The organism is Arsukibacterium tuosuense, from assembly GCF_900215315.1.
Classification (GTDB): domain Bacteria; phylum Pseudomonadota; class Gammaproteobacteria; order Enterobacterales; family Alteromonadaceae; genus Alishewanella; species Alishewanella tuosuense.
In genome coordinates this window covers 1-57671 of record NZ_OBEB01000001.1, presented here as the reverse complement: position 1 = coordinate 57671, position 57671 = coordinate 1, and the positions used below count along the sequence as shown (strand labels likewise).

49 protein-coding genes, 1 tRNA gene and 2 rRNA genes (1 of these 52 running past the window's edge) are annotated in these 57671 nt (G+C 49.0%); 17 read left to right on the top strand and 35 right to left on the bottom strand.

Annotation, left to right across the window (positions count from 1 at the left end; all coding sequences use genetic code 11):
- Both CRO03_RS00260 and CRO03_RS00255 read right to left on the bottom strand, forming a co-directional pair.
- Positions 1-1139: the 5' portion of a hypothetical protein gene (locus CRO03_RS00260; protein ID WP_097109588.1), read on the bottom strand. 349 nt of this gene lie to the left of the window's left edge; the window shows 1139 of its 1488 coding nt (coding positions 1-1139); the start codon lies at positions 1137-1139; its stop codon lies off the left edge, out of view.
- A 22-nt stretch (positions 1140-1161) separates the two neighbouring features.
- A complete protein-coding gene (locus tag CRO03_RS00255; RefSeq protein WP_097109587.1) occupies positions 1162-1566 on the bottom strand; it encodes a curlin subunit CsgB in 405 nt (134 codons plus the stop codon).
- A 285-nt stretch (positions 1567-1851) separates the two neighbouring features.
- Here CRO03_RS00255 and CRO03_RS00250 point away from each other — a divergent pair, with 285 nt between their 5' ends.
- The 4 genes from CRO03_RS00250 (at position 1852) to CRO03_RS00235 (ending at position 8315) form a co-directional block, all read left to right on the top strand.
- On the top strand, positions 1852-4353 hold the full coding sequence (locus CRO03_RS00250) for a S8 family serine peptidase (protein WP_097109586.1): 2502 nt from the start codon (positions 1852-1854) through the stop codon (positions 4351-4353).
- 178 nt (positions 4354-4531) lie between these two features.
- Entirely contained in the window at positions 4532-5440 is a 909-nt protein-coding gene (locus tag CRO03_RS00245; protein WP_097109585.1) for an AAA family ATPase, read from the top strand.
- Positions 5437-6366: a DUF58 domain-containing protein gene (locus tag CRO03_RS00240; protein WP_097109584.1), complete on the top strand. Its 930-nt coding sequence runs from the start codon at positions 5437-5439 to the stop codon at positions 6364-6366. The genes CRO03_RS00245 and CRO03_RS00240 overlap by 4 nt, the downstream gene beginning before the upstream one ends.
- Positions 6360-8315 carry a transglutaminase TgpA family protein gene (locus CRO03_RS00235; protein ID WP_097109583.1) on the top strand — a complete coding sequence of 652 codons (1956 nt, stop codon included), beginning with the start codon at positions 6360-6362 and terminating at the stop codon, positions 8313-8315. The genes CRO03_RS00240 and CRO03_RS00235 overlap by 7 nt, the downstream gene beginning before the upstream one ends.
- 20 nt (positions 8316-8335) lie before the next feature.
- Here the strand turns inward: CRO03_RS00235 and CRO03_RS00230 are convergent, their stop codons facing one another.
- Positions 8336-8572 carry a TIGR02647 family protein gene (locus CRO03_RS00230; RefSeq protein WP_097109582.1) on the bottom strand — a complete coding sequence of 79 codons (237 nt, stop codon included), beginning with the start codon at positions 8570-8572 and terminating at the stop codon, positions 8336-8338.
- Positions 8573-8672: 100 nt separating this feature from the next.
- Positions 8673-9809, bottom strand: coding sequence for a pyridoxal-phosphate-dependent aminotransferase family protein (locus CRO03_RS00225; protein ID WP_097109581.1), 1137 nt, complete (start codon positions 9807-9809; stop codon positions 8673-8675).
- Between the two features lie 221 nt (positions 9810-10030).
- On the opposite strand from CRO03_RS00225, the gene CRO03_RS00220 reads away from it, so the two are divergent.
- Positions 10031-10381, top strand: a complete 351-nt coding sequence (locus CRO03_RS00220; RefSeq protein ID WP_097109580.1) for a zinc ribbon domain-containing protein YjdM — start codon at positions 10031-10033, stop codon at positions 10379-10381.
- Between the two features lie 35 nt (positions 10382-10416).
- Here the strand turns inward: CRO03_RS00220 and htpX are convergent, their stop codons facing one another.
- Positions 10417-11277 carry a protease HtpX gene (gene htpX, locus CRO03_RS00215; protein ID WP_097109579.1) on the bottom strand — a complete coding sequence of 287 codons (861 nt, stop codon included), beginning with the start codon at positions 11275-11277 and terminating at the stop codon, positions 10417-10419.
- 167 nt (positions 11278-11444) lie between these two features.
- On the opposite strand from htpX, the gene pepE reads away from it, so the two are divergent.
- Positions 11445-12155 carry a dipeptidase PepE gene (pepE, locus tag CRO03_RS00210; RefSeq protein WP_097109578.1) on the top strand — a complete coding sequence of 237 codons (711 nt, stop codon included), beginning with the start codon at positions 11445-11447 and terminating at the stop codon, positions 12153-12155.
- Positions 12156-12328: 173 nt separating this feature from the next.
- On the opposite strand, the gene bioD is transcribed toward pepE, so the two are convergent.
- Genes bioD through bioB form a run of 4 tightly spaced genes read right to left on the bottom strand, consistent with a single transcriptional unit; the run spans position 12329 to position 16083 of the window.
- Positions 12329-13021 carry a dethiobiotin synthase gene (bioD, locus tag CRO03_RS00205; RefSeq protein ID WP_097109577.1) on the bottom strand — a complete coding sequence of 231 codons (693 nt, stop codon included), beginning with the start codon at positions 13019-13021 and terminating at the stop codon, positions 12329-12331.
- Positions 13011-13838: a malonyl-ACP O-methyltransferase BioC gene (gene bioC / locus CRO03_RS00200; protein ID WP_245861351.1), complete on the bottom strand. Its 828-nt coding sequence runs from the start codon at positions 13836-13838 to the stop codon at positions 13011-13013. The genes bioD and bioC overlap by 11 nt, the downstream gene beginning before the upstream one ends.
- Positions 13835-14998 carry an 8-amino-7-oxononanoate synthase gene (gene bioF, locus CRO03_RS00195; protein ID WP_097109576.1) on the bottom strand — a complete coding sequence of 388 codons (1164 nt, stop codon included), beginning with the start codon at positions 14996-14998 and terminating at the stop codon, positions 13835-13837. The genes bioC and bioF overlap by 4 nt, the downstream gene beginning before the upstream one ends.
- 32 nt (positions 14999-15030) lie before the next feature.
- Entirely contained in the window at positions 15031-16083 is a 1053-nt protein-coding gene (gene bioB, locus CRO03_RS00190) for a biotin synthase BioB (protein ID WP_097109575.1), read from the bottom strand.
- 114 nt (positions 16084-16197) lie between these two features.
- Here bioB and bioA point away from each other — a divergent pair, with 114 nt between their 5' ends.
- Entirely contained in the window at positions 16198-17481 is a 1284-nt protein-coding gene (bioA, locus tag CRO03_RS00185; protein ID WP_097109574.1) for an adenosylmethionine--8-amino-7-oxononanoate transaminase, read from the top strand.
- Positions 17482-17516: 35 nt separating this feature from the next.
- Here bioA and CRO03_RS00180 read toward each other — a convergent pair whose 3' ends face one another.
- On the bottom strand, positions 17517-17900 hold the full coding sequence (locus CRO03_RS00180; RefSeq protein WP_097109573.1) for a hypothetical protein: 384 nt from the start codon (positions 17898-17900) through the stop codon (positions 17517-17519).
- 103 nt (positions 17901-18003) lie between these two features.
- Here CRO03_RS00180 and asnS point away from each other — a divergent pair, with 103 nt between their 5' ends.
- A complete protein-coding gene (gene asnS / locus CRO03_RS00175; RefSeq protein WP_097109572.1) occupies positions 18004-19404 on the top strand; it encodes an asparagine--tRNA ligase in 1401 nt (466 codons plus the stop codon).
- A 78-nt stretch (positions 19405-19482) separates the two neighbouring features.
- On the opposite strand, the gene CRO03_RS00170 is transcribed toward asnS, so the two are convergent.
- The 4 genes from CRO03_RS00170 to CRO03_RS00155 all read right to left on the bottom strand — a co-directional run bounded on the left by CRO03_RS00170 (position 19483) and on the right by CRO03_RS00155 (position 25153).
- Positions 19483-20040: an NAD(P)H nitroreductase gene (locus tag CRO03_RS00170; RefSeq protein WP_097109571.1), complete on the bottom strand. Its 558-nt coding sequence runs from the start codon at positions 20038-20040 to the stop codon at positions 19483-19485.
- 180 nt (positions 20041-20220) lie between these two features.
- On the bottom strand, positions 20221-21624 hold the full coding sequence (locus CRO03_RS00165; RefSeq protein ID WP_097109570.1) for a glycogen synthase: 1404 nt from the start codon (positions 21622-21624) through the stop codon (positions 20221-20223).
- Between the two features lie 18 nt (positions 21625-21642).
- Positions 21643-22884 (bottom strand): glucose-1-phosphate adenylyltransferase, encoded by a 1242-nt coding sequence (gene glgC, locus CRO03_RS00160; RefSeq protein WP_097109569.1) that lies wholly within the window; start codon positions 22882-22884, stop codon positions 21643-21645.
- Between the two features lie 250 nt (positions 22885-23134).
- Positions 23135-25153 (bottom strand): NADPH-dependent 2,4-dienoyl-CoA reductase, encoded by a 2019-nt coding sequence (locus CRO03_RS00155; RefSeq protein ID WP_097110332.1) that lies wholly within the window; start codon positions 25151-25153, stop codon positions 23135-23137.
- A 178-nt stretch (positions 25154-25331) separates the two neighbouring features.
- Between CRO03_RS00155 and sppA the strand changes: the two genes are divergently transcribed.
- Both sppA and ansA read left to right on the top strand, forming a co-directional pair.
- Positions 25332-27212, top strand: coding sequence for a signal peptide peptidase SppA (gene sppA, locus CRO03_RS00150; RefSeq protein WP_097109568.1), 1881 nt, complete (start codon positions 25332-25334; stop codon positions 27210-27212).
- A 97-nt stretch (positions 27213-27309) separates the two neighbouring features.
- Positions 27310-28332: an asparaginase gene (gene ansA, locus CRO03_RS00145; RefSeq protein ID WP_097109567.1), complete on the top strand. Its 1023-nt coding sequence runs from the start codon at positions 27310-27312 to the stop codon at positions 28330-28332.
- A gap of 57 nt (positions 28333-28389) precedes the next feature.
- Here the strand turns inward: ansA and CRO03_RS00140 are convergent, their stop codons facing one another.
- The 8 genes from CRO03_RS00140 to CRO03_RS00105 form a co-directional block, all read right to left on the bottom strand.
- Positions 28390-31128 carry a DUF349 domain-containing protein gene (locus tag CRO03_RS00140; RefSeq protein ID WP_097109566.1) on the bottom strand — a complete coding sequence of 913 codons (2739 nt, stop codon included), beginning with the start codon at positions 31126-31128 and terminating at the stop codon, positions 28390-28392.
- Complete coding sequence (locus tag CRO03_RS00135) at positions 31118-31399, bottom strand: YeaC family protein (protein ID WP_097109565.1); 282 nt, start codon at positions 31397-31399, stop codon at positions 31118-31120. Before CRO03_RS00135 ends, CRO03_RS00140 begins: the two co-directional genes overlap by 11 nt.
- A gap of 4 nt (positions 31400-31403) precedes the next feature.
- Positions 31404-31727: a zinc-ribbon domain-containing protein gene (locus CRO03_RS00130; protein ID WP_097110331.1), complete on the bottom strand. Its 324-nt coding sequence runs from the start codon at positions 31725-31727 to the stop codon at positions 31404-31406.
- A 66-nt stretch (positions 31728-31793) separates the two neighbouring features.
- Positions 31794-32921 (bottom strand): M14 family metallopeptidase, encoded by a 1128-nt coding sequence (locus CRO03_RS00125; protein WP_097109564.1) that lies wholly within the window; start codon positions 32919-32921, stop codon positions 31794-31796.
- Between the two features lie 65 nt (positions 32922-32986).
- Positions 32987-33232, bottom strand: coding sequence for a DUF2960 domain-containing protein (locus CRO03_RS00120; protein ID WP_097109563.1), 246 nt, complete (start codon positions 33230-33232; stop codon positions 32987-32989).
- The gene (locus tag CRO03_RS00115; protein ID WP_097109562.1) at positions 33233-34084 is read right to left on the bottom strand and encodes an EamA family transporter; all 852 of its coding nucleotides are present in this window, start codon (positions 34082-34084) and stop codon (positions 33233-33235) included.
- Positions 34084-35196: a 1-acyl-sn-glycerol-3-phosphate acyltransferase gene (locus tag CRO03_RS00110; RefSeq protein WP_097109561.1), complete on the bottom strand. Its 1113-nt coding sequence runs from the start codon at positions 35194-35196 to the stop codon at positions 34084-34086. The genes CRO03_RS00115 and CRO03_RS00110 overlap by 1 nt, the downstream gene beginning before the upstream one ends.
- A gap of 120 nt (positions 35197-35316) precedes the next feature.
- The gene (locus CRO03_RS00105) at positions 35317-36189 is read right to left on the bottom strand and encodes a DMT family transporter (protein WP_097109560.1); all 873 of its coding nucleotides are present in this window, start codon (positions 36187-36189) and stop codon (positions 35317-35319) included.
- Between the two features lie 216 nt (positions 36190-36405).
- Between CRO03_RS00105 and CRO03_RS00100 the strand changes: the two genes are divergently transcribed.
- Positions 36406-36482: transfer RNA gene (locus CRO03_RS00100), tRNA-Pro, on the top strand.
- 139 nt (positions 36483-36621) lie between these two features.
- Here CRO03_RS00100 and CRO03_RS00095 read toward each other — a convergent pair.
- On the bottom strand, positions 36622-37104 hold the full coding sequence (locus CRO03_RS00095; RefSeq protein ID WP_097109559.1) for a DUF4124 domain-containing protein: 483 nt from the start codon (positions 37102-37104) through the stop codon (positions 36622-36624).
- A 256-nt stretch (positions 37105-37360) separates the two neighbouring features.
- On the opposite strand from CRO03_RS00095, the gene CRO03_RS00090 reads away from it, so the two are divergent.
- Positions 37361-38053: a superoxide dismutase gene (locus tag CRO03_RS00090; protein WP_097109558.1), complete on the top strand. Its 693-nt coding sequence runs from the start codon at positions 37361-37363 to the stop codon at positions 38051-38053.
- 93 nt (positions 38054-38146) lie between these two features.
- Positions 38147-38704 carry a YaeQ family protein gene (locus CRO03_RS00085; RefSeq protein ID WP_097109557.1) on the top strand — a complete coding sequence of 186 codons (558 nt, stop codon included), beginning with the start codon at positions 38147-38149 and terminating at the stop codon, positions 38702-38704.
- Positions 38705-38718: 14 nt separating this feature from the next.
- Here the strand turns inward: CRO03_RS00085 and CRO03_RS00080 are convergent, their stop codons facing one another.
- From CRO03_RS00080 to apbC, 4 genes are all read right to left on the bottom strand, one after another.
- Entirely contained in the window at positions 38719-39294 is a 576-nt protein-coding gene (locus CRO03_RS00080; protein WP_097109556.1) for a glutathione S-transferase family protein, read from the bottom strand.
- Positions 39294-40205: a DMT family transporter gene (locus tag CRO03_RS00075; RefSeq protein ID WP_097109555.1), complete on the bottom strand. Its 912-nt coding sequence runs from the start codon at positions 40203-40205 to the stop codon at positions 39294-39296. The genes CRO03_RS00080 and CRO03_RS00075 overlap by 1 nt, the downstream gene beginning before the upstream one ends.
- A 184-nt stretch (positions 40206-40389) precedes the next feature.
- Positions 40390-40980: a dCTP deaminase gene (gene dcd, locus CRO03_RS00070; RefSeq protein WP_097109554.1), complete on the bottom strand. Its 591-nt coding sequence runs from the start codon at positions 40978-40980 to the stop codon at positions 40390-40392.
- Positions 40981-40982: 2 nt separating this feature from the next.
- A complete protein-coding gene (apbC, locus tag CRO03_RS00065; RefSeq protein WP_097109553.1) occupies positions 40983-41915 on the bottom strand; it encodes an iron-sulfur cluster carrier protein ApbC in 933 nt (310 codons plus the stop codon).
- 150 nt (positions 41916-42065) lie between these two features.
- On the opposite strand from apbC, the gene metG reads away from it, so the two are divergent.
- Together metG and CRO03_RS00055 are read left to right on the top strand one after the other, a co-directional pair.
- Positions 42066-44129 (top strand): methionine--tRNA ligase, encoded by a 2064-nt coding sequence (gene metG / locus CRO03_RS00060; protein ID WP_097109552.1) that lies wholly within the window; start codon positions 42066-42068, stop codon positions 44127-44129.
- A 4-nt stretch (positions 44130-44133) separates the two neighbouring features.
- Complete coding sequence (locus tag CRO03_RS00055; RefSeq protein WP_097109551.1) at positions 44134-45528, top strand: MFS transporter; 1395 nt, start codon at positions 44134-44136, stop codon at positions 45526-45528.
- Positions 45529-45531: 3 nt separating this feature from the next.
- On the opposite strand, the gene CRO03_RS00050 is transcribed toward CRO03_RS00055, so the two are convergent.
- Positions 45532-46998: a hypothetical protein gene (locus CRO03_RS00050; RefSeq protein WP_097109550.1), complete on the bottom strand. Its 1467-nt coding sequence runs from the start codon at positions 46996-46998 to the stop codon at positions 45532-45534.
- A 69-nt stretch (positions 46999-47067) separates the two neighbouring features.
- On the bottom strand, positions 47068-48066 hold the full coding sequence (locus tag CRO03_RS00045) for an NAD(P)H-quinone oxidoreductase (RefSeq protein ID WP_097110330.1): 999 nt from the start codon (positions 48064-48066) through the stop codon (positions 47068-47070).
- 98 nt (positions 48067-48164) lie between these two features.
- Here CRO03_RS00045 and CRO03_RS00040 point away from each other — a divergent pair, with 98 nt between their 5' ends.
- Positions 48165-49370: a class I SAM-dependent rRNA methyltransferase gene (locus tag CRO03_RS00040; protein WP_097109549.1), complete on the top strand. Its 1206-nt coding sequence runs from the start codon at positions 48165-48167 to the stop codon at positions 49368-49370.
- Positions 49371-49414: 44 nt separating this feature from the next.
- Here the strand turns inward: CRO03_RS00040 and CRO03_RS00035 are convergent, their stop codons facing one another.
- The 4 genes from CRO03_RS00035 to CRO03_RS00020 all read right to left on the bottom strand — a co-directional run bounded on the left by CRO03_RS00035 (position 49415) and on the right by CRO03_RS00020 (position 55301).
- Positions 49415-49714 carry a PilZ domain-containing protein gene (locus tag CRO03_RS00035; RefSeq protein ID WP_097109548.1) on the bottom strand — a complete coding sequence of 100 codons (300 nt, stop codon included), beginning with the start codon at positions 49712-49714 and terminating at the stop codon, positions 49415-49417.
- A gap of 118 nt (positions 49715-49832) precedes the next feature.
- Positions 49833-53729: an ATP-dependent RNA helicase HrpA gene (hrpA, locus tag CRO03_RS00030; protein WP_097110329.1), complete on the bottom strand. Its 3897-nt coding sequence runs from the start codon at positions 53727-53729 to the stop codon at positions 49833-49835.
- 62 nt (positions 53730-53791) lie between these two features.
- The gene (locus tag CRO03_RS00025) at positions 53792-54211 is read right to left on the bottom strand and encodes a CBS domain-containing protein (protein ID WP_097109547.1); all 420 of its coding nucleotides are present in this window, start codon (positions 54209-54211) and stop codon (positions 53792-53794) included.
- A 64-nt stretch (positions 54212-54275) separates the two neighbouring features.
- The gene (locus CRO03_RS00020; protein WP_097109546.1) at positions 54276-55301 is read right to left on the bottom strand and encodes an isoaspartyl peptidase/L-asparaginase family protein; all 1026 of its coding nucleotides are present in this window, start codon (positions 55299-55301) and stop codon (positions 54276-54278) included.
- 183 nt (positions 55302-55484) lie between these two features.
- Between CRO03_RS00020 and sbcB the strand changes: the two genes are divergently transcribed.
- On the top strand, positions 55485-56915 hold the full coding sequence (gene sbcB / locus CRO03_RS00015) for an exodeoxyribonuclease I (RefSeq protein ID WP_097110328.1): 1431 nt from the start codon (positions 55485-55487) through the stop codon (positions 56913-56915).
- A 339-nt stretch (positions 56916-57254) separates the two neighbouring features.
- On the opposite strand, the gene rrf is transcribed toward sbcB, so the two are convergent.
- Positions 57255-57369 (bottom strand): 5S ribosomal RNA (rrf, locus tag CRO03_RS00010).
- Positions 57370-57529: 160 nt separating this feature from the next.
- Positions 57530-57671 (bottom strand): 23S ribosomal RNA (locus CRO03_RS00005); the annotation flags it as partial.

The following is a 57671-nucleotide window of genomic DNA, read 5'->3' as shown; positions in this document are numbered from 1 at the left end:
TCGCCCAGCACATCAATCAACGCGAAGTTTTCATCACCCAGCTGACGTATTTCCGCACTGTTATCTGCACCAAATAATATGATGCCCGCGGAGTTGTCGTTACCGAAGCTGTAGATGTCTCCCTGGTTGCTATCACCACCTAAAATCATTTCTGCGGTGTTAACATCACCATTTTGGTAAATGGTCAGATTATGGCCATCACCATCGGTTGCAACTAATGCATTATTCAGGCTGCCGTCCTGGCGCATATCAATTAGGTTGTCATTACCGACCAGGCCAATAGGCGCTTCTACTAAATTGCTATCGCCAGTTTGATCAACAAGCACCATATTGTCATTGCCACTTAAGGGTTCAACTAAAAATACGTTATCAAAGCCTTCTTGCTTGATATCGATAAAATTATCGTTGCCCGATACTCCGGTTGCAATAAATACGTTTGCCAGACCATCTTGCTGCACATACACAGCATTGTCGTCGCCTGTTAAACCAACTACACCACCAACATTTTGATCGCCAAACTGCTCAGCTTCAAATTCATTAAAGCTTCCCGCCGCATCCAGCATGGCAGCTTCATTGTCATTACCTTCCTGGAAGCTGTAAAACATATTTTCATTGCCAGCGAAACTGGCATTAGCCCAGTTTGCATTACCATTCTGTTCTATTTCGGCCACATTCATGTCACCGGTCAGGGTAATAACTGCCTCGTTCAAATCGCCGGCTTGAAATATAACTGCATCATTAACATTACCATTAATAACAGCGTCTGCCTGGTTAAAGAACCCGTCCTGGGTGACAGTTACGATGTTTTCGTCACCAACAATATCACTGGAAGCAATATGCCAATCTGCAAATTGTTCCATACGCACGCTGTTATCACTGCCAGAGTTAAAGCTGTAGCCTTCAAGCCACAATCCATTTTGTAAAATGCTGCTATAGTTCAGTTCACCAATCTGCTCAACCCTAGCGAGGTTAGCAGTACCGCCAGTATTAGTCTGTGTAACTTCTGCTGTGTTACCTTCCAGTGAACCAGCACCAGAACTTTGGATAATGATTGCTTCATTCTCTGCCATAACGTTGCCAGCAAAACATAAAGCGATTGCCATACTTAATAGATGTTTACGTGATTTAATAAGGTTCATGTGAATCTCCCTGAGTCTCTTATTAGTATTGAATTATTGAGATTTCCGCTCCGTTGCCAATTTGTTCAATAGCGAAACTACGGTTTCCCCATTGCTCAAGCTGGATCAGATTGCTCTCTCCCTGCTGTAAAATATCAGCAACATTGTTATTACCAAACTGACTGATTTGTGCTTCATTGCCACTGCCATACTGCTGCAGGTATATCTGATTAAGCACGCCTTGCTGCAGCAATACAGCATAGTTAGCGTCGCCACCTTGCGTTACATCAGCGACATTAAGATCACCCAACTGAGTGATATCAACCCCGTTAGCCAAAGCATGACGCTCTAACAATGAAGTTAACTGTACAGAAACATCTGCAAACGCACATCCGCCGGACGCCAATCCAAAAAAACACACCAACGCCTTGTAGTTTACATTACGCACATTTATTCCTTCATTTTTTATTACATCATTCAGACTAAAGACATATCAGAAAGCTACAATAGGACAAATGTTTTATTTTATATTTTACATAAAAGCGTTTTATTAATTTTATTTTCAATTAAAAAACAGATATATAACCAGTTTAATTAACATTTAACCGTCCTAAGCTACTAACCCATTTGTACTATTTTATAGTTAAATATGAGCAAATTGTTAATATACATGCTAATGCTTAGGTGTGCTTCGTCGAGCATGCGTTTACAAATAATTAAAATAGGAACTGATATGTCCAAGCAAAAAATACTAGCGCTGGCGGTTGCCGCGGCGCTATCTTCCGGTTCAGCTTTCGCGTCCAATAAGGTAGCCGAAGCTGATGATTCTATTCTTGTTATGTTTAAACCTGGGGTATCAAAACAAGAGCGTGTAGCTGCGGTTAAACGCAGTGGTGCCAGTCTCCGACAGCTCGATAATCAGGGGCGTGACATTAAAATGCGCCATATTGCTAACGGTCGCATTGCTAAAGTTATCGTACCAAAAGGAATTAACCATGATTTTCTGATTAAACAGTTGGCTACTGATCCTGCTGTTGAAGTTGCAGAACCCAACTATCTGGTGAAAGCGCTGAATGTGCCTCTTGCAGTGCCAAATGACCCTAGTTTTGGTGAAATGTGGGCACTTGATAATACCGGGCAAAATGGTGGTACTGCCGGAGCAGATATAAGTGCAACTGAAGCCTGGGATATTACAACTGGCAGCCGGGATATCGTTATTGGCGTAATCGATTCTGGTATGGACTATAATCATCCGGATCTTATCCCAAATCGCTGGGAAAACGATGGCAGCTATCCTGGCCACCCTCATGGTTATTCGACCCTTAATGAAAACAACGATCCGATGGACAGTGACAGTCACGGTACCCATGTTGCCGGTACAATTGGTGCCAGCGGCGACAATGGTGTTGGTATAACTGGCGTTAACTGGAATGTGACATTGTTACCTTGCCAGTTTCTGGGCCCAACCGGCGGCAGTACCGCTGGCGCGATTGAATGTATTGACTATTTTACTGATTTAAAAACAAATTACGGCGTCAATGTCAAAGCGACTAACAATTCGTGGGGTGGCGGAGGTTTCTCTGAAACCCTCAGAGCAGCTATTCAGTCAGGTGGCGACGCCGGTATTCTGTTTATTGCCGCTTCTGGTAACGATGGTGCAGACGCAGATGTCAGTCCGATGTATCCGGCGGCATACGACTTAGACGTGATAGTGTCAGTTGCTTCAACTGACAGGAATGACGATTTGTCGGTATTTGCTGTTGGCGCCTCGAATTATGGTGCAACGACAGTAGACCTGGGCGCGCCGGGTTCAGCTATTCAGTCTACTATTCCGGGAAATGGTTATGCCTCCTATTCTGGCACTTCAATGGCTTCACCGCACGTTGCGGGCGCAGCGGCATTGTTATGGTCAATTAATCCGGAAATTACCCCGCTGGAAATGAAAACCATTCTGATGGATAGCGGCGATGAACTCGCCTCGCTGGATGGTAAAACGGTCTCTGGTAAACGCTTAAACCTGGTCAATGCATTGGCAGACGCTGATCCTACCCCAAGTTTCCGCTTGTCGTTATCACCTGGCAGCCAGCAAATTGTTGCTGGCGAAACAGCTGAGTTTACCTTAGACGTGGGTAATCTGGCGGATTGGATGGGAACAGTGGAACTTAGTGTCAGTACCGACCCAAGCTTGGAAGGTGTTAGCTTATCAGCAGATACTGCTGAACCGGGTGATACTGTCACCGTAACGGTACCCACAATGGCTGATACTGCCTGGGGTGATTACTTAGTTACGGTAACAGGTATTGATGCCGCAGATCCTGAAGTAGTTAAGAGTGTGTCGGCGACACTTGACTTGCTGCCACAAGGCCTGGCTGATTTCAGCTTTGACAATACCACTCCGGTAGACATCCCTGATAACGATGCAGAGGGTATTGAAAGTGTTATCAACGTACCAAATGAAGGCACAGTGTTTAGTGTTGAAGCCGGCGTCGATATTACTCATACCTGGCGCGGTGACTTAATTGTGACCCTTACCTCACCACAGGGAACCGAGCATACGTTGCAAAACCGCAGTGGTGGCAGCGAAGATGATTTAGTGGAGAGCTGGACCGTCGACACCTTCAATGGTGAAGCGATGCAGGGTGACTGGACGCTTAATGTATCAGACAATGCAGGTGCTGACGTCGGCACTCTGAACAGCTGGAGCTTAACGATCACTGCTCTTGGTGGCGATGTTGTTGACCCGGATCCGGAAGCACCTGTAGCAGGCTTTAGCTACGTTGCATCTGGCCTCGATGTAGATTTTTCCGACACCTCAACCGATGCCAATGATGATATCGCAAGTTGGAGCTGGGATTTTGGTGACGGTACTATGTCTGATCAACAAAACCCAAGTCATAGTTATGCAGCAGAGGGCTCTTATACCGTCAGCCTGACGGTTACTGATGACACCGGCTTAACTGACATGACCAGTCAATCGGTTGCTGTGGTGGCAAGTGATATTAGTCTTACCCTGCACCGCGCCATCCGGGCTCGTACCGGCTCAACCATAGTTGATTTACGCTGGACCGGGGCAACCGGCAATGTCGACCTGTATCGTGATGGCGAATATATCGAAACTATCGAAAACGATGGCAGACATCGCGATCGGTTTAACTCGATGGCCCCATCAGCAACTTACAGCCTGTGTCTTGAAGGCACTACAGTATGTTCCGCTGACTTGGTCGTAAACTTCTGATCTATCGTCAGTCAATCTGAATAAGGCAGCTTCGGCTGCCTTATTGTTTTTGTTGATCCCCTCACCAGAGCAGCTAGTATAGATATCTGAAGCAAAAAAATTTAGTAACCGTATTCGTGAAAGCCCACCCGATTGAGTGGCAACAGCCGCTTAACAATACCAGCAGTAAGGAGATGGCGTGTTAGCGCAACTACATCAAGTCGAACAAAGCCTTAATCAGGTTATTCTTGGCAAACAACAGCAAATTCGACTTTCACTCTGCTGTTTACTGGCCGAAGGCCATTTATTGCTGGAAGATTTGCCGGGGCTGGGCAAAACCACCCTCGCCCACGCACTGGCCAACAGCCTTGGTTTAAGTTATCGCCGGGTCCAATTTACCAGTGACCTGCTGCCGGCCGATTTAACCGGGATTAGCATTTATGATGCCCGGTCACAACAATTTCATTTTCAACCGGGGCCGGTGTTTTCGCAAGTATTACTTGCTGATGAAATAAACCGGGCAAGCCCGAAAACTCAGAGCGCATTATTAGAAGCAATGGAAGAACGTCAGGTCAGTACTGACGGAGAAACCCGGCCGCTACCCAGCCCGTTTTTTGTGATAGCAACTCAGAACCCATTGTTTCATGCCGGTACCTCTGCGTTACCTGAATCACAGCTGGATCGCTTTTTAATGCGTTTATCATTGGGTTTTCCTGAACGTGCAGCTGAACATCAACTACTGGTCGAAGACAGCAAAGGCTCGCGGTTACAATTTTTAACCCAGCAGCTGGACAGTGATACGCTTAAGAACCTGCAAAAACAGGTAACCGCAGTACACGTCAGCGATGCCGTTATCGATTATCTGCTGAGTCTGGTTGATGCCAGTCGCAACCGCAACGACATGCTACCGTTGTCACCCAGGGCGTCAAAAGCATTACTTCGTGCCAGTAAAGCCCATGCCCTGCTTGCCGGCAGAGACTTTACCAGTGCTGATGATGTGCAACAGGTATTTCCATCAGTAGCCGAGCATCGTTTAGATCCACGCTCCAGCGCGGCCAGTCACAGTCTTAGTCAGATACTACTTGAGCAAACTGATTGTCCGCTATGAAAAGCCTCAAAAACCTGGCAACCCGGTGGTTTAATAACTGGCTGGATAAGCGACAGCCCAAAGCCAGAGTAGTGACATTAACTCAGAAGATTATTTACATTCTGCCAAGCCGGTTTGGTCTGTGGTACATATTATTACTGATTCTGCTTTATTTACTCGGCACCAATTACCAAAATAATTTGATCCTGTTGATGAGTTACATGCTGGTGTCGGTATTGTTATTAGCGCTTACGCTAGCCTGGCGTAATTTGCATAACATAACGGTGAGTTGTGCCCCGGTTCTCAGCGCTTATGCTGAAGAGACACTAATGGTACCGGTAACATTGCAAGCCCCCCTGCCGCGTCAACAACTACAATGCTATTTTTATCATCAGCAACAACCAGCATTTACCGATAACAGTCAGCAGATTATGGTGCCGCTTATCACTGAGCGCCGCGGCTATTTTTCATTGCCCCGACTTACCGTTCATAGCTATTATCCTTTTGGTTTGTTCAATTGCAAAAGTATGCTCAATCTTGATTATCATTACTGGGTATTTCCAAAACCCTTGGCTACTGATGCAATAAACAGCCTTGGTGAGAACAGTGGCAACAAAAATCAGCTAGCAGATGATTACGATACAATTCGCAGCTATCAGTCTGGTGACAGCCTCAAATTAATGTTGTGGAAACGGCTGGCCCGTGACCCGACGAGCCCGGTCGTAAAACATGCACCTAGCAGTCCACAACCCGAGCCAGACTGGATCACCATACCCGCAGTCAGTGGCGCAGCACTGGAAGTTGCCCTGTCAAAAGCCTGTTACCTTATGTTGCAACTGGAGCAACGCGGCAAGCCGTACGGCCTGCGAATAAATAAAAAAAGCGTTGACCCATCCTGTGGCCAACAGCATCTGGAACGCTGCCTTCGCGAGATGGCACTATGTTAGTGTTATTAAGCCGGCAGGCCTTACTCTTTTTTTACGTCATTCTGCTAGCCGTGATAATGCTGCTACATCAGGCACTACCGCTATGGTACAGCGCCATCTTACTATTATTGCTGTTATACCGCTGGCCATTGCAGCAAAGCAGTTCAAAAGTTAATAAGCTAAAACGCATTAATATTATTGCTGCGTTGATCCTGCTGCTGTTGCTAATCAGCATTCGGCAAAGTGGCGTATTCCATTTTATGATCCAAATATTGCTGCTATCAGTCACCTGTCGCCTGGTGCTGATCCGCCAGCGCCACGACAGTCATCAGCTGTTATGGGTACTGTATTTTCTGCTGGCTTGCTGTTTTATTTTCTATCAGAGTATTTTGGTCAGCCTGCTTATTCTGGCACTGCTCCTATTAACGCTCTACAGCCATTATCAATTGTATGCCAGCAAGCAACATCAACTGCAGTTGCTGCAACTGGGCAAAGCCATCCTGATAACGCTGCCAATCTGGATCTCGTTGTTCCTGTTATTTCCACGCTTACAACCATTATGGCGGATCCCAACCGCAGAAGCTGCGGTCACCGGCCTCGCCGACAGTCTGGATCCCGGTAGTATTGAAAATCTGGTACAAAGTGACAAATTAGCCTTTCGGGCGATATTCAGCGGTTCGCTGCCACCGCGCCAACAATTGTATTGGCGGGCAAAAGTTTATGAAGATTTTGATGGTCGTAGCTGGAACGTAAATCAACGCTTTGACCGGCGACAACCGGGTAGCAGACAATCAGCTAACCCCAACATTGAACAGACAGTCAGCTATCAGATCATTGCTGAAGTCAGTAATCAGCGCAGTCTGTTTGCACTGGGTATGCCGGTGCAATATGCCAATTCAGTGCGACCAGCGTCAGCCTATTTAGTTGAAGCCCGGCGTCCTGTCAGTCAGCGGCTTAGCTATCAGCTGGTAAGTGAACTACAGGCAATACCGCAAGATATTGCGCTGGAACAACAGTTAAATAGTCGTACTGTAAGTGCGAATCCAAAAACCAAAGTCCTCGCTGCAGAGCTTGTCGCTAATGCCGGTTCTACTGCCGGGTTGATTGAGCAGATAAGCGAAATGTTCCGACAACAGCCTTATTTCTATAGTTTAAACCCGCCGCGCCTTGGCGATAACAGTATTGATGCTTTCTTGTTTGACAGTCGCACCGGTTTTTGCAGTCATTATGCCTCTGCGACAGCGGTTTTGCTAAGGGAAGCAGGTGTGCCCGCCAGAGTCGTCGGGGGTTATCAGGGCGGGGTCTGGCATGAAGAACAACAATATCTGGAAGTACGACAACGTGAAGCGCATGCCTGGGTAGAATATTACGCTAACAATGGTTGGCAGCGGTTTGATCCCACTGCTGTTATAGCGCCTGAAAGGGTGTTGGATGGTCTGGATGCGGCGCTTTCTGCCGATGAGCAAAATCAGTTGCAAGCCAGCTGGCGTCGCTTCTCCGCCTTTAATTATATTAATCAACAATTGCTGCATCTGGATTATTACTGGTCGGTATGGGTACTCGGTTTCGATGAAAGTCAGCAGCTTAATCTGTGGCAGCAGCTTAAAGCCGCTGGCAAGTTGTTGGCATTGCTCGGTTCGCTGTTAGTAGCGGCATTGTTATTATGGTGGTTTCTGCGTTTGCAAAGACAACCGCCAAAATTTGCAGCACCTGTGCTACTCATCAGACGCTACTTTGGCAAGGTGTTAGTCAATAAACCCGCAGGTCAGCATTTCAGCCAGTTTATTGCTGAACTGAAAACACATAACGCGGCAAACACTACGTTGCTTGGCAAAATAGACTCATTATATCAGCGCGCAGTGTATGCCGATGATCAGCAAGCGTTATTGCTGTTAGAGCAACATTTAAAACAAAACGCTAAAACGCTGGCAAAGTTGAACTGGCCTGAAAAACAGGCCAGTGCGCGATAATTCAGGGAACTGTTAACAGTTTAACGATTGGTTAAAATACGCATGGCTGTCTGAATATGCTCCGCGCAGTGTACGCCTAAATCAGTCAGATAGCCCCCGTCATTCTGGGTAAGCAATCCTTTCTGATGCAGGCGGGCAATCGCTGCCCGGGTCTCGCTATCGGCGTCTTTGTGTACTTTTAACCCTTCCATCTGTGAATCGAGATTATATAAATTAAGAATTTTTATCTCAGCATTAAGCTCAGCTGTTACTGGCATAGCGTACGTCCTCTGTTATTAACAGATTTAAGATAGCTGTTATCAACGAATATTGGCAGCCTTTTCTGTAGAAAATTGGCCTGACTGCGCCGGAATATCCTCAGCTGCTGGCAAGTTGCTCACTGAGTGCCTGAATACACAATGCTACATTTTCACGACGGGCGCCATAGCCCATTAATCCCAAACGCCAGGCTCTGCCAGAAAGTTCGCCAAGGCCTGCACCAATTTCCAGATTATATTCATTTAGTAAGGTACTACGAAGCCTTACATCATCTGCCCCAGCCGGAATATAAACACTATTTAGCTGCGGCAACCGGTAAGGCTCTGCCACCACGAACTCCAGCCCAAGCGATGTTAAACCTTTCGCCAACAATTGATGCATAGCGCGGTGACGCTGCCAGGCATGCTCCAGCCCTTCAGTAGCGAGCAAGCGCAAGGCTTCATGCAGCGCATATAAACTGTTTACCGGCGCCGTGTGATGATAACTGCGCTTACCCTGACCGCTCCAATAAGCCATTACCAGGCTTTGATCTAAAAACCAGCTTTGCACCGGTCTTTTGCGCTGCTGAATTTTCGCGACCGCCTTTTCAGAAAACGACACTGGTGACAAACCCGGCACGCACGACAGGCATTTCTGGCTACCAGAATAAATGGCATCAATACCCCACTCGTCTACCCGCAGCTCCACCCCACCTAACGATGTCACAGCATCGACGATAGAGATACAATCATATTGTGTTGCCAGCGCACAGAGAGCTTTCGCATCACTCAATGCGCCGGTAGACGTTTCGGCGTGAACAAATGCCAGAAAGCGGGCGTCAGGGTGCTGTTTAAGCGTATCCTCAACCTGTTCCGGGCTTACTGGTTCACCCCAGGCATTATCAACACATACTGCAACACCGCCACATCGTTCTACATTCTGGCGCATTCGCTCACCAAACACGCCGTTACGGCAAACAATAACTTTCTCGCCCGGCTCAACCAGATTGACAAAACAGGTTTCCATGCCGGCAGAACCCGGTGCAGACACTGCTATGGTCATCGGGTTCGTAGTTTGAAACGCATACTGTAACAGTTGCTTCAGCTCGTCCATCATACCGATAAACAGTGGATCTAAATGGCCGATAGTCGGCTTGGCCTGCGCGGCCAGTACTTGTGGATATACATCTGATGGCCCCGGGCCCATCAGAATGCGGCGAGGTGGATTAAAACTGGTAAATTGCGGTGCTGTTAGCATGCTGACTCCAATCTGTTGGCGCTTAAGGCGTTACCTTAGCAAAAATTATTATCGTTGCCCTGCAAGGCGGTAAAATATCCACTATTCAGCGCGTTGATAGTGGCAAAACACTGTCGACACGCCCCGGCGTTTAAAATGTTTTTGTCTGTTACCAGGCTGGCATTGGGCTATAATACTGCCGGATCTAAACTGGCCAGCTTACTTGTTACAGGAATTACATTATGTCTGCGTTACCCGCCTGCCCTCAATGCCAATCTGAATTCGTTTATCAGGATGCCAACTTACTTATTTGCCCGGAATGCGGCCATGAATTTAATCAAGAAAGCTCTGTCGCGACAGCTGTTCCTACTGAGAGCATCATTCGGGACAGTGCTGGCAATACCTTACAGGATGGTGACAGTGTTACGGTCATCAAAGACCTTAAAGTTAAGGGCTCGTCGTCTGTGGTTAAAATAGGCACCAAAGTTAAAAACATCCGCTTGGTGACAGGTGATCACGATATCGATTGTAAAATTGATGGCTTTGGTGCCATGAGCCTGAAGTCAGAATTTGTCAGGAAAGTGACTGACTAATCAAAATAAAAAAGCCCCGTTACCGGGGCTTCAATTTAAAACTCACGTCTGCTACGCAGCGCTTCAATCCGTTTTTCCAGTGGGGGGTGGGTTAACAGCAGCTCAGATTTTGCTTTCTTACTGGCAATACCAAAGGCCATCATGCTGCCCTCTAACCGGCTTTCATGGTTGTGTTTCAACCGCTCCAGCGCCGCAATCATTTTGTCAGGCCCTGAAAGGCGCGCCGCGCCAGCATCTGCTCGGTATTCCCGTTGACGCGAGAACCACATCACGATAATACTGGCCAGGAAACCAAACACGATTTCCAGCACAATGACGATACCAAAATAAGCAAAAGTACCTAATTGCTGGTTGTTATTACGAATTGCACCGGCAATCAAGCGGGCAAAGAAAATGACAAAGGTATTGACCACACCCTGAATTAACGTCAGCGTGACCATATCACCATTGGCAACATGCGATACCTCGTGCGCCAGTACCGCCTCTACTTCATCTTCTTTCATATTACGCAGCAAGCCAGTACTAACCGCCACCAGGGCATTGTTCCGGCTCATACCGGTGGCAAAGGCATTCATCTCCGGCGAGTCATAAACTGCCACCTCAGGCATGCCAATGCCTGCTTGTTTGGCCTGCCGGGCCACGGTATTCATCAACCAATGCTCGGTGGCATTGCGCGGTTGGGTAATCACCACAGCGCCAGTTGATCGTTTCGCCATCCATTTTGACAATGCTAACGAGATAAACGAGCCACCAAAGCCAAAAATGGCTGCAAATACCAGTAAGCCGCCAATACTACTGTGATCTATCCCAAAAAAGCTGAAGACAATATTCAGTACAATACTCAGTACTAAAATTACCGCCAGGTTAGTTGCCAGAAATAGCAAAACTCTTTTCATATACGCTTACCTCAGTGACTTAACTGACATTAATATATGGCCAGTAAGCTGAATTTCAAATTACCAAAGGCGGTATTTAGTAAGCTAAAGTGTAAGAAAACATGTGTCGCTGCGCACTTTTCGCTACAATAGCGAGTTGTTACAGCAGGTTAAAACCAGAGGATTTCATGCAATTACTTTTACTTAGTAGCTCCCGCGCCAATAACAGTGCTTATCTGGCACCCTATATGTCCTGGCTTGAAACCCAGCTACAAGGCATCGATGAGCTGTTATTTGTATCCTATGCCGGCGTTACTATCACTGACGACAACTACTTTCAACAAGTGGCCAGCGCACTGGCCCCGCTATCAATAAAAGTGACCAGCTTGCACCAGTACGCTGATCCGAAAGCAGCGATTAGCGAGGCCCAGGCAATAGCAGTAGGTGGTGGTAACACTTTTCAGCTACTTAACAAGCTATATCAACAAGATACCGTGCAATTAATCAGGCAACGCGTAACTGATGGCATGCCCTATATTGGCTGGAGTGCCGGCTCCAACATCGCAGGCGCCACTATTCGCACCACTAATGATATGCCGATTGTCGAACCTGCATCGTTTAATGGATTAAACCTGTTGCCAGTGCAGTTAAACCCGCACTACAGTGACTATAAACCAGAGGGTTTTCATGGTGAAACACGGGATATGCGCCTGGCCGAATTTATGGTGTTAAACCCCACCACGCCGATTATTGCCTTACCAGAAGGTACTGCCCTTAAATGCAGTGGTGATAAACTAACACTGCTGGGCAGTGGCGGCGGTTATTTATTTAAAGGTGGTGATAAAACGGCGATAGCTGAGAATAGTGATTTATCAGATTGTTTTTTTAACAATATCTAACTGCGACATGCAGAGCCCTTCAAAACGAAGGTTGGAACACATGCTCAGTCGCCACAGAGTGTCTGAGCCGACGCGCCAGCGGTAGCGACAAATTCGTATGGAACGAATTTGAACAGCTTTAGCTGGCCCACAGGGCGACAAACAGGATGTTTGAAGTAGTTGCTGTGGCGAGCTTAGCGTGTGTTGCAACCTGAAGTCTTAAGGAGATCCTTGGCTAAACTCAACGCAACTTGCTCCGCGTTATCCGGTGCATAAGGCACCACACCCAGACAAGGTGCTGGGATCCGTTGTTTTAGATCAGCGATATTCTGCTCACGCAATGCCATGGCCGGGTCGACACAATTGGCTACCCAGCCCACCAGGTTACAGCCACTGCGGGCAATCTCCCGCACGGTTAACATGGCGTGGTTTAAACACCCCAGCTTCATGCCAACAACCAGCAGTACCGGTAACTGCTGTTTCGCTACCCAGTCAGCCAGATAGCGCTTATCGCTGATGGGTAATAACCAACCGCCCGCACCTTCAATTAATAGTTGCTGTAGTGGTAATTGTTGCCAGCTGTTAAGCGCATTATCAAGCGTTGCTTCACTGATCGGTTGCTGTTCAATTAGCGCCGCCAGATGTGGCGCTACCGGTGCCTGATAACATATCGGGTTTACCAGCTTATACGGTAACGCGATACCAGAATGGCGCTGCAGTAGTAACGCGTCACCATTCTGATAGTGCTCGTCAGCTCCGGCTGCTATGGGCTTCACCCCCGCAGCAGCCACACCGAGCTTGGCGAAACCCTGTAACAACAGACAGCTGACAAAGGTTTTGCCGGCATCGGTGTCAGTGGCAGTAACAAACAACGATTTAACCGCCATACTTTTCTCCGCGAATAAACAGTACCTGATAAGTGGCTGGCAAGCCCTCGCGGGTACGATGCCTCTCATAAGCAGCGGCCAGTTTTTGCCAGTAGCCTTTTCCGGTTAGGCCTGTCTGGCTGCGTCCGGCAACCTGATTCGCCCCCAACGCTTTTAACTCGCGGGCTAAACTCTGCACATCCGGGTAATACAAAGGGTAACTAAGGCGTTCAAACTGCCAGTGAATACCCGGTAACTGGTTAGCGGCAGCAATAAGCGCTGCTTCAGGTAAAAATGGGTGGATATGCGAATGCTGATCCAGGGTTGCGAAGGCGCCTTGCAGCTCATATAAGGTGCCCTGCACCAGCGTACTGATAACCAGCTGGCCGTTGGGTGCCAGCACCCGGGCTGCTTCTGCTAATACTGCAGCAGGCCTGGGACACCACTGTAACATTAGGCTGGAGAACACCTTGTCAAACTGCTTAGTGGCCAACGGCAGTGCCGCCGCGTCAGCCTGAATATACGCCCTTGCCCGTTGCTGACTACTGGCTTTGGCCAGCATACCTTTGCTCAAATCAACCGCAGTAAAAGCAGTACAATACTTGCTGAATTCAGGGTGGATCCAACCCGGGCCACAGCCTAAATCGAGCAACTGGCCTTGTTGAACCCCAGGCAACAGGGCCAGCGCATCCCGCGCTACCTGCTGTTGCAACCTGGCAGCAGCTAAGTAACTGTCACAGGCTTTACCAAAACTGGCTGCGACCTGTTTCACAAAGTGAGTTTCATGCGGCGCCTGATGTGCAGCCACTGGCGGTGTAATTAACTCAGAGGTCATCATGCTATCTGCCTTAACTGCTGCACCAGTAACCTGATGTCCTGCGCAGTATGCTGAGCGCTAAGGGTTATTCTTAAGCGGGCACTGCCAGCAGGCACGGTTGGCGGCCGGATAGCGCTCAGCCAGACGCCGGCCAGCTTCAGCTGCTTGCTGGCAGCAAGTGCGCGCTCATTATCACCCAGCACCACGCCCTGAATCGCCGTGTCGGACACTAATAGCGGCAGCTCTGCTGCTAACTGGCGAAACAAGCTGATATTTTGCTGCAGTTGCTCGCGTCGCCAGTTCTGGCTGCGGCACAGTTCGATACTTTTTAACACCGCTGCACAAAGGGCCGGCGATAAGCCCGTGCTGTAAATATAATGGCGGCCAAATTGTTCCAGATAATCTATTACAGTTTTACTACCGGCAATAAAAGCGCCGCCAATCCCCAGGGCTTTACCAAAATTGGCCATCAGGCAAAACAGGTCGTTAATGGCAATGCCTTGTGCTGTCGCACTGCCGCTGCCCTCAGGTCCAAGCACACCCAGGCCATGAGCATCATCCAGCAATAACGGCGCCTTATATTGCTGACATAGTGCCAGTAATGCCGGTAAATCCGGGCTGTCGCCATCCATGCTGAACACGCCCTCTGTTACCACCATCGGCTGTAAAGCCCCTGCCGTTTGTTGCTTAAGCAGACTACTAAGCGAGTTTAAATCATTGTGAGCAAAGCGTTTTAAGTCAGCCTTGCTACAAAGGGCGGCATCAATCAAAGACGCATGACTCAGTTTATCCAGCAGTAGCAGATCCTGCTTATCGGCCAGGGTTAACAGCATTGCCTGATTCGCCGCAAAACCGGACGAAAACAACAGCGCCCGCTCTACCCCCAGCCAGTCGCAAAGCGTATCGCATAATTGCTGATGCACTTTATGCTGGCCGGTCACCAATGGCGAGCCACTGCTGCCAGCACCATAGTGTGTCGCACCTTCAGCAAGGGCTTGCAGCACCTCTGGCGCTGTCGCCAGCCCTAAGTAATCATTACCGGAGAAATTCAGATACTGCTGGCCGTTAATGGTGATTAAACGGCCGTTGTAATTGTCCAGCGTCACAGGTTGGCGTAATAAGTGTTTGGCAGCACGCTCAGCAAGAGCGTACTGCAACTGCGCCAGCTTAGCTTCCGACATGGCTACTGCGCCGCATTTTACTGAGCTGCTTTCTACTGAGCTGCATGATACAGCGGCGGATTGGTCTGCTCGTTAAGAGCATCCGCTAACGCCAGCTCATGGGCTTCGTCTGACACATCGGCACGCTGCTCTGGCTTAATCCCCAGCTTGGCGAAAAGCTGCATATCAGCGTTAGCTTCCGGGTTATCGGTGGTCAGTAATTTATCGCCATAAAAAATCGAGTTGGCGCCGGCAAAGAAACATAACGCCTGCATTTGCTCGTTCATCCGCGAGCGGCCAGCTGACAGCCGGACATGGCTTTGCGGCAGCATGATCCGGGCAACGGCGATGGTACGGATAAACTCAAAACCGTCTAAATCTTCAACATTTTCCAGTGGCGTACCCTGTACTTTAACCAGCATATTAATTGGCACACTTTGCGGATGCTCTGGCAGGTTAGCCAGTTGCATCAGCAGCGCTGAGCGGTCATTAGCACTTTCCCCCATACCCACAATACCACCGCAGCAAACTTTCATACCGGCATCGCGCACATGGCTCAGTGTGTCTAAGCGGTCCTGATAAGTGCGGGTGGTGATAATTTCACCATAAAATTCCGGTGAAGTATCCAGGTTATGGTTGTAGTAATCCAGGCCTGCCTGCGCCAGGGTCTGAGCCTGGCTGTTATCAAGCATGCCAAGGGTCATACAGGTTTCCAGCCCCATTTCTTTAACACCTTTAACCATTTCAATAATGTAAGGCATATCACGCTGCTTCGGGTTGCTCCAGGCAGCGCCCATACAAAAGCGACTGGCTCCTTGTGCTTTCGCGGCGGCAGCCTGAGTCAGTACCTTTTCAACTTCCAGCAAGCGCTCGCGCTCCAGCCCGGTATTGTAATGACCGCTTTGCGGGCAATACTTACAGTCTTCGGCACAGGCACCGGTTTTAATTGATAACAAGGTGCTGATTTGCACCTCATTAGGGGTAAAAAACTGACGGTGCACAGTTTGCGCCTGAAACAGTAAATCATTAAACGGTAACGCATACAGCGCGTTAACTTCAGCGAGGGTCCAGTTATGGCGTACCTGAGTGGTGGTGGCAGCTTGCATAAGGGGTATCCATTGTTGTTATGCGGTTTTTCGGCTAGTCTAACCGCCGGTGACAGCTTGTCAACGCTAACCACGCTATAAACTTTACTACTGGTTATTTTATGAGCATGAATTATGGCCGTTAACTTAGAATTTGATCGCGACCACATCTGGCACCCTTATACTTCAATGCTGGACCCGCTACCGGTTTATCCGGTCAGCCGGGCCGAGGGCTGTGAATTAATGCTGGAAAATGGCCAGCGACTTATTGACGGCACCTCATCCTGGTGGGCCGCTGCCCATGGCTATAACCATCCGGCACTAAACGCCGCAGTAACCGACCAACTGCAACAAATGGCCCATGTGATGTTTGGCGGTATAACCCACCAGCCAGCGGTCAGTTTGTGTCAGCAGTTGGTAGAAATAACCCCTGCTGCATTAACTAAAGTGTTTCTGGCCGACAGTGGCTCGGTAGCGGTTGAAGTGGCGATTAAAATGGCGCTGCAATACTGGCTGGCCAGCGACACCCCGGCCAAAACCAAACTGATCAGCCTGCGTAAGGGTTATCATGGTGATACCTTTGCCGCGATGGCGGTATGCGATCCGGTGGATGGCATGCACGACATGTTTAGCGGCATTTTAAGCCAGCATTTTTTTCTGCCGCCGCCGCAAAGTAGCTTTGATGCAGCGTTTAATCCGGCCGATATGCAACCACTCGCTGAACTGCTGGCACAGGAGCATAGCCAGATTGCCGCACTTATTCTGGAACCCATTGTTCAGGGTTATGGCGGTATGCGTTTTTATCATCCGGAGTATCTGCGTCAGGCCCGGGCCTTGTGCGATCAATTCAATGTATTGCTGATTGCCGATGAAATTGCCACAGGTTTTGGCCGCACCGGCAAACTCTTTGCCTGCGAACATGCCGGTATTACACCGGATATTATGTGTCTGGGTAAGGCTTTGAGTGGCGGCTACATTACACTGGCTGCCACCCTGTGCACCGATGAAGTGGCCAGGGGCATCAGCCAGAGTGCCGCCGGCGGTTTAATGCATGGCCCGACTTTTATGGCCAACCCGCTGGCCTGTGCGGTGGCCAATGCCAGTGTTCAGCTTATCCGTGAGAATAACTGGCCGGCCCAGGTAGCGGCAATAGAACAGCAGCTGCAGCGGGAACTGGCGGCCTGTAAGAGCTTGCCGGCCGTTAAGGATGTGCGGGTGTTGGGCGCTATTGGCGTGCTGGAAATGCAGCAGAAAGTAAATGTTGCTAAGTTACAGCAGCAGTTTGTTGAGCTGGGGGTATGGATCAGGCCATTTAACAACCTGATTTATATTATGCCGCCCTTTATCATCAGCCCGGCGCAACTAAGCAAGCTTAGCGCAGCCATGGTGAGCGTGGCTGCCAGCAGTGTCAGTAATTAATATAGATTCAGTAATTAAAATGCCGAGAGAAAGGTTTAGCGCAGTATGTAAAACAGCATACCGCTGGCGCTAAGCAGCAATATAATAATATTGAAATGCATATGATCGCCACGGCGTCTTAACCTCATCCGATTGAGTAGCAAACTGGCGACACTAACCAGTACACTGCCCCACAGCAGGTATACTAGCCAGAAGGTTAACCGGGGCCGCCAGTAGTCACGAATATCCAGCCCCAGATAACGCACTAAACCCGAATCCATTTCCGGCCGGGCATAATGGCTGACAACCAGTGCCGCAAAAAACAGCAACCAGGCAATTACGGCAAGATACTTAAATGCCCGGCAGAGTAAGTCAGGCCCTTCCCGCCGTTCAAAATCCGGCCCTCCCTTATCTGGCCCGGCCTTATTATATGCTGTCATTTTTGGCTTCCTTCCAACTTTTACTTGTGTTCAGCTTCTGGCTAAGTATGATTACAGCTTTCATAAATATAGCCTAGTTATAACACCATCTGGAGTTTGTTGCATGACGCACGCCGTAGTTAAAGATGTGTTGGCCGGTAAGTACGACACCGGTTCACAGATCACCGTTAAAGGCTGGATCCGCACCCGTCGCGATTCCAAAGCCGGTATTTCTTTTTTAGCTGTGCACGATGGCAGCTGTTTTGATGCGGTGCAGGCCGTTGTGCCGTCAAATCTGGCTAATTATGAAAATGAGATTAAGCGCTTAACCACCGCCTGTTCAGTGATTGTCAGCGGCACCGTCGCCCGCTCGGAGGGGCAAGGCCAGGCTTTTGAAATTCAGGCAGAAAATGTCACCGTAGTTGGCTGGGTGGAAAACCCGGATACGTATCCGATGGCACCCAAGCGCCATAGCATGGAATATCTGCGGGAACACGCCCATTTGCGCCCGCGGACCAACGTGGTTGGCGCCGTTACCCGGGTAAGGCATTGTTTAGCGCAAGCCGTTCACCGGTTTTTCCATGAGCAGGGTTATTACTGGATCAGTACCCCTATTATTACCGGCTCAGACACTGAAGGCGCCGGTGAGATGTTCCGGGTCAGCACCCTTGATTTTGAAAACCTGCCCCGCACCGACACGGGCAAGGTTGATTTCAGTGAAGATTTCTTCGGCAAGGAAACCTATCTGACCGTTTCCGGCCAGCTAAACGGCGAAACCTACGCCTGTGCCATGTCAAAGATTTACACTTTCGGTCCCACCTTCCGGGCTGAAAACTCTAACACCAGCCGCCATCTGGCGGAGTTCTGGATGATTGAACCGGAAGTGGCTTTTGCCGAATTAAAGGACATCGCTCAGTTAGCAGAAGATATGCTGAAGTATGTTTGCAAAGCCGTGCTGAGCGAGCGTGCCGATGATATGGCGTTTTTTGCCGAGCGTATCGACCCGACTGCCATCAGCCGCTTACAAAAGCTGATTGACTCATCCTTCGTGCGGATGGATTACACCGACGCCATTGAAATTCTGCAAAACTGTGGCAAAACGTTCCAGTACCCGGTTGAATGGGGTGTGGATCTGCAATCTGAGCACGAGCGGTACCTGGCAGAAGAACATGTGGGCGCGCCCATTATTATGCAGAACTACCCAAAAGACATTAAAGCCTTTTATATGCGCTTAAATGACGATGGTAAAACCGTTGCTGCCATGGATGTACTAGCCCCCGGCATTGGCGAGATTATCGGCGGCAGTCAGCGGGAAGAGCGGCTGGAGCAATTCGATAAGCGCCTGGATGAAATGGGCCTGAACAAAGAAGATTACAGCTGGTATCGCGACCTGCGCCGCTACGGCACGGTACCCCATGCCGGTTTTGGTCTGGGTTTTGAGCGCTTAGTGTCTTATGTGACTGGTGTCGGCAATGTGCGCGATGTTATTGCCTTCCCCCGCACCCCGGGCAACGCTGAGTTCTAACAAAGCAGCTTAGCTTAAAACAACAAACCCGCCTTTGGCGGGTTTGTTGTTACTGAAAACGGTTGCCACTGGCAACGCTTAAAAATACGAGAAAAACGCCTCCGGATCCGGATCGTTGCGCACCGGTGCATTAGCTGCTGCGGTACCTAAATATAAAAAACCGACAATTTCATCATCTTCGCCGACATCCAGAGATTGTTTTACAAAATCCTGCTGGGCATAGCTGCCGGTGCGCCAGATACCGCCGAAACCCTGAGCAAATGCCGCTTGTTGCATCGCCATTACCGCACAGGCAGCAGATTGTACCTGTTCATGGGCTGGTACTTTAGCATGTTCCGTTACCCTGGCAATACATACAATCACCATCGGCGCACGCAGCGGTAGCTGTCTGGCGCGCTCGTGCATTTCCGGAGAAATACCGGGCGCATCTTCAATCGCCGCTTCGGCAAACACATCCCCCAACCGGTTAAGGGCCTCTTTACCGGTGACAATAACAAAACGCCATGGTTTTAAACCACCATGGTCCGGCACTTTTAACGCCGCTTTTTTAATAAGCTGCAGCGCCTCGCCCCTGGGCGCCGGCTCGGTTAAACGCGGCGTGGAGAATCGTGTCGTTAATAGTGTCAACGCATCCATAACTTAACCTCAGTAAACAACTCAGTGAACTTTTAACCAATCGTCTCAGTAAACTTTTCAGTAAACATTCTGGCCAGCAGGCTAACAAAGATTATCTACAATGCCCACGACAAACTACCACCAGCACGGCTGTTTGCTCAGCCACTCGCCATATCGCTTAAAATAGCGCCGTAAATTGGCTTAAACGGCTTGCCTCGCCTGCTGATAGAGCGTCAGATACTGCTTAGCAGCTTCGGCCCAGCCAAAGCTCTGCGCCATTGCATTTTGCTGAACTTCTTTATACATCTTCTGGTCCTGATACAACGCCAGGGCCTGACGTAACGCCTGCTGTAAAGCATCAACCGTTGGTTCAGTAAAACCAATCCCGGTTGCCCCCTTATCAGGCCAGGGCACCACCGTGTCTTTTAGGCCACCGGTTAACCGCACCAGTGGCAAGGTGCCATAGCGCAAGCTGTACAGCTGATTCAGGCCACAGGGTTCAAATAAACTCGGCATCAGAAAAAAATCACCGGCCGCTTCCACCTGATGGGCCAATTGCTCATTAAAGCCTTCTATAAAGCGGAATTTATCAGCAAAGCTTACCGTTAGCTGATGTAACTGTTGACAGTAACGCGCCTCGCCACTGCCGACAATCACAACTTGCAGCGAATAGTTTGCCAGCAGATGTTTAAGCGCCGGGATCAGTATATCGTAACCCTTCTGACCGGTAACCCGGCTTACCGCTACCAGCAAAGGCTGGTCGGTTTCGGCTAACTGATAATCCCGTTGCAATTGTTGTTTACACAGCGCTTTGCCGGTTAAATCAGCCGCCTGATAGTTTGCCGGCAATGCCGTGTCCGTGGCCGGGTCCCATTGCTGGTAATCACAGCCATTTAAAATTCCGCTGAAATCCTGCTGGCGCTGCTGATACCAGGCCGAGAGGCCATTGGCGGCAGGCTCAGTTAATAGCTCATCCCGGTAGCCCTGACTGACGGTATTGATCTTCGTTGCATACTGCAGTGCTATCTGCAGAAAATTAACGCTATTGCCATCAAGCGGCAGGTCGAGCTGCTCGGCCCAGTGCGGCTCAGATTGTTGCTGGTAGGCACCATTATGAATGGTAAATACAAAAGGTGTTTTAGCCAGTTTAGGATGCTGCCGGTAGTTATTTGTCAGATAATACGCCGTCGGCGCAGTCTGCCAGTCATGGCCATGTAAAATGTCAAATGCAGGCTGCTCGGTACACCACTGCAGTACCGCCTTGCAGAAAAACGCAAACCGCAGCGGATTGTCCGGATAGCCATGCTCGCCATCGTCATACGGCCGGCTTCTGGCAAAAAAGTCATGATGCTCCAGCAGGTAAACCGACACACCGGCTATCTCAGTATTTCGTACCGCACAGCCAAGAGTACGCCCGCCCAGCTCAACAAATACTGAGTCTGCAGCCGTTGTTTCAACCTGATACAAGGCGCCGTACCTGGGCAGGATCACACTAACCTGATGGCCGCTGGCCAGTAAGCTACTGGCCAGACCGCGACAGGCATCTGCCAGACCACCTGTTTTTATTAACCCTTCATATTCACTACAAATAAACAGAATACGCAACACAAGTTCCTTAACAGTTTAATCGGCGTCATCAAAACCAATTTTCGCCCCTTTCGGGATCACCACCACACCACCTGGCGAAATATGGAAGCGGGCCTTATCCTGCACCGGATCTTCGCCAATAATGGTGCCAGGGGCTATTTTAACGTCTTTATCAATAATAGCGCGGCGAATTCGACAACCGCGGCCAATATCATTGTTGCCCATCAGCACACACTTCTCTATATAACTGTGGCTATGCACATGCACGTTGTACCCCAGAATAGACTGATAAACGATAGCGCCACTGACAATACAGCCCGACGCCACCATCGAGCTGATAGCCTGACCGGTACGGTTGGTTTCGTCGTGGACAAATTTGGCCGGTGGCATTGGCGGCGTATAGCTGCGTAGCGGCCAGTAGCGGTTATAAACATCAAATGGCGGGTTAATCGAAATTAAGTCCATATTGGCTTCATAGTAGGAATCTATGGTGCCAACATCACGCCAGTAGCCGGCGCTGCTTTCAGACTCGCCACGAATGCGGTTGCTGGAAAAGTCATAGACGTACACTTCGCCCTGCGGATACAAACCCGGAATAATATTATGGCCAAAGTCGTGTTTGGAATCAGCTTGTTTCGCGTCCTCTTGCAGCACATCAACCAGACATTTGGCTTCAAAAATATAGTTGCCCATCGACGCCAGCACAAAATCCGGCCGGCCTGGGATAGTTTTCGGGTTCTCTTTGGGCTTTTCTTCAAAACCAATCATTTTGCCGTGTTCATCAACCTCTATCACCCCAAATTCATGGGCCTGACTTACCGGCACCGGTATCGCCGCCACGGTAAGCTTAGCTTTGTTATGGCGATGAAAGTCGAGCATTTGCCGCACGTCCATTTTATAAATATGGTCGCCACCGAATACGCAAACATGCTCCGGGTCCAGCCCTTCGATTAAGTGCAAATTCTGATAAATGGCATCGGCAGTCCCTAAATACCAGTGCTTACCCGTCTGCATTTGCGCCGGTATCGGGTCAATAAAGCGGTTGGTTAAACCACTTACCCGCCAGGCGCGGCCTAAATGCTTCATTAACGAGTGCGATTTAAACTGAGTGATCACAAAAATCTGCAGCAAGTCAGAATTTACAAAGTTGTTTAAAACAAAATCGACAATCCGATAGTTGCCGCCAAATGGCACAGCCGGTTTAGCGCGAATGCCGGTAAGCGGCGCCAAACGGGTCCCCTCGCCCCCGGCCAGCACCATGGTTAACACTCCTGACATAAAGACTCCCTGTATTGATTTTCTGATAGTAGAGCTACTATCACGATAGCAGCATTAACAAATAAAGCACCAGAAATGTGACTTGCCAATAGCAAAATCAGACTTAAGTCGGTGATCTTTCGCTATAGCATGGTCAGCAACAGATTTTAACGGTGAGAAACGAAAATTGGGTTACAGCAGGATGACAAAATAAAACCGCACCATGTTGGTGCGGTTGACTTAACATAAAAAAGTAGCGGACTGAATTCAGCTAGATTTGCGCTGCCAGCTCTGCGCCCTGGCGGATGGCGCGTTTAGCATCTAACTCGGCGGCTACATCGGCGCCGCCAATCAGGTGGTGGCGAATGCCGAGGTCGGTCAGGCCTTGTTGCAACGCGCGCTGTGGCACCTGGCCGGCGCAGATAATAACGTTGTCGACATCCAGACAACGCTCTTCACCGTTAACTTCCAGCCACAGGCCGCTGTCGTCTACTTTCAGATAATTAACGCCGGCCATCGACTCGACACCCTTTTTCTTTAGAGAAGCACGGTGGGTCCAGCCGGTGGTTTTACCTAAACCCGCGCCTACTTTACTGTCTTTACGCTGCATTAAATAAATTTTACGGGCAGCTGGCTCTGGCATACTGTCGGGCAACAGCGCACCACGACTTTGATAGCTTTTATCTACGCCCCACTCTTTTAACCAGGCATCGGGCTGCAGGGTTAAGGAGTTATCTTCAGTCAGGTATTCCGCCACATCAAACCCAATACCGCCGGCACCAATAATAGCGACATTTTTACCGACCGATTTATGATCGCGTAATACATCAAGGTAACTCAGAACTTTCGGGTGGTCCTGCCCCGGCAGGGCAATATCACGTGGCAAAATACCACTGGCCAGAATAACTTCATCAAAGCCGGCTTCGGCCAGGCTTGCTGCAGTTTGCTCCGAGTTTAAATGCAGCTTAATCGCATGCAGTTCAATCATTTTGCCAAAATAACGCAGGGTTTCATGAAACTCTTCTTTGCCCGGAATTTGTTTAGCGTAATTAAACTGACCGCCAATTTGATGCGACTTATCAAATAAATGCACCTGATGGCCGCGCTGCGCTGCATACACGCTAAAAGCTAAGCCAGCAGGGCCGGCACCGACCACGGCCAGTTTTTTCGGCTGCGCTGCCGGGGTAAAGTTAAGTTCGGTTTCATAACAGGCTCTGGGATTAACCAGACAGCTGGCCCGTTTGTTCTGAAATACATGGTCCAGACAGGCCTGATTACAGGCAATGCAAGTATTAATTAAATCGGCATTATCAGCCGCGGCTTTATTGACAAAATCGGCATCCGCTAAAAACGGCCGCGCCATACACACCATATCGGCCTGACCATTAGCCAGAATATCTTCGGCAACTTGCGGGTCGTTAATCCGGTTGGTGGCGATAACCGGAATACTCAGCTCTTTTTTCACCCGCTCAGTAATCCAGCTGAACGCTGCACGCGGCACCCGGGTGGTAATAGTAGGCACCCGCGCCTCATGCCAGCCAATGCCAGTGTTAATTAAGGTGGCACCGGCCTCGGCTATGGCTTTGCCCAGCTCGACCACTTCCTCAAAGCTGTTGCCATCTTCGACTAAGTCCAGCATCGATAAGCGGTAGATAATGATAAAGTCAGTGCCGCATTGCTCGCGCACGGCTTTTACCGTCTCAATGGCAAAGCGGCTGCGGTTGGCAAAACTGCCACCCCACTCGTCCTGACGGCGGTTTGTGCGCTGACAAACAAACTGGTTAATTAAATAGCCTTCAGAGCCCATGACCTCAACCCCGTCGTAACCGGCTTTTTTCGCCAGTTTAGCGGCATAGGCAAAATCTTTGATGGTGCTGTTAATTTGCCGCTTTGACATCTCGGCAGGCTTAAACGGGGTGATGGGCGATTTAATTTTACTGGGCGCAACATTAAACGGGTGATAACCATAGCGACCGGCATGCAAGAGCTGCAAGCAGATTTTTGCATCGTGCTGATGGACGGCTTCAGTTACCTGGTAATGTTTTTTTACCTGCCACCAGTGGCTGAGCTGGCTGCCAAAAGGCACCAGATTGCCACGAAAGTTCGGGCTGATGCCGCCGGTAATAATCAGGCCAACCCCGCCTTTGGCGCGTTCAGCATAAAATGCCGCCAGTTTGGCGAAGCCATTTTTTTCTTCTTCCAGGCCGGTATGCATTGAGCCCATAATGACGCGGTTTTTCAGCGTCGTAAAACCTAAATCCAGTGGTTGTAATAATCGTTGGTATGCCACTGCAGCCTCTCTGGTCGTACCTGTTAAATAGGAAGAATGTAGCCGCTTTGGCTGCCGATAGCAAGTGCTAAACATTTACTTACAAATTCAATTTAGTCTTTGCAGCTAAATTGGTTAGCATAGCGATAATAAATCTATCATTTCGCTTCCGTTACAGGAACTCATACAGGAACTTATTATGTCCGAACCGAAAAAAGGTCCAATTCGCCGCTTCTTTGGCGCTATCTGGCGGGTCTATAAAGGCTTCCGCTCTACCGTACTAAACCTGCTGTTTATCTTGATTGTCGGTACTATAGTTATCGCGATGTTCAGCGGCGAGGATGAAGTTAAAATTGCTGACACCGCAGCGTTAGTATTGAACCTGAACGGTGATTTGGTAGAAGAAAAGCGCTGGGTAGACCCGGTGTCTGCAGCCGTTAATGAAAGCCTGGGCGCTGGTGAAGAATCACCGGAAATGCTGGTGTCTGATGTGGTTAAAGTGATTGAAACCGCCACAACCGATAACCGAATTCAGGCAATGGTGTTAGATGTATCTGGTTTACGTTCAGGCTCACTGGATAAAATGCAGCGGGTTGGCGCCGCTATCGAAGATTTTAAAGCCGCCGGTAAAAAAGTATTCAGCCATGGCGCATATTTTGGCCAGACCCAGTACTACCTGGCGAGCTACGCTGATGAAATCAGCTTAAGCCCAATGGGTGCGGTTATTCTGGAAGGTTACGGCAGCTATCCGATGTACTACAAAGAAGCATTAGAGAAGCTGAAAATTAATACTCATGTCTTCCGGGTCGGTACCTATAAGTCGGCGGTAGAGCCATTCCTGCGTAACGATATGTCTGAAGCGGCTAAAGAAGCCAATATTGCCTGGTTATCTGATTTGTGGAACACCTACAAACAGGACGTCAGCAGCCGTCGCGGCTTTGATATCAGTAATTTTGATGAAACCTATGAAGCTTTGTTTCAGAAATTGCAGGCAGCAGATGGCGACACCGCCCAGTATGCTATTAACAACAAGTTCGCTGATAACATTGCTACCCGTGAGCAGTTCCGCCAGAAACTGATTGGCATTGTCGGTGAAAATGACAAGCATGTTTATAACCACGTCGGCTTTGATGACTACGCTAAGTACGCCATTGCCAACAGCAACTTTGTTAACCCGTTAACCTCAAAAGTCGCGGTAGTGGTTGCGCGGGGCATGATTGTCGATGGAAGTGCCAAGTCAGGCACCATTGGCGGTGATTCAACTGCTGCCCTGCTACGCCGGGCACGCTTTGATGACAAAGTTAAAGCAGTGGTACTGCGGATTGATAGTGGCGGCGGCAGTGCCTTTGCCTCAGAAGTGATTGGCCAGGAAATAACCCTGCTGCGCGAAGCGGGCAAGCCGGTTATCGCCTCTATGGGTGCCGTGGCTGCCTCAGGTGGTTACTGGATAGCGGCACCAGCCAATGAGATCTGGGCGTCCCCTACTACCATTACCGGCTCCATTGGCATTTTCGGCCTGTTGCACACTGCTGAAAATTCATTGGCCACACTGGGTTTGAACGTAGATGGTGTTGGTACCACTGAACTGGCCGGTTTATCTTCTGGTTTGCCGCTGTATCAGGGCCTTACCGACAAGGCTAAAGACATTATGCAGTTACTGATTGAACGTGGTTACACTGAGTTTTTAACCATGGTTGGCAGCAACCGCAATATGTCAGTGACTGAAGTTGATGCCGTGGCGCAGGGCCGGGTATGGACTGGCAGCACAGCGCTTGAGCTGGGCCTGGTAGATAAGCTGGGTACCTTTGACGAGGCCATCGCAGCGGCAGCTGAAAAAGCGGGCCTGGATAACTATGACGTACAGGTTATTACTCAGGAATTAAGCCCGACCGAGCAGATGCTGAAAGAACTGTTTGGCAGTGCTCAGGCAAATGGCTGGTTACCACAGACACAAGCGTCGCCAGAGCAACAGATGCTGCAGCGGGTTAGCAAGCAACTGCGCCAGGACTTTGTTATTCTGAACCAGTTTAACGACCCTAACGGCATATATTCATACTGTGTAACCTGCACCGTTAACTGACAGTTACCTTAATATCTACTACAATGCCCGCCATCCCGCGGGCATTTTTTATGGTAAGCATGGCTTTTTAGTCATCTAAGAATAAGAACAAAAGCATATGAATAGAAAACGCATTTATGTCGCCTATACCGGCGGTACCATCGGCATGCAACAATCCAGTCAGGGCTTTGTGCCGGTACCAGGCTTTTTAAGCAGCACGGTAAAGCAGATGCCGGAGTTCTTTCATCCCGACATGCCCCTGTTTGATATTCATGAGTATCATCCGGTTATCGACTCTTCCGATATGACCCCGGCTCACTGGCAGCATATTGCCAGCGACATTCAGCAACATTATCAGCAGTACGATGGTTTTGTGGTACTGCATGGCACCGACACCATGGCGTACACCGCCTCGGCGTTATCTTTTATGCTGGAAAATCTGCAAAAACCGGTAATTATCACCGGCTCGCAAATTCCGTTGGCCCAGCTTCGCTCTGATGGTCAGGTGAACTTATTAAATGCGCTGTATCTGGCAGCAAATTACCCTATTGCCGAAGTAGCGTTATTTTTTAATAACCAGCTGTTTCGTGGTAATCGCGCCACCAAGGCCGATGCCGATGGTTTTAACGCCTTTGCCTCACCCAACTTTTTGCCGCTGCTCGAAGCCGGGATTAATATCGATTTAATTGAAGGTAAAGTAAGCCCTGCCCCAGCACAGGTGGCTGATTTGCAGGTTGCTGATATTACCCCGCAACCGATCAGCGTTGTTACGCTGTACCCCGGGATCAGCACCGATGTTATCAGCAATATGTTGAATGCCCCGGTACGGGCGCTGATCATTAAATCATTCGGAGTAGGTAATGCGCCACAACGGCCGGACCTGCTGAAAGTACTGCAGGCGGCGACAGAGCGCGGGCAAATTCTGGTTAACTGCACTCAGTGTTTTAAAGGCAAGGTAAATATGGATGGCTATGCCACCGGCAATGCCCTGAAAACCAGTGGCGTGATCAGTGGCTTTGATATGACCCTTGAAGCGACATTGACTAAGCTGCATTACTTGCTGAGCCAGCCGTTAGATGCATTACAGATCCGGCAGAAAATGCAGCAGAACTTGCGTGGTGAGCTCAGTAATGCAGAATAACGCCAGCCGGATCAAAAATACAGTCTAAAAATAAGGGCGCCAATGCGCCCTGTGCTGTTACTCAGTTAAGAAGATAATGTTAAGCCGCTGTACTAAACTTTGCTCTGCTTCGGTTACCGGCCCAAACGCCAGCCAGTGCCTTAGCAGGCTGTGTTTATCAGTCACTTCACCCGCATTGTGCTTTAACGTCAGCAAAGTTAGCTGTACCTGCTGACGTTCACTGCGTTCCTGCTCCGGGCTATCTATGCCACTGACGATCTCAAGGGCCTGGGTTAAGCCTTTGCGATCCAACCCCAGCGCACCAGCCAGCTCAGCTTGCGGTTTAAATTGCGCCGGCCAGTTGTCACAACTACTGTCTGGTTTAACTAACTGTGCAAATAACACTTTGGTATCGTGCTGTGCCGCCTGACTGGCCTGTTGCTGTATTAATGCCGCCAGTTGTTGCTGTAAGTTATCGCGCTGCTTGCGGGCACTGGCTATCACCCCGACGTCCAGTTGTTGCAGCTGCTCTTTCACTGCGGCAAATTCAGTACTGGCACTGGCCGACGTTAATGAATGCAGCTTTTGGGCTATCGCGGTAAGCTCGGTGCTAAGGGCTTGTTCCTGAGCCAGTTGCTGTTGTTGCTGCTCGGCAAACGCGGCCTGACGCTGATTAAAGAAACCATCACAAAGCTGGCGGAACTGCTGCCACAGTTGCTGATCATGTTTCTTCCCGGCATAACCCAGTGTTTTCCAGCGTTGCTGCAATTCTTTTAATATTTTGCTGCTCTGGTTGCTGTCGCTAAGTGCCACCGCAGCCTGTGCCTCGTTAATCAACGCCTGCTTTTGCTCGGCAACCTGCTGCTGAAACTCAGTGGCCCTGGCTTTTAACGGCTCAAGTGCTGCCTGATAACGCGCCTGTAAGGCAAGATAATCCTGGCGTTTAACCGGCCCGGCTTGTTGCCAGGCCTGAGTGAGCGATTTTAGCCCGCTGTCCAGCGCTGCTGCTTCCGGCTGCGTTGCGGCCAGCTGTTCTAACTGGGCAATAATCTGTTCGCGCACTGTTACATTTGCCGTTTTTATTGCGTCCTGTTCAGCAAAGTAGGCCCGGCACGGTGCATAAGCTTGCTCGCAAGCAACGTCAAAGGCTGCATTTAACTCTGCTTCCTGCTCTGCTCCCGCTTTACCAAAACTGGCCCATTGCTGCCGGGCTTGTTTTACCTGCTCGGCCCGGGCCGGAATATCATCTGGCGTTACTGCTGCAAGTTGCTGCAGTTGCGCCAGCAATTCCTGTTTGCGAGGGGTGGCGATATATTCCTGCCAGTCGGCCAGCTCTGCAATTCGGTTACTGGCAAACTCATAGTCAGTGGCCAGCTTCTGCTGCTCGGCCTCGCTCAGCACAGCATAATCTGCGCTGATACCTTTGAACAAACCAAATAACACTTTGAAGCGGCCTTGCTGGTCCAGCCGTTTAAACTCAGCAATTTTACTACGACACTGGCGCACCGCACGTTCGCTCTGACTGTTAATAGCAGCAATAGCCTGCTGCCATTGCTGCTGCAACTGTTGCTTTGCAGTGGCTAGCGAGGCCGGCACGGCCAACGGCAAATCTGCGGTAATACTGCGCCAGTTATTTTTATACTGAGTTAACTGCTCTTTTGCTGCAGCAAGCTGCGCCGGCTCAGCCGGTAAGGCCTGGGCTGCCCAGTCACTGACCAATCTCGAAGCCTGACTAAGCTTTTCGGCAGTTTGCGGCAAACTGGTTAACTGACTGGTCAATGACTTGTATTGCTTTGTCAGATTGTTTCGTTGCGACTCGTTGATAATGGCATTTTGTGCTATCTGAGCAGAGAGTTCGGCTAACTGCTCTGCAATAGTTTCCGCTGCGCTGATATCAACATTGGCTAACACCTCGGATAATTGGCCAGCCAGTTTAGTAATAGCATCAGAAAGCTGCTGATAATTTTCGGCAGCTGCCGCCTGTTGCTCAGCTTCTGCTTGTGCTTTTGCCAGTTGCGCCAATTGCGGCGTTAACCAGCTTTCTAACTTGCTTACCAGTTGCTGATATTTGCCAGCAACGCTGGCAGCCTCGGTGGCAGGCAGGCAATCCAGCTCGTTATGCAGTTGCTGCCACTGGCGCTGCAGTTCAGCAAGTTGCGCCGGGATCTCGGCCGCTGAATAGCGTTCCCGCAGGGCATTTAATCTGGCCAGTAGCAGGGTTACGTCTTTACGAAGTTTTAATGGCTTTTGTTTTTGCTCAGCCTGCTCGGTCATTTTTTGCTGCAGTTGCTGGGCCAGCTCGCCAGTTAACACTTTACTTAGCTTTTCCAGTTGTTTCTGGTCGTCCAGCTGCGCCAGCAACTGCTGTTTCTGGGCAATGGTCAGCACCTGGCCGGTTAATGCGGCTATATTTAGCTCCGGCTTATTCAACCGCTGTAACACACTAAACAGGATTTCAGCGTCAGTTTCCCGCTCGGCTAATTGTTCAAGTAGTGCCAAGCGGTTGCATTGGGTCACAAACTGTTGTTTTAACGGCGCAGAAATTTGCTGTCGTAACAGCATGGTCAGCAATTGCTGCTCAGCATGCTGGCGCAATCTGTCGCTGCTGTCCTGTTTACTGGCCTGCCACCACAACGAAAAGTCGTTCAGGTGTTCCAGGGCACTGCGTCGCACCGTTTCACTGCTGTCGTTAAACGCCAGTTCGTGCAAAATTTCTTTATGCTCGCGCTGGCCGGCAGACAGGCTGGCAATAGCTTGCTGACGTGTGGCACTATCAGGGTGTTGCCACTTCGGTTTAAACCAGTTTTTAAATATCATCGTGTCCGAACCTTGCTATTGCATCATTGTTGTCAAATTGCTTTTTCAGTTCAGCTTTGGTTTTTTGAATAAGCTGACCATCGGCACCCACAGTAAATAATTCATCTGACTTCAGCACCGTAGCCTGATAGGCCATTACCAGTTGCAAGGTTTGGGCTTTCTGCTGTTCAGTAAGTGCAGTGCCGTCGGCCCAGCGGCCAGTGGCGACCGCATCAGCCAGTTTTTGATAGGTTTCTGGCGCCATAGCGCTGACCAGCGCTTTAAAGTCCATACGGCTATTTTCGCTTTAACATAATAATACGGGCCCGGGTTACCACATACCAGCAAAACCCAAGGGCAATAGCGGCATTGGACAGGTATTGGTTATAACTGTGATTAGCTGGTTGCCACCAGTATAAAATACCAAAGCCACCCAGAAACAATACCATGGCCAGCATTGACTGATTCATCAGTGACTGCATCTTGCGGTTTTTCTTCTCCCGTTCAATGGCGGCCAGTTGTTCCGGGGTATTACTGCTAAGATCACCACCACATTTACTGCACGCAGTTGCTTTATCGGAAATTCGTTGCCCGCAGTACGGGCAGGAAATAATTGCCATAATACTTACCTTTAATTCTAAACTTCTATTCCAGGCTTTACTTCTTTGGCTTAAAACCAGCATGCCTTAACGCAGTTTATCTACCACCTGTAAAATGGCGCTCAGGCTATCCTGGCCCAGTTTCATTGAGCGAATATCAGACCAGCCGAACGCCGCGTCGGGTAAATCGGCATTATCTTTAAATGGCATTTCTACAGTGTAGGCCAGGCATTTAAACTGCTCCGCCACCCAATTGGTGGCCACAGTTAAATTGGCGTTACCCGGTTCATCTTTGTCGTAGCCATGTTTAACCTGAAACTCAGGTGTTACCGTTAATAACGCGGCTTTAAAATCCTGCTCTAACTGACGCATATGGTCGTTATATGACGGCACGCCTTCCGAGCCGGCAACAAAGTTATACGGCAGGTTTTCATCGCCATGAATATCTAAAAACATGTCCAGGCCGGTTTCCAGCATTTTCTGGCGTACCAGATACACTTCCGGGCTGCGGTCCAGCGTTGGGCTCTGCCATTCGCGGTTCAGGTTAGCGCCAGCGGCATTGGTCCGTAAATTGCCGCGGACACTGCCATCCGGGTTCATATTTGGCACTATGTAAAATACCGCTTTAGCCAGCAGGCTACGGGCTACACCGTCGTCCTCGTCCAGCAATCTGTCCAGCAGGCCTTCAATAAACCATTCCGCCATGGTTTCACCGGGGTGCTGGCGGGCGGTGATCCAGATTTTCTTTTTGGTGTCATCCGGCTCACCCACTACCAACAGGCTCATATCACGGCCGTCCAGGGTTTCGCCTAAATCAATCAGCTGGCAGTTATAGTCATTTTGTGCCTGATGCAGTAAGTCCTGATGCCGCTCGTAGCTGTAAGGGGCAAAGTATGCAAAATATACCGACTCTGCTTCCGGGTAATGATTAATCGTTAGTGCCTGACCATCGTACTCTGTTTCCACCCGAAACCAGGTTTGCCGGTCGTAGGAGGCTACCGCCTGGTAATCCTGCCAGCCATCGGGGTACGCTGAACCAGCAGCATTGGTGAGGGTAATTTTATGCAGCTGTGGGTGTGGGCTGTTCAGCCGGAAATGAAACCATTGATAAAAATCTGACTGATTGTCTTTGCGAATGGCCAGTTGAATATCGGCCGGATCATCGGCTTTTATTATGTCGATATTACCACTATCAAAGTTGCTGGTGATTTTCATAATTCAGTTCCTGTTTTTTTAAATGCTGAAAGCCTAACATAGCCACCCCGGGCTGAACATGGGCTTCAGCTTTCGTCGCGGAGAAAAGTAATATTACTAAAACCCATTTTGGTAAAGGCTTGCTGCCGGAAGTTTTTAATAGCCGCTTTATCTTTGGCCGTTTTTGCTACCTGCTGCTCCATTGCCAGAAAACCGGCAAGATCGACACCTTCCGCAGCAGCAACCGCCTCGTATAAATCAACGAACCGATCATAGCTAAAAGCGATAACTTTCGTGGTGCCTTTAAAGGTGTACTGTACTTGTCTTGCCACTTAACCTCCCTGCCCGGCTGGCCTGCGGCACAACCAGATTGAAAAACCGATCATAGCGCAGCCAATGCTTAAGCGCACTATATCCGTATCACGTTGCCAGATAATCACATTGACCAGCAGCCCGGCCGGGATAAGGGCATTATTCATTACCGCCAGCATGCCACTGGAAACCTGAGTGGCACCTTTATTCCAACCGTAATACCCCAGGCCCGATGCAACCAATCCCAGCCAGAGTAATACTGTCCAATGCACCGTAGTAGACGGGTAATGCTCGTTCCCCAGCAGCAACCAGGCTGGAATGGCTATTAACGCGGCACCGACATAAAACCAGCCAAAGAGCTGATACTGTTTAATATCCGGATGGCCGGCCAGTAACCTTTTGTACCCCACCTGGCCCAGAGCGAAGCATAAATTAGCCCCCTGCACCACGGAAAAACCGGTCCAGTAATGTTCACTTAACGACTGGTAGCGCATTATGGCGGCGGCCAGCACCGCAATAAGCGCCGCCAGCAAAAATTGTGGATTAAAGCGTTTGGCCAGCACATCATGCAGCAGGGTGATGTATAGCGGCGTAAAAATAGTAAAAACTAACACTTCCGCCACGCTAAGCAGCAAAAAAGACTGATAATAAAATAAATACATCAGTCCCAGTTGCAACGCACCCAGGCCAATCACCGGCAGCACCAGGTTGCTGGCAAAACGGTAGCGCAGCAACAAAGGGCTGAATAACAATAACGCTAATAGTATCCGGCTAAGCACGGCAAAATAAGGGTCGACCTGGCCTGCCAGGTACACCCCAATCAGGCTGAACGAAAATGCCCACAGCACGGTGACACTGACTAAATAGCCCATTATTGCAGAGTTTTTAGCACAGGGGTCGCATACAACGCCGTCATCATCTCATTAGCGCCCGGCGGCACACTTTGCAGCCGTTGCTGCCATTGCTCGGTCGCTTTTTCGGTTGCGGCCGGTTCACTTGTACCGGCAGCTAACGCATTAATGGGGTAAAGACGATATTGTTGCCAGATTTGCTGATCAATAAAGTCTGCTGCAGCGTCCGGGTTATCCGGTAGTGCTTGCAACGGGCTGGCAAAAGCCACATGCACCCGGCCTTTGTAACCGACAATGCCTTTTATAATGGCATCAATATCTTCAAATTCGGTTTTCTGATAACTACCCTGAGTTTTCTTCTGCCACAACTCATTAATTTTGTCACTGTCGCAAGGATCGTATTCGTATGAAATACATACCGGCACGATGTTCAGGCTTTGCAGGTACTCATTAAAACTCAGCCCTTGCTTCTTACCCTGCATATAAAACATTTTCAGAATAGTCGGATCGGTTTGGTCGTTTCCGTCTTTAGCCCGCCCCTCACGTTGCGCTATCCACACGGAATGATTGTCATCCAGCGAGTGTTTAATATAGGCAGACAGTTGTGTCAGATTCTTCAGCATCTCACGCGGGCCCCTGGCGCCACGTTTTACAATAAAGCTTTTATTTAGCTTCATTAGCTCGGTGGCACAGGCTTTACGCAGCAAGTTATCACCAATGGCAATGCGCACCGTACTAAAGCCCTGCTGATGCAGGCACCAGTTAACCAGCGCCGGGTCCATCGCAATGTCCCGGTGATTCGATAAAAATAAATAAGATTGCTTCGGGTCTAACTGCTCCAGCCCGGAATAAGTCACTTTATCAGTGGTGCTGGCAATCATCCGGTCCATAAAACCGGCTACCTGCAACTGAACCGCCCTTACCGACTTTAATCTGGCCCAACGGCGCTTCAACCACAAACGAACCAACGGCGACAACAACCAGCCAAAAGGCCCGGATAAGCGTGGAAAGCGATAATGCAAAATGGCGTGAATAAATTCGCGATCAGCAATTAAGCGCGCAATAGCAGGCGCAACTTCGTTATCATGATATGGCCGGATGTCGGCGAAAGGATCCTGCTCCACTTGCTCCACGTCTACTCAGTTCGGTTGCTTAAAACAGCGGCCTATTTTACTGAGTTAGCAAAAATTCACCAGTAAAGAACGCATTTAATTCTGGCTGAATTGCCCCAGCGGCTCTGAGCCATCAACCTGTCAGGCCCACATAACACAAATAGCCGCTACTACGATCAACGCCAAGCCCAGGTGATCATTTCGTACTAACTTCTCTTTTAAAATAAATGACGAAATAAGTAACATAAATAGCACTTCTACCTGGCCCAGGGTTTTCACCAATGCCACCGACTCCAGGCTCATCGCGGTAAACCAGCCCACAGAGCCAACACAACTGCACACGCTCACCAGCAAGGTTAACTTTGGCCGTTGCCATAATGCCCGCAAGGTTGGCTGATCTTTTAAACCTAACCACAGCAGCAGAAGCACAGTTTGCAATACGATCACCAGCAGCAAAACCCAGGCAGCACCATGCGGAAATGGTAAACCTAACACCAGGCTGGCCTGCCGCACCCATAACGAGGTCAGCGCAAAGGCTAAACCGCTCCCTAAGCCAAGCAACATTACCGGCCAGGATAACTGGCGAAGACTGGCACCACTTAATAAAAATACCGCCCCGCCGCCAAGTGCCACACCAAGCCAGGCAAGTGGGCTTAGCACTTCGCTAAAAAATATCACGCCAAGTACTGCCGCCAGCACGGCTTCACTTTTCGCCAGCCCCGCACCAATGGCGTAGTTTCTAAGCATAAACAATTTAACCATTAATCCGGTGGCCAGAATTTGCGCCAGCGCCGCACCAATAACAAAGCCGGCGAAGCGCTCATCAAACTGTGGTAACGGAGCCGGTTGCCACTGATACAACGCCCATAAATAAAGCGCTGCCAACGGCGATGCCCAGATAAAGCGCGCCAGGGTAACCCCGGCCACTTTTACCTCTTTACTTAATTGTTTTTGAAACGCATTGCGCCAGGCCTGCATAAACGCGGCCAGCAAGGTAAATGGGATCCACAACACGGCAAGCACCAGAAGACGTAAAGACGGCTATGCTAGCAAGGAAGCGGCGGTTTTAATAGCAGGTGATCAAAATAACGGCCATCCAAAAAGGTGATAGTAGCTGGCATCAAGTCGACAGGCCTTACTAGCTTACTTTATGGTAACTGGCGAAAATTGCTGCAGTTAACCATTCCGGCATTGCATTCTGGCGGGGAATCATTATGATACGCGCTACGTCGGTACGTAGCGCAGCTTGGTAGCGCACTTCGCTGGGGGTGAAGGGGTCGGAGGTTCGAATCCTCTCGTACCGACCATTAAATTCCAACAAAAAGCTGTTAAGTTTTGCTTAGCGGCTTTTTTATTATCTTTAACCTGGTAACTGCAATTATTTCTATGGCTGGCTATCGCTCCTGCGACCTAACAAAAATATTCAGCGCTTATAATATTCAGCTGTCAAAGCCGTCTTAACTGTTTTGATAACCTGTCTAGCTCGCTATCTACCGACCGGATATCGCTATCGTATTTGGCTGTAATCGCTGCCATCTCTTTTGACAGACTGTTTTCCCATACCGCGCCAGCCAGATTATTATTAGCCTGAAGCTTGGATTGCCGCAATTTTGTGATCTCAATATCACGCCGGCTTTGTAACCTGGCCTTATCACCCTTAAGTCTGGTTATTTGCAGCTGCATATCTCGCTTAGTTAATGCATCGCGCACCCGCACTAACGTTTCTGATGGGCTTTCAGTTTGCGCTGCAGGCTTTTGTTGTTTGGCCGGACTGTCAACTTCGTCGGTGGTATATTCAGTAAGTTCAGCATCATGACTGCATGGGATCTGGCTGTAAGTTACTACACCGTCAACTTCACATTTAAATACTGTAGCCATTGCAGAAAGTGGTAAAAGCCAGAGCAGGCTGCTGATAACGATGAATTTCATTAACAATCCTTTCGAGTCACTTCATTGAACCAATCATAAACGATAGAACGTAAACATCCAGCGGCTGATGTCTGGAAAATTGTTAAGAACTGTTTGGCACTAACTCATCAGACATAATTGTTCCTTTCACTGTTAATAGCTATTCCGTTGTCTTATGTTTATAGTATCTTTGCCTTTAAATATAAGCTGTTAACTCAGCATCAGCGCTTCAATACACTATTTTCAGTCTTATTTTAATGTTTAACAGGAGTTATCCATGATCGTAAAAACCGCCAAATCCTTGCTGGTTGCCACCCTTATTACACTGGTCGCAGCGGCCACAGTCAGTGCCGAGCCCTTTACCCTGGCACCACTACCCTACGCGGCTGATGCGCTGGCGCCGGTTATTGATAAAGAAACTATGCAAATTCATCACGGTAAACACCACCAGGCTTATGTGAATAATTTAAATGGTCAGGTTGCAACCTTTCCGGATTTAGCGCAACTGCCGCTGGAAGCTATTATGTCGCGGATGTCCCGATACAATGATGCGGTTCGCAACAACGCCGGTGGCCATTACAACCATCAGTTGTTCTGGCAAATCATGGCCCCAGCCGGCCAGGGTGGCGAGCCCTCGGTAGAGCTGCATGCTGCGATAAAGCGAGATTTCGGCTCTTTAGTCGCGTTACAAAACGCTTTTAATCAGGCGGCGGCAACCCGGTTTGGCTCTGGCTGGGCCTGGCTTATTCTGGATGAAAATAACAAGCTGGTGGTAACCTCAACCGCGAATCAGGATAACCCGCTAATGGACGTCGTTGAGGTTCAGGGCACGCCAATATTGGCACTGGATGTCTGGGAGCATGCTTATTATCTGCAATATCAGAATAAGCGTGGGGACTACGCCACTGCCTGGTGGAAACTGGTAAACTGGCACAAAGTTAATGAATTACATCGTTCAGCCACTAACTAAGTGCTGTCAGTAACATAGCGTCGGAAACTGTTTTTAATGCGATAGCCGCAGTGCTGCGTTACACTGCGGCTTTTTTACGGCTGGAATATCCCTATGGCACTTAAGGCAACTGTTTTTAAAGTTCAGCTGCAAATCGCGGACATGGATCGTAACTATTATCAGGATCACAGTTTAACCCTGGCTCAGCATCCTTCTGAAAACGATGAACGAATGATGGTTCGCTTACTGGCATTTATCATTAATGCCTCAGATAGTCTGACCTTTACCAAAGGCTTAAGTGCAGAGGAAGATCAGGCAGAGCTTTGGGATTGCGATTTGACTGGCAATATTAATTTATGGGTTGAATTCGGCCAGAGTGACGAGAAATGGCTACGCAAAGCCTGTGGCCGGGCGCGGCAGGTGCAGTTGTTCTGTTATGGTGGGCGCAGTGTGCCGGTGTGGTGGAAAAATATTGAACCAGCACTGCAGCGTTATCAGAACCTGCAGGTTACTGAAATACCGGAAACAGCAGTAAAAGAAATGGCCACGCTGGTTAATCGTAATATGCAGCTGCAGTGCAATATCAGCGAAAGCCAGATCTGGTTATCTGATGCCAGTCAAAGTGTGCTGATTGAACCGGTTGTGTTAAAACAAGCACAGCAACCGGTATAAGGGCAACGGCTGAGCTACCCCAGCCGTGGATCTGATTCAGCAACCATCGGCTGCTGCTGGTTCTGGTTGGCAAAAGCCAATAGCGCCGGATAGTCATCCAGCTCAAGCAGCTCGCGGAACATAATCCAGTCAAGCAGGCTGTATAGTGCCATCGCCGGATAGCGCCAGTTAGCGAACTCGGCATTGGCTGCTTGTTGCTCCAGTACAAATAAGGATGTGACAATCCGCTCTCGCTGCAAATTGTAAAATAGCTTATCTTCGTTAGTGTCGAGGCCACTGCGGCTGCACTGAAATAGCATGACCAGTGAATCATTCACCGCATTGATTACGGTTAACTGGTTTTCCTGATACCAGCTAAGCGCCGGCTCCTCCTGCTTTGCCGCCAGATAGCGGTATATCACCCCTGAATCAAAAATAGTCTGCTCAGCGTCAGCCAGCATCGGAATGCGCAAGGTCGGATTCATCGCTGCCAGAATTTCGCGATCTGCATCCTCCAGAATATTCAGCTTAATAAACTGACAATTCGTGTCAGCAAGGAATAAGCGGATCCGCCTGACATAGGGTGAAGTTTGTGAACCATAAAGTTTCATTATTGCTCCTTTAACTCTTGTTCTTTTAAAACGGCTGCCGCACGAAAAGCTCTGACGCTGAAACCGGTAACCAGCATAGTACCGGCAATAACAATAGTGGCACCCGCCAGAGTGTGCCAGCCAATTATTTCATCTAAAAACAGGTGGCCCCAGACTACGCCAAATACCGGGATCAGAAAAGTAACAGTCAGGGTAGGCGTTGCCCCTAAATCCTGCACCAGCCGAAAATACAATAAATACGCCACGCCCGTGCAAACTATACCCAATGCCAGCACCGCCAGAATGCTTTGTGTTGCAGGCTCTGCTACCGGCATGGGTATAAACCATAACAGGGGCGCTAACCATAATGTTGCCCCCCACATGTTGCCGTGAGCATTGATAAAAGCCGGCACCGGTCTCGCCAGCCGGGTGTACCAGGTCGCAATGCCATAACAACAGGCCGCACCGGCAGCTGCAGCAACAGCAGGTAAGGCAGCGCTGTTGGCAACCACATCATCAAACCCTACCAGAATTGCTACGCCACTGATCCCAAGCGCCAAACCCAGTACTACTTTTATCGTCATTAGCTGGCGGAAAAACAGCCAGCCAATTAAGGCGCCCCATAACGGCGCAGTGGCATTTAGTACCGCCAGTAACGATGCTGTCAGCGTTTGCGCGGCATAAGCAAAGAGTAGAAAAGGCAACGCAGTATTAAACAGACTCAGCAGCATAAAGTGGCCGGCATACTGGCGGATTGGCAAACTACGCTGATACGCCAGCGCAACCGCGGCCAGGAACAATGACGCCAGTAGCACCCGGCCAAACATCAGCCAGGCCGGGCCAAACTCTGCCACCGCTACCCGCATAAATAAAAAAGAAGCGCCCCAGATGGCGGCCAGAGTTAATAATCGGATAATACTGCCAGGCGTCATGGCTTGGTTCCCTGCTCCAGACTCTCTATAAAGAAAAAACAATCAATAACAGCAAAAAATTAACAGCTTGATCTTGCCAAGCTATGCAGTTTTATTGCATAATCATCCCGCTTCATTTTTGCTTTATAGCTTTTTGACCCACGCTTAGTCGTGGGTTTTTTAATTTCTGGTCGCCCTTAATATCTCAGCTTTTATCGTCATGGCCAATACGGCTGGCATCAGCGCCGGTTTGCTGCCGGTATTTAGCGTCGGGCCGGGTGTTATAAGGCCGGTCTGCCGGTGTGGTCATTAATTCAAAATTAAGCGCACCAATTTTCATATGTGGCCGCAACGCCAGCGGTAACTTACCGCTGTTATAGAATTCCAGCACAATATTACCTGACCAGCCCGGATCTATCCGGTGTGCGGTAACATGCACCATTAAGCCTAAACGAGCCAGTGACGAGCGACCATCCAGCCAGCCGACAATATCTGCTGGCAATCTTACTGACTCCTGAGTGACACCCAGCGCTAATTCACTCGGGTGTAAAATAAATACCTGATCATCGGCAATGTAGATTTCATCACTCATCACTGAGTTCAGCGCCGCATCAACCTGCGCCCGGGGCCCGCTTAAATCGATATAGGGCGCCGCGTGCGCCTGAAAAACTCTGAATTTATTACCAAGGCGGATATCAACGCTGACCCCACTGATCATATCGGCATCGGGCGCCGGGGTGATACCAATTTTACCTTCAGCCAGGTAGCGCTCTATATCGCGGTCACTCAATCTCATGCTTAATCATCCGTTATTATTATTTCAACCTGATGCGCCGTAGCGCCGGTCATGTTAGTTAACATTTTGTGGCAGATTGTACGGTAAATTTCTGCGATTGGCTGCAGCTTTAACACTGCCGGTTTACCCTTATCGGCATACTCGCGGATCTGGCGCTCCAGTGGCAACTGGCCAAGCACCGGTACCTGATAACGCTCAGCCAGTCGCAGCCCGCCCGCAGTGCCAAAAATATCATCAGCCTCGCCACAATGCGGACACAGGTAGTAACTCATATTTTCAATCAGCCCCAGAACCGGAATTTTTACCTGATTAAACATAGTAATTGCTTTACCGGCATCGCTCAGGGCAACGTCCTGTGGCGTAGTAACAATCACTGCACCACTCACTTTTAATTTCTGAGCCAGCGTAAGCTGGATATCCCCGGTACCCGGTGGCATATCAACAATTAAAATATCAAGCTCTGGCCACAGGGTTTCATTAATCAGCTGCAACAACGCCTGACTGGCCATCGGGCCGCGCCAGACTGAGGCTTTATCCGGATCGACTAAAAAACCAATAGACTGCAAACTTAAACCAAAGGCTTGCTTGGGGTTTAGCAGTTTATTGTCGGGTGAATCGGCTCTTGCCCCTTCCAGCCCCAACATTAACGGAATGGAAGGCCCGTAAATATCCGCATCCAGTAAGCCCGTGCGTAGTCCCATCTGTGCCAGTGTCGCAGCCAGATTAACCGCGGTCGTTGACTTGCCAACGCCGCCTTTGCCAGAGGCAACCAGTACAATATGCTGAATATTCCGCATTACCGGCTCAGTTGCAGCGAGCAGCGTCAACAAATCACCGAGTTCAGTTACCGGCGGTGTTGCCTCAGCATCAGGATGGTTAATATTTTCATCCGTTGTAGTGGCCTTTTCAGCCGGTTTTTTCAACCAATTAAACATTGTTGCTCCAAACATTCCTGCAGATAACAGAGAATTCGCAGTTATCTGCCACATTTTTGCCGCATCAAGGCTTTGGCGGATGCGATTTAATGCTGGCTATTGTATCATTAAGCAACATTTTTTCAGTTATTTATGCAAAGAGCCCACCCGATGTCGCAACGGAAAATTTTAATCACCAGCGCTTTACCTTACGCCAACGGCCCTATCCATTTAGGCCACCTGCTTGAATATATTCAAACCGATATCTGGTCGCGTTTTCAAAAAGCCCGTGGGCATGAATGCTACTATGTATGTGCTGATGATGCGCATGGCACCCCAATAATGCTGAAGGCTCAGCAGCAAGGTATTGCTCCGGAGCAAATGATTGCTCAGACCAAAATTGAACATGAAGCCGACTTTGCCGGTTTCGCTATTGGCTTTGACAACTACTATTCTACCCACAGCGAAGAGAACCGCGAATTTGCCAGCCTGATATATCAACGTCTGGATCAAGCCGGCTACATCAAACGCAAAACTATCAGCCAATTGTATGACCCTCAGAAAAACATGTTTTTGCCTGATCGTTTTGTTAAAGGCGATTGCCCGAAATGCGGAGCCCTCGATCAAAATGGCGATAGCTGTGATGTCTGTGGCGCGACCTACAGCCCGACCGATGTAAAAAACCCCCGCTCTGTGGTGTCAGGTGCTACGCCGGTATTAAAAGACTCTGAGCATTACTTTTTCGATTTACCCGCCTTCAGCCAGATGTTACAAGACTGGACCCGCAGCGGCGCCCTGCAGGAGGAAATGGCCAATAAACTGCAGGAATGGTTTACCGACGGCTTGCAGATGTGGGATATCAGCCGCGATGCCCCCTATTTTGGCTTTGAAATACCCGGCGCACCAGGCAAGTTTTTCTATGTCTGGTTGGATGCCCCTATTGGCTATCTTGCCAGTTTTAAAAACTATTGTGATACCAACAATATCGACTTTGACAGCTTCTGGCAGCCAGACTCGAACGCGGAGGTCTATCACTTCATCGGCAAAGACATTATTTATTTCCACAGCCTGTTCTGGCCAGCAATGCTGGAAGGTGCGGGTTTTCGAAAACCGAACGCCGTTTACGCTCATGGCTTTGTCACCGTAAATGGTGCCAAAATGTCGAAGTCTCGCGGTACTTTTATTAAAGCGCGTTCCTATCTGGACAATTTAAACCCGGAGTATTTACGCTATTACTTTGCCTCGAAACTGACTTCAGGCATTACTGATCTGGATTTAAACCTGGATGACTTTACTCAGAAGGTAAATGCTGACCTGGTTGGCAAAGTGGTGAATATTGCCAGCCGTTGTGCCGGTTTTATCAGTAAACGCTTTGACGGCAAGCTATCTGCCACTGTCGCGGAACCTGCCTTGCTAAAGGAGTTTGTGGCCGCAGGTAACAGCATTGCTGATAGCTTTGAGAAACGGGAATTTGCCCGCGCTATTCGCGATATTATGGCGTTGGCCGACAAAGCAAACCAGTACATTGACAATAAAGCGCCCTGGGTATTGGTGAAAGACGACGCGCGCCAGCAGGAAGCTCATGATGTTTGCTCAATGGGCCTGAATTTATTCCGGGTACTAATGCACTATTTAAAGCCGGTATTACCGGTAATGGCCGGCGACGTTGAAGCTTTTTTAAATACTGAGCTTAGCTGGCAGAACTATCAGACCCCGCTGGTAAACCATGCCATTAATCCATTTAAGGCGTTAATGCAGCGGGTTGATCCGGCGAAAGTCGCGGCGATGGTGGAGGCGTCAACCGACAATCTGCAAGCGACACCGCAAACACAGGTGCCTGCTGGGGCCAAACAAGCTAAAACAACTGAGAAGTCCGCTGCTCCGGCCGGCCGCGAACCCATCAGCGACACGATCAGCATTGAGGATTTTGCCAAAATAGATTTACGGGTGGCCAAAATAGTCAGTGCCAGTGCAGTGGAAGGTGCCGATAAACTGGTGCAATTGCAGTTGGATATTGGTAATGGTGAAACCCGTCAGGTATTTGCCGGAATTAAGGCTGCTTATACTCCTGAAGATTTAGTCGGGCGCAGTACAGTGATGGTGGCAAATCTGGCGCCACGCAAAATGCGCTTTGGCTTGTCCGAAGGTATGGTACTTGCTGCAGGCCCAGGTGGTGGAGATTTGTTTATTTTAAGCCCCGATGACGGCGCATTGCCGGGTATGCGGGTAAAATAAACTGATGCTGACGCCGTTTCGTAGTTTCTCATCACTATTTGCCACTACGCTGGTAATGGTACTGGGTGCCGGCCTGTTAACCACTTATCTGGGGTTATCACTGGCGGCAGATGGCGTTGAGCAGCTGTGGATTGGCGGCATGATGTCAGCTTATTACCTTGGGCTGGTGGTTGGCTCTAAACTGGGCCACAAACTGATTGGCCGGGTTGGCCATATCCGTACTTTTGTCGCCAGTGCGGGTATGGTGACCGCTTCAGCCCTGGGTCACGCCTTAACTGATGACTTGCAAGTCTGGCTGGCACTGCGCTTACTGGTTGGTACCGGTATGATGTGCCAGTATATGGTGCTGGAGAGCTGGTTGAACGAACAAGCTGACACCAACCAGCGTGGTACGGTATTCGCCAGTTATATGATTGTGTCTTATGTCGGCATGGTTGGCGGCCAGACCGTTTTATCTTTCTTCCCTGAGTTAGGCTTGCAGCCATTATTACTGGTGGGTATCTGTTATGCGCTTTGTATCGTTCCCATAGCGCTAACCAAGCGGATCCACCCTGCACCGTTGCATCCTGCGCCGCTGAAAATTCTGCCGTTCTGGCGTCAGGTACCGCAATCGCTCACAACCGTGTTGATGGCCGGCGGCATCTCAGGGTCTTTCTATGGCCTGGCTCCTGCTTTTGCAGCGGGTTCCGGTTTATCGACCAAAGAAATTGCGGTATTTATGTCGGCCACCATTTTTGCCGGTTTACTGGCCCAATGGCCGATGGGTAAGCTGTCTGATAGGATACCCCGCAGCCGGTTATTGCGGGTCAACAGTGCCCTTTTAGGGATTTTGGTGCTGACAATGGCTATTTTGCCAGTGAAAGGCCCGCTGCTAATTGGCTTAACATTCTGCTTTGGTATTCTGGCCTTTACCCTGTACCCACTGGCAACCGCACTGGCCAATCAACATATTGAACCAGAAGAGCGGGTAGCACTGTCTGCCACCATTTTATTAACCTTTGGTATTGGCGCGACCATCGGCCCGTTAATAGCTTCTGGCCTGATGCAATTATTGGGTAACAGCATGCTGTACGGCTACATGTCACTGGCCTGTTTAATTCTGTTCATCCGGCTGCAACGGGTTAACTATAATCAGAAAATGGCAAAGAGGATGTTGTCACAGCAACATTCTTCAGATTATCAGGTAGCATCGGGTGATTTAGTGTCCTCGCCTCTGGCGGCGGCACTCGACCCGCGGGTAAATGAAGAATTGGTGCAACAACAAATGCGTGATGAGGTTACCGGGGAAGCGACTGTAGAGGAGACGTCTGAGGTGACGACCGAACAAGAAGCTGAACCGGATCCTGAAACCGAGACGCTGGTAAAAACGGATGAAACTCCATCAACTAAACCAGAGTAACCGCTAATTTTGGTTCATTAATGCTTTATTCCACAGATTCTGGTTTTTGGTATAAGAGAAATACTCGTCGGGATGCCAGCATTTTGGCAGCAGCGCCATGCTTTTTCGCTCTTCGAAATTAGAGACCAGCTTGCTTAAAATTTCCAGTAAACGCTCTTCACTAATCCGCTCCAGTTTTTTACGGGCAGCTGGATAATATAAATTATTGTCGACACTAACAACGCAGCCTTGCGCAGAGACGTTATAAGTAAGATTACGGGTAACCATCCTACATACCGGCATCCGGGGATCCTCCGGATATAAACCCGTAACAATGGCATATTCGTAGCGGTCTAAATCCTGGCGGTCGGAATCTTTCGGAATATAGGTAACCCCAAAGCCCTGAGGAAATACACCAGTAATTTTCAGGAGTCCTGCAACAGCTACCGGACTATAAACCCCTTTTTCAACACCTTTTTCCAGTACCAGGCCTACTTTAGGCAAGGACTCATAACTATAGTTTGCTTTGGTAGATAACACGACTGAGGTATATATTTGCGGGATTTTCAGTAAATTGCCGACGCCATGCTCAGGTTTAATAGCGTTTTTTAACAGGAATATCAGAAATGCCTGTTTTTCACGCTCATTCTGCAGATACCTATCCCGTTGCTCTTTGGAATTTCCCTGATAAGCACCGATGCCAACCGCTTGCACCACAAAATTCAGGCTTTCCCGATAGCTTATTTTCAGCAGCTCAGTGCGCTCATCGTTCTCAAGCACCCGGAATTCATCCAGTTCGCCTGCAGGCCCTTTCAGGATGCGCTGCGCATCCGGATGGCAACTACCAATATCTTGCAACAAAGCCGCCATTAACAGCGGAACCTGGACATCATCCCGAAATGGCTGATACTCGTCTTCTGACGCAGTATCAGCACTGGCCTGATAGCGGTTTACTATAAACGGGTGGCTGATATTTCCGTCCAGTAACAGCCGGTCCAGTAAACGTAAACTTAGCAATGCTTTATACAGATGCTTACTTTTTTGATTAGAAGGCGCAACATTTTTACCATCGGTTGGCGACATCAGCTGGATAGTACCAAGTATTTTTGCGGTCTGAATATTGGTTTCTGCAAAAGAGTCGCTTTCGGATAACATCAGAATGTCTAAACACAACAGCCGTAACGACTCGTAACGACTCAGCTTATTTTGTTGCTGTTCTTTGTCGAATACTTCCTGCGCATTTTGCGCTTGCTGCAAGTTGCGCTCGATCAGCGCCTGGTCCCCCTTATTTGCCTGAGCCTGGCGGTTTTTAAATAAAAATACTTGCTGCTCGTGCTCTGCCCTTTGTTGTTCACGCTCAGCATAAGTAGCAAACCATAGTGCAGCCTGCTCGAACAGGGAATCGGCCACCACAGTATCATCATAAATACGGTTTAACAGTGCTTTAACAGCTTTAGTAAAATTGGATTTACCTACATTTCCAATTGGCATTGTTCGTATTTATCCTTGTTTAAATTCACTATTCCGGCATTTTTAACATTGTTTTAAACGTTATAATTTTTAGAATGTTAAAACCAATTTGCCAATGTTGTTATTGTTTGCCATGACATCGTGCGCTTGCTGCGCATTGCGCCAATCGACACTGTCACTAAGTACAGCTGCAAATTTACCATCCCGCATGGCCTGACCAAATGTCTTGCTGAAACTGGCGGTTAACTCAGCTTTATATTGATGACTCCTGTTGCGTAAAGTACTACATACCAGACGGCCCCGCTTTTTAAATAGCGGCGCAAAATCAAATTTATCAACCGAACGCCCCCCCATCAGCGCGTAGATGATAATAATGCCATCTTCGGCCAATACTGTAACATTATCTTTCAGGTAAGCACCGGCAACGGGATCAAGAATGATATCAACACCTGTCGGCCAGCAAGCAGTCAGCTCATCGGCAAAGTTACTGTTGCGGTAATTTATAGCCATATCGGCGCCAAGTTTCAGGCAAGCTTCTGCTTTATCAGCTCGTCCGACCGTGACCGCCACTTTTGCGCCGGCAAGTTTTGCGAGTTGTAAGGCACTGGTCCCTACGCCACTGGCACCTGCGTGCAACAAAACCTGTTGCCCGGCCGTTAACCCGCCCAGGCTGAACAATAATTGGTAAGCCGTTAAAAACGTTTCTGCCGCTGCTCCGGCTTGCTGCCAGCTCCAATGCCCGGGCTTGTTAATCGCATGAGCCGTTTGCAACAGCGCATATTCGGCATAGCCACCACCTGCAACAATGCCAAACACGTCACGTCCAAGCCATTGTTCATCAGCGTTACTGCCAACCTGGACAACGATACCTGCCACTTCTAACCCTAAAATATCACTTTCACCAGCTGGCGGTGGATAATGCCCCTGGCGTTGCATTAGATCAGCCCGATTCACCCCTGCCGCTTTAACTTTTACCAGTAACTGGCCGGACGCTGGCTGTGGTACAGGCCGTTGTTCAATAACAAGTGTACTGTTTTTACCTGGCTGCTGCACAGCAACAACCTGCATTTGCAACGGAACATCTGCCATATTCATCCTAATTATTAGTAAAAGACAGTTTTTGCTTTAGCTTTGCTGCCAGCTTCTCTAAAATGCGACTTTTAGTCTAGCACAGTGTAACCGAGCGTATGAGTAAGCAAACTGCAAGTCCAGCCATTATTCTGGCCCCTGGCCGCGAGAAAGCGCTGAAACGGCAGCATCCCTGGATTTTTTCTAACGCGATAGCTCAGGTTATCAGTACCCCAAACAGCGGGGATATTGTCGATGTGTTAAGCAGCAAGGGAGAATGGCTGGCGACTGCCGCATATTCGCCACGCTCTCAGATCAGAGCCAGGGTATGGAGCTTCGTCCAGGGCCAGGCAATTAATGAAGCGTTTTTCTATTCCCGTTTAGCCGAGGCCTGGCAACTACGGCAAAGTCTGTTTAATCAGACAACGACCAATGCCGTCAGACTGATAGCCGGTGAGTCTGATGGCCTGCCTGGTATTACTATCGACAAATATGCAGATGTGCTGGTTTGTCAGCTGTTGTCAGCTGGCGCAGAAGCCAGCCGTAAACCACTACTGGCAGCGTTAATTAAGCTATTCCCTGAGCACAGTATTTATGAGCGCTCTGATGTTGATGTCCGGAAAAAAGAAGGGTTAGAACCCACCACCGGTTGGTTACATCTGCCACGCGACTCAGCTGAGTTAGTGATTCAGGAACATGGCATGACCTTACTGGTCGACGTAATTAATGGCCATAAAACAGGGTTTTATCTGGACCAGCGTGCCAGCCGTCAGGCTGTTAAGCGCTATGCTAAAACTAAGACCGTTTTAAATTGTTTTAGTTATACCGGCACCTTTGCTGTTGCCGCATTGCAAGGTGGCGCCAGCAAGGTGACTAATGTTGACTTATCTGAATTGGCGCTCAACACCGCTGAGCGAAATGCCGAATTAAATAAGCTGGATATGAGCTGTGTCGAACAGGTAAAAGGCGATGTGTTTAAGTTGCTGCGCCAATACCGGGAACAAGGCAGACAATTTGACATAGTGATTCTGGACCCGCCAAAATTTGCTGATAATAAATCACAATTGGTCGGCGCATGTCGCGGGTATAAAGATATCAATATGATAGCGATGCAACTGGTGAAACCGGGGGGGTTACTGTTTACTTTCTCCTGCTCAGGTTTAATGGAAGATAGTTTATTTCAAAAAATAGTTGCTGATGCAGCACTGGATGCCAGGCGGCAATGTCAGTTTTTAGAACGACTACAGCAAGATAGTGACCACCCGGTTTTAAGCACATTCCCGGAAGGGCATTATCTGAAAGGGCTGGTTTGCAAAATAACCTAAGCTGCGCGTGTTGCCACCACTATTAACCCGCTTTACTTAGCGGGTTAATTCAGCTCCATAAACGCCAGGCCAATCTGGTAGCCATCTTCACTCTCCTGGGCACAACGGACCACCTTAGCCGTGGCGTCCAATGGCGGAATACTGGCGTTGTTCGACTCTAACCGTATCTTTATTAACGTTCCCATCTCTAACGGCTCATCAATATCTACCGACATGCCAGATGCGCTCAAGTCACGACAAATACCATCTATCATCCGGCCTGCTTCAGGATCATTGAGCAGTAATTGCACATCAGCATTTACCATCATTCTGAAATAATGCCGTCCATCGCCCTTCGTTAACATAACTTACCCCTGTTAGTACTACTGTGTTAGTTATAGAACTTTCCTGTCAACGTGTAAAGTACCACAGATACTCACGCAATTTGCAACGTATGAGTGGCACCAATTCATGATGTTACAACTAATTTGTTTTAATTTCTGCTACGGCGTGCAGTACCCGCTTCACAGAAATCGGATAAGGCGTGCCCAGCTGCTGAGCGTGTAACGACACTTTTAACTCTTCCAGCATCCAGTAAATTGCGGTAACCGGCTGCGGAATAACAGCAGAGCCGGCAAATTTACCCAGCAGATTCATGTAAGCATCAGCCGCTTTCTGATACTCGTGCATCAGTAAGCGGTCACGCTGCGGATCTACCGCCAGCTTCTCCAATCTTTTGTGCATCGCCTGCAAATATCGCAGTATATCTGCCAGCCTGCCGGCACCATGCTTACTGACAAATCCCTTGAACACCAGCTCAGTTAAGTGCTGTTTTATATCGCCCTGAGATTGAATATGCGCCAGGTCAACTTTGCCTTTTAACCGCTTCTGAATATCGTGACCCAGGGTTAAAATTTGTTCAACCTTTAGTGCTATTGCCACCACAGTGTCACCCAACTCAGCCCGAACTTTTTCCTTTAGCCGATTGAAATCCTCCGTATTCTGAGGGATCTCATACTGTGCAATAAGTGCATCCACCCCTGCCGCAATACAATCATCTATCAGTTCCAGCACCCGGCCAAAGGGATTAAAATAAAGTCCCAATTTCGCTTTATTCGGTAACGATTCCTGCAGATACTTCACTGGCGATGGCACATTTAACAATATTAAACGTCGTAGTCCCAGTCTGGTTGTCTGCAATGCCTGCTGTGGATTATCCAAAAGTTTAATCGCTACAGAGTTTTTTTCGTCCACCAATGCCGGAAACGCTTTGATCTCATAGCCAGCCTGGATTTTGACATATTCCCGCGGTAGTTCTCCAAAGCTCCAGTCAGTCAGTTCTGTTTGCTCTATGCCCCGCTCCGCCACCAGGCTAAGACTTTGTTGTACTTCGCCCTGCAAACCTTGCTTTAACACACTCAACGAGCGGCCCTGTTGCAACGTCTTGCCATAGTCATCGACGATTTTAAAGTTGATGGTTAAATGCACAGGCAAAGCGGATAAATCCCAGGCATCATCCGGAATGGTTACTCCGGACATTCGCTTTAATCGCTGACTGATCACCTCGAGTAACGTCCCCTGCTCCGGGGCAATCAGTTGCAACAGGGCATCAGCATAGTTCGGCGCCGGCACAAAGTTACGCCGGTATTGTTTAGGCAGAGATTTAATTAATGCGACCAGTAATTCATGACGAAGTGCCGGTATCAACCAGTCAAAACCGCTATCGTCAATTTGATTCAACATGGCCAGTGGGATGATGACACTGACCCCATCGTCTGGCTCGCCAGGAGCAAAGTGATATTCCAGTGGCAGGGTTAAGTTGCCCTGGCGCCAGCTTTCAGGAAATTTTTCAGCAGTAATATCAGTGGCATCTCGGTTAAGCAGGCTATCGGGATCAAAATTTAAAAACTCTGGCTGGCTGGCGCGCTGCTTTTTCCACCATTTCGCAAAGTCTGTGCGGTTATTAGCCCATACCGGAATTTTTTCCGCATAAAACGCCGCCAGCGTCTCTTCATCAACCAGAATATCCCGTCGCCGTGACTTTTCCTCAAGCGCCGTAACGCCGTCAATCAGCCGCTGGTTGTGCGTTAAAAAGGCTTCGTTACTGCCCAACTCCTGATTAACCAGTGCTTCGCGGACAAAAATCTGATGGCTGACGACTTCATCAATTTTGCTGTACAGCACTGCGCGTTTTGGCACTATGACCAAACCGTACAGCGACACCTGCTCAAAGGCCACGACCGCGCCCCGTTTCTTCTCCCAGTGCGGCTCGCTGTAACTGCGGCTAACTAAATGCGCTGCCAGCGGCTCTATCCATTCCGGCTCAATTTTAGCAAGACTACGCGCATACAATTTGCTTGTTTCAACCCATTCCGCAGCGACCACCCATTTGGGTTTGCGTTTAAACAAGTGACTACCGGGAAATGCGTAAAACCGGGTCTGCCTGGGCCCTAAATAATCAGCATCGGTATCTTTAAAGCCAACCTGCCCCAACAACCCGGTTAACAGCGCGCTGTGCAGTTGCTGATAGTTTGCACTGCTGTTATTAAATGTCATGCTCTGCTCTTTTGCTAACTGGCTTAGCTGACTAACCAAGTCCTGCCATTCTCTTACCCGCAGATAATTTAAAAATTCCTGACGACAGAGGCGTCGGAACTGGTTGTTGCTCAAATCTTGCTGCTGTTGTTGTAAATATGACCACAGTTTTAACCAGCTACTAAAGTCAGAATCAGTGTCGGCAAAACGGCCATGACTCTCATCTGCTTTTTGTTGCTTGTCCAAAGGCCGTTCACGCGGATCCTGAACAGAGAGTGCCGCAACCACGACCAACACTTCATTTAATGCCCCGTTGCTACTTGCCGCAACAACCATTCGCGCTAACCGGGGGTCAATCGGCAGCCTGGCAAGTTGTTTACCCAGTGCCGTTAAACTTAATTTTTGCCGGCCCCGTTGTGGCTCTATGGCACCCAGCTCTTCCAGTAACTTAATCCCATCGTTGACAAAGCGACTGTCTGGTTTTTGTAAAAACGGGAACGCATCAATGTCTCCCAGGCCCAGTGCCAACATTTGCATAATGACCGAGGCTAAATTAGTGCGCAAAATTTCAGGATCAGTAAATTCCGGCCGGCCAATAAAATCCTCTTCACTGTATAGCCGGATGCAAATACCGGCAGCTACCCGGCCACAGCGGCCTTTACGCTGATTAGCACTGGCCTGACTAATAGCTTCTATTGGCAGCTGCTGCACTTTTGAGCGATAACTGTAACGCGATAACCGGGCGGTACCAGGGTCAATAACGTAACGAATACCCGGTACTGTTAACGACGTCTCTGCGACGTTGGTAGCAAGAACAATCCGCCGCCCGGCGTGGCTTTGAAATATGCGATTTTGCTCGGCAGCGCTTAATCTGGCATACAGCGGCAGCACTTCGGTATGGGGTAGCTTCAGCTTTTCTAAAGCATCCGCGGTATCCCTGATTTCCCGCTCACCATTTAAGAATATAAGAATGTCGCCGCGGGGCTCGCGGTATAGTTCTTCAACCGCATCAAAAATCCCCTGCAACTGGTCAGCATCTTTATCATCCTGATCGGTGTATGGCCGGTAACGTGTTTCTACCGGGTAAGTACGGCCTGAGACTTCAATCACCGGCGCATCAAAAAAATGTTTGGAGAACCGCTGCGGATCAATGGTAGCGGAGGTGATAATCAGCTTTAAATCCGGCCGCTTTGGTAGAAGCTGCTTCAGGTAACCTAACAAAAAGTCGATATTAAGACTGCGCTCATGCGCTTCGTCAATAATGATGGTGTCATATTGATTTAAAAACCGGTCCTGCTGCATTTCGGCCAGTAGCACACCGTCAGTCATTAGTTTAATCAAAGTCTGGCTTGTGGTGTGATCGCCAAAGCGGATTTTGTATCCCACCTGCTGTCCGGCCTGACAACCCAGCTCTTCCGCAATCCTGTCAGCAACACTACGCGCCGCCAACCGCCGGGGCTGAGTGTGACCAATGGTACCAGCCACACCGCGGCCAAGCTCCAGACATATTTTTGGGATTTGCGTCGTTTTACCTGAACCCGTTTCACCGGCAATTATCACGACCTGATTAGCGGCTATGGCTGCTTTAATGTCATCTTTCTTGGCTGCTACCGGCAGTTCCATCGGATAGCTAACAGTTGGCATGGCAGCGAGGCGTTGCTGTCGTTGCGCTACTGAACGTTGTATATCCGCCGAGATTTTCAGTAAGAGTTGCTGTTGAGCTGCCGGCTCAGCAATTTTTTTACTGTTTGCTAAACGACGGCGCAACCGGAATTGGTCCTGTAACAGACAATCAGTTAATTTAGAGTAGAGTGATGAAACGTTTATTACGGGCTCAACAGACAAAATAACACCCTCAGAAATCAGAGGGCGCCATGCTACCAAGCTAGCGGGGTAAAGGTCTAGCGTTAAACAACCCGCCGGTAATGAGAATGCAGTTCTTTGTCAATTGCAGCTAACACATCTGAACGGGTTATAATGCCCAACAGATAGCCATCATCATCAACCACCGGATACAGTTTCGGTTTTATTTTCAGCATCATTTGCGCTAAATCGATAACGCCATCATAAGGTTTTACTGTCAATACCTGAGTATTCATTACCTCAGCGACCCGGGCAGCTTGCTGGTCGTGATAAGTTGACATTAACATTCTCGCCAGACAATCCTGCTCAGAAACAAAACCAACAATTTTATTGTTAATATCAACAACCGGCCCCCCCGTCTGCCGGCCTTTTATTAACCGGTCTACAGCCAGCTCAACTGGCATATCAACGGTGAAGGTTACCGGGTGACGATGCATATAGTCGGCGACTTTCAGTAAGTCCATCTATTCCCCTCCAAAACATCCAACAGCAACCAGTCTGTTCTTAATCAGTTTAGCCAACAATAGCTTATTTGCCCGCTTTTTCACTTTGATCGGCGAAAATTTCAACAACCGTGCCGGCTTCACTGCGCTTGGCCCGATACATTCCCGGCGTATTAAAAGCCCAGCTAAGTTCCCCTTTATTATCAACAACAATAACCCCCCCTGTACCACCGACCTGCAGCAGCTCGTCAATTACCTCGCGGGCGGCAGAAGCAGCGGATTTACCCTGATATTTTACCCTGGCACAGATATCAGCCGCGACATTGTAGCGAATAAAATACTCGCCATGGCCAGTTCCCGATACAGCGCAACTGCTGTTGTCAGCAAAATTACCGGCACCAATTACCGGTACATCACCTACCCGGCCCCAGCGTTTAGCAGTCATACCACCCGTTGAAGTAGCGGCCGCTAAATTTCCACTGTTATCAATAGCTACCGCGCCTACTGTACCCATTTTCCAATTAGGATCTGCCACAATAGCTGCCTGATGAGGTAACTTTTGCTGTGCCTGTTTTGCCCGTTTTAATGCCTCGTAACGAAACTCACTATTAAAATAGCTGTTCTCAACCAGATCCAGTTGCTGGGCAGCAGCAAATTGCTCCGCCCCTTTACCGGTTAACATGACATGTTCAGATTGCTCCATTATTGCCCGGGCTAATAAGATTGGATTTTTTACATTGGTTACACTGGCCACTGCGCCGGCGTTGCGCTTCTGGCCTGTCATAATGGCGGCATCCAGCTCATGGGTTTCATCCCAGGTATACACTGCACCCTTGCCAGCGTTAAACAGTGGTGAATCTTCCAGCACAGTTACAGCCAACGTCACTGCGTCCAGACTGCTACCGCCAGCCGCCAATAGCTCGTAACCTTTGTTTACCGCATCAGCCAACGTGACTTCATAGTTTTTTTGCTGCTCTTCTGTCATTTTACTGCGCTCAATGGTGCCGGCCCCGCCGTGAATAACAATACCTACCGGGGCATTTGCACTGGCAAAACCTGTTGTTGCAACCAGTATGCTTAACGTAATGACTTGTAGTGTTAATAATTTCATAGCAAACCTTACTGTAATTTGTTTAAGCGTGAACTATGCCGGGTTAGCCGATTACTAACAGCTAAACTCGGTAAAACCGCATAGTGCTGCGACGGACGTGAAGTTGATTTATAGCACTTTACGGGTGCAGCAAGGTAGCAACTTGCTATAATGTCTGAAATTTTTATACCTAAGTATCTATTTATGACCAACGCCAGCCTGTATTTTTATGATTTTGAAACCTGGGGAGCAGATCCAAAGCGTGACCGCCCGGCCCAATTTGCAGGCATTCGTACCGATCTTGATTTAAATATCATCAGTGAACCTGATGTCTGGTACTGCCAGCTGGCAAATGATTATTTGCCTCATCCGCAGGCGGCGCTTATTACTGGTTTAACGCCACAACTCTGTAATAAAAAAGGCCTGAACGAAACGGATTTTATGAGAAAAATCGTTGAGCGGTTTAGTGAGGCAAATACCTGTGTGCTCGGCTACAACAGCCTGCGCTTTGATGACGAAGTGACCCGTTACAGTTTATATCGTAATTTTTATGAGCCTTATGGTCGTGAATGGCAAAATGGAAACAGCCGCTGGGATTTAATTGATGTCGTTCGCGCTTGTTATGCATTGCGGCCTGACGGCATTAATTGGCCACTACGGGAAGATGGTAGCCCCAGCTTTAAGCTGGAGCATTTAACTAAAGCTAATGGTTTAGCGCATGAGCAGGCCCACGATGCGTTATCTGATGTGTATGCCACTATCGCTATTGCCAAACTGATTAAACAACACCAGCCCAAATTATTCAGCTATTTATTTGAATTACGTAAAAAAACGAAAGTTGCCGAACAAATAGACGTTGCCGGACTAACTCCACTGGTCCATGTGTCGTCAAAGTTTCCTGCTAGTTCCGGCTGTGTTAGCTGGGTGGTACCATTGGCTTTTCATCCGACTAATAAAAATGCTGTAATTTGCTATAACCTGCAAGCTGATCCCACGCCTTTACAGACAGACGATATTGAGACGCTGACCAGTAAATTATATACCCGAACTTCGGATCTGGCTGAAGGTGAAGAACGGCTTGGCCTGAAGTTAATTCATTTAAATAAGTGCCCGGTGCTGGCAAATGCGAAAACACTTAGTGGCGAACGCGCTACTGAACTGGGTATTGATCGGGCGCGTTGCCTGGAGCATCTGGAATGGTTTAAACAGCACAGGGAATTACAACAGAAAGTCATCGGACTTTATCAGCAAAGCACAGATTATCCAGCGGAAACTAATCCGGATTATCTGTTGTACAGTGGCTTTATCAGTGATGCTGATAAACATAAAATGAATCAGCTTCATCAATTATCACCAGAACAACTTGCTGTAAACGCACCGGTATTTAGTGATGAACGGTTGAACAGCTTGTTGTTTTTATATCGGGCCCGAAATTATCCGCAAAGTTTAAGCGATAGTGAGCAACAAAAGTGGCAACGTTACCGTACTGATAAACTGATGCATGGCCTGGATAACCCTAACCTGACCATGGAAGATTTTAGCCTCGCCCTTGAAAATCTGGCCCATGAGCATGCCAGTGACGAACAGAAAATGAAAATACTAAAAGCCCTTTATTTGTACGTGCAAAGTTTATAGTTTAAGCAAATTCTCCAAATCCCCTTCATTCCCCCCTTTTGCAAAGGGGGAGGCTATTCAGCGCGCCGTAGTAGCATGGCGACAAATTCGTCAGGAACGAATTTGGACTGCCGCAGGCAGGTCCCAACGGGACGAGCCCCAGGGATGGGGCGAGCACTAAAACGCCGGGAGCGTTTTAGGACGTTGCGAAGCGACGGCCCGTAGGGCAGTGGACAGGGATAGTCCACTGCAATGCCACACCCCGCAGGGGCTGTGGCTGCCACGCGAGTGTAGTGCGCCGCAGGCGCTTCAATGCAAAAAGGCCCACCCGTTAGGGTAGGCCTTTTGCTTGAATTGGGAGCCTGGCGGTGTACTACTCTCGCATGGCGAATGCCACACTACCATCGTCGCAGCTGCGTTTCACTTCTGAGTTCGGAATGGGATCAGGTGGGTCCACAGCGCTATTGCCACCAGGCAAAAAACTGTATGGAACATGCTTTAACGCCCTTCAGTGCGGCACTCTTGTGCTTTTTTGTCTGGTCAATTCCATGACAGGAATTGATAAAAACATGTTCCTATATTTAGCAAGCTGATTAAGTTCTCACACTGTACTTCTAAAACATCTTGGGCGTTGTATGGTTAAGCCTCTCGGGCAATTAGTATGAGTTAGCTTAACGTGTCACCACGCTTCCACACCTCACCTATCAACGTTGTGGTCTCCAACGACCCTTTAGTAGACTCGAAGTCTAAGGGATGACTCATCTTGTGGCCGGCTTC

Excerpts from the sequence above, each read along its gene's own strand:
- CRO03_RS00250 (WP_097109586.1), top strand. The coding sequence starts at position 1,852 with ATGTCCAAGCAAAAAATACTAGCGCTGGCGGTTGCCGCGGCGCTATCT.
- CRO03_RS00240 (WP_097109584.1), top strand. The coding sequence starts at position 5,437 with ATGAAAAGCCTCAAAAACCTGGCAACCCGGTGGTTTAATAACTGGCTG.
- CRO03_RS00235 (WP_097109583.1), top strand. The coding sequence starts at position 6,360 with ATGTTAGTGTTATTAAGCCGGCAGGCCTTACTCTTTTTTTACGTCATT.
- CRO03_RS00230 (WP_097109582.1), bottom strand. The coding sequence starts at position 8,572 with ATGCCAGTAACAGCTGAGCTTAATGCTGAGATAAAAATTCTTAATTTA.
- CRO03_RS00225 (WP_097109581.1), bottom strand. The coding sequence starts at position 9,809 with ATGCTAACAGCACCGCAATTTACCAGTTTTAATCCACCTCGCCGCATT.
- CRO03_RS00220 (WP_097109580.1), top strand. The coding sequence starts at position 10,031 with ATGTCTGCGTTACCCGCCTGCCCTCAATGCCAATCTGAATTCGTTTAT.
- htpX (WP_097109579.1), bottom strand. The coding sequence starts at position 11,277 with ATGAAAAGAGTTTTGCTATTTCTGGCAACTAACCTGGCGGTAATTTTA.
- pepE (WP_097109578.1), top strand. The coding sequence starts at position 11,445 with ATGCAATTACTTTTACTTAGTAGCTCCCGCGCCAATAACAGTGCTTAT.
- bioD (WP_097109577.1), bottom strand. The coding sequence starts at position 13,021 with ATGGCGGTTAAATCGTTGTTTGTTACTGCCACTGACACCGATGCCGGC.
- bioC (WP_245861351.1), bottom strand. The coding sequence starts at position 13,838 with ATGATGACCTCTGAGTTAATTACACCGCCAGTGGCTGCACATCAGGCG.
- bioF (WP_097109576.1), bottom strand. The coding sequence starts at position 14,998 with ATGTCGGAAGCTAAGCTGGCGCAGTTGCAGTACGCTCTTGCTGAGCGT.
- bioB (WP_097109575.1), bottom strand. The coding sequence starts at position 16,083 with ATGCAAGCTGCCACCACCACTCAGGTACGCCATAACTGGACCCTCGCT.
- bioA (WP_097109574.1), top strand. The coding sequence starts at position 16,198 with ATGGCCGTTAACTTAGAATTTGATCGCGACCACATCTGGCACCCTTAT.
- CRO03_RS00180 (WP_097109573.1), bottom strand. The coding sequence starts at position 17,900 with ATGACAGCATATAATAAGGCCGGGCCAGATAAGGGAGGGCCGGATTTT.
- asnS (WP_097109572.1), top strand. The coding sequence starts at position 18,004 with ATGACGCACGCCGTAGTTAAAGATGTGTTGGCCGGTAAGTACGACACC.
- CRO03_RS00170 (WP_097109571.1), bottom strand. The coding sequence starts at position 20,040 with ATGGATGCGTTGACACTATTAACGACACGATTCTCCACGCCGCGTTTA.
- glgC (WP_097109569.1), bottom strand. The coding sequence starts at position 22,884 with ATGTCAGGAGTGTTAACCATGGTGCTGGCCGGGGGCGAGGGGACCCGT.
- sppA (WP_097109568.1), top strand. The coding sequence starts at position 25,332 with ATGTCCGAACCGAAAAAAGGTCCAATTCGCCGCTTCTTTGGCGCTATC.
- ansA (WP_097109567.1), top strand. The coding sequence starts at position 27,310 with ATGAATAGAAAACGCATTTATGTCGCCTATACCGGCGGTACCATCGGC.
- CRO03_RS00140 (WP_097109566.1), bottom strand. The coding sequence starts at position 31,128 with ATGATATTTAAAAACTGGTTTAAACCGAAGTGGCAACACCCTGATAGT.
- CRO03_RS00135 (WP_097109565.1), bottom strand. The coding sequence starts at position 31,399 with ATGGACTTTAAAGCGCTGGTCAGCGCTATGGCGCCAGAAACCTATCAA.
- CRO03_RS00130 (WP_097110331.1), bottom strand. The coding sequence starts at position 31,727 with ATGGCAATTATTTCCTGCCCGTACTGCGGGCAACGAATTTCCGATAAA.
- CRO03_RS00125 (WP_097109564.1), bottom strand. The coding sequence starts at position 32,921 with ATGAAAATCACCAGCAACTTTGATAGTGGTAATATCGACATAATAAAA.
- CRO03_RS00115 (WP_097109562.1), bottom strand. The coding sequence starts at position 34,084 with ATGGGCTATTTAGTCAGTGTCACCGTGCTGTGGGCATTTTCGTTCAGC.
- CRO03_RS00095 (WP_097109559.1), bottom strand. The coding sequence starts at position 37,104 with ATGAAATTCATCGTTATCAGCAGCCTGCTCTGGCTTTTACCACTTTCT.
- CRO03_RS00090 (WP_097109558.1), top strand. The coding sequence starts at position 37,361 with ATGATCGTAAAAACCGCCAAATCCTTGCTGGTTGCCACCCTTATTACA.
- CRO03_RS00085 (WP_097109557.1), top strand. The coding sequence starts at position 38,147 with ATGGCACTTAAGGCAACTGTTTTTAAAGTTCAGCTGCAAATCGCGGAC.
- CRO03_RS00080 (WP_097109556.1), bottom strand. The coding sequence starts at position 39,294 with ATGAAACTTTATGGTTCACAAACTTCACCCTATGTCAGGCGGATCCGC.
- CRO03_RS00075 (WP_097109555.1), bottom strand. The coding sequence starts at position 40,205 with ATGACGCCTGGCAGTATTATCCGATTATTAACTCTGGCCGCCATCTGG.
- dcd (WP_097109554.1), bottom strand. The coding sequence starts at position 40,980 with ATGAGATTGAGTGACCGCGATATAGAGCGCTACCTGGCTGAAGGTAAA.
- apbC (WP_097109553.1), bottom strand. The coding sequence starts at position 41,915 with ATGTTTAATTGGTTGAAAAAACCGGCTGAAAAGGCCACTACAACGGAT.
- metG (WP_097109552.1), top strand. The coding sequence starts at position 42,066 with ATGTCGCAACGGAAAATTTTAATCACCAGCGCTTTACCTTACGCCAAC.
- CRO03_RS00055 (WP_097109551.1), top strand. The coding sequence starts at position 44,134 with ATGCTGACGCCGTTTCGTAGTTTCTCATCACTATTTGCCACTACGCTG.
- CRO03_RS00050 (WP_097109550.1), bottom strand. The coding sequence starts at position 46,998 with ATGCCAATTGGAAATGTAGGTAAATCCAATTTTACTAAAGCTGTTAAA.
- CRO03_RS00045 (WP_097110330.1), bottom strand. The coding sequence starts at position 48,066 with ATGGCAGATGTTCCGTTGCAAATGCAGGTTGTTGCTGTGCAGCAGCCA.
- CRO03_RS00040 (WP_097109549.1), top strand. The coding sequence starts at position 48,165 with ATGAGTAAGCAAACTGCAAGTCCAGCCATTATTCTGGCCCCTGGCCGC.
- CRO03_RS00035 (WP_097109548.1), bottom strand. The coding sequence starts at position 49,714 with ATGTTAACGAAGGGCGATGGACGGCATTATTTCAGAATGATGGTAAAT.
- CRO03_RS00025 (WP_097109547.1), bottom strand. The coding sequence starts at position 54,211 with ATGGACTTACTGAAAGTCGCCGACTATATGCATCGTCACCCGGTAACC.
- CRO03_RS00020 (WP_097109546.1), bottom strand. The coding sequence starts at position 55,301 with ATGAAATTATTAACACTACAAGTCATTACGTTAAGCATACTGGTTGCA.
- sbcB (WP_097110328.1), top strand. The coding sequence starts at position 55,485 with ATGACCAACGCCAGCCTGTATTTTTATGATTTTGAAACCTGGGGAGCA.